The sequence below is a fragment of the Wenxinia saemankumensis genome (genome assembly GCF_900141735.1).
GTDB classification, from domain to species: domain Bacteria; phylum Pseudomonadota; class Alphaproteobacteria; order Rhodobacterales; family Rhodobacteraceae; genus Wenxinia; species Wenxinia saemankumensis.
Map to the genome: position 1 here is coordinate 166,808 of NZ_FQYO01000002.1, position 55,302 is coordinate 222,109.

At 71.7% G+C, this 55,302-nt stretch carries 54 protein-coding genes, 1 tRNA gene and 1 pseudogene (1 of these 56 running past the window's edge); 22 read left to right on the forward strand and 34 right to left on the reverse strand.

Features of this window, described 5'->3' with window-relative positions; all coding sequences use genetic code 11:
- Positions 1–4 precede the first annotated feature (4 nt).
- From deoC to BUE30_RS04585, 3 genes are all read right to left on the reverse strand, one after another.
- Entirely contained in the window at positions 5–1,009 is a 1,005-nt protein-coding gene (deoC, locus tag BUE30_RS04575) for a deoxyribose-phosphate aldolase (RefSeq protein WP_073326692.1), read from the reverse strand.
- 144 nt (positions 1,010–1,153) lie between these two features.
- Positions 1,154–1,501 carry a GNAT family N-acetyltransferase gene (locus tag BUE30_RS17995; protein ID WP_244526270.1) on the reverse strand — a complete coding sequence of 116 codons (348 nt, stop codon included), beginning with the start codon at positions 1,499–1,501 and terminating at the stop codon, positions 1,154–1,156.
- Between the two features lie 35 nt (positions 1,502–1,536).
- Positions 1,537–2,262 carry a helix-turn-helix transcriptional regulator gene (locus BUE30_RS04585; RefSeq protein WP_244526271.1) on the reverse strand — a complete coding sequence of 242 codons (726 nt, stop codon included), beginning with the start codon at positions 2,260–2,262 and terminating at the stop codon, positions 1,537–1,539.
- A 310-nt stretch (positions 2,263–2,572) separates the two neighbouring features.
- Here BUE30_RS04585 and rpe point away from each other — a divergent pair, with 310 nt between their 5' ends.
- Positions 2,573–3,247 (forward strand): ribulose-phosphate 3-epimerase, encoded by a 675-nt coding sequence (rpe, locus tag BUE30_RS04590; RefSeq protein ID WP_073326694.1) that lies wholly within the window; start codon positions 2,573–2,575, stop codon positions 3,245–3,247.
- An 85-nt stretch (positions 3,248–3,332) separates the two neighbouring features.
- On the opposite strand, the gene dtd is transcribed toward rpe, so the two are convergent.
- The 8 genes from dtd to BUE30_RS04630 all read right to left on the reverse strand — a co-directional run bounded on the left by dtd (position 3,333) and on the right by BUE30_RS04630 (position 10,093).
- Positions 3,333–3,770, reverse strand: a complete 438-nt coding sequence (dtd, locus tag BUE30_RS04595) for a D-aminoacyl-tRNA deacylase (RefSeq protein ID WP_073326695.1) — start codon at positions 3,768–3,770, stop codon at positions 3,333–3,335.
- A gap of 67 nt (positions 3,771–3,837) precedes the next feature.
- On the reverse strand, positions 3,838–4,752 hold the full coding sequence (locus BUE30_RS04600) for a carbohydrate kinase family protein (RefSeq protein WP_073326696.1): 915 nt from the start codon (positions 4,750–4,752) through the stop codon (positions 3,838–3,840).
- Between the two features lie 81 nt (positions 4,753–4,833).
- A complete protein-coding gene (locus BUE30_RS04605) occupies positions 4,834–5,955 on the reverse strand; it encodes a TFIIB-type zinc ribbon-containing protein (protein WP_139300485.1) in 1,122 nt (373 codons plus the stop codon).
- Positions 5,956–6,109: 154 nt separating this feature from the next.
- Positions 6,110–6,598: a cytochrome b gene (locus BUE30_RS04610; RefSeq protein WP_073326697.1), complete on the reverse strand. Its 489-nt coding sequence runs from the start codon at positions 6,596–6,598 to the stop codon at positions 6,110–6,112.
- Between the two features lie 144 nt (positions 6,599–6,742).
- Entirely contained in the window at positions 6,743–7,906 is a 1,164-nt protein-coding gene (locus BUE30_RS04615) for an SPFH domain-containing protein (RefSeq protein WP_073326698.1), read from the reverse strand.
- A 126-nt stretch (positions 7,907–8,032) separates the two neighbouring features.
- Entirely contained in the window at positions 8,033–8,998 is a 966-nt protein-coding gene (locus BUE30_RS04620; protein ID WP_073326699.1) for an aldo/keto reductase, read from the reverse strand.
- Between the two features lie 4 nt (positions 8,999–9,002).
- Positions 9,003–9,713, reverse strand: coding sequence for a purine-nucleoside phosphorylase (deoD, locus tag BUE30_RS04625; protein WP_073326700.1), 711 nt, complete (start codon positions 9,711–9,713; stop codon positions 9,003–9,005).
- A 59-nt stretch (positions 9,714–9,772) separates the two neighbouring features.
- Positions 9,773–10,093, reverse strand: coding sequence for an H-NS histone family protein (locus tag BUE30_RS04630; RefSeq protein ID WP_073326701.1), 321 nt, complete (start codon positions 10,091–10,093; stop codon positions 9,773–9,775).
- A gap of 227 nt (positions 10,094–10,320) precedes the next feature.
- On the opposite strand from BUE30_RS04630, the gene BUE30_RS04635 reads away from it, so the two are divergent.
- From BUE30_RS04635 to BUE30_RS04645, 3 genes are all read left to right on the forward strand, one after another.
- The gene (locus BUE30_RS04635) at positions 10,321–11,688 is read left to right on the forward strand and encodes a 1-acyl-sn-glycerol-3-phosphate acyltransferase (RefSeq protein ID WP_073326702.1); all 1,368 of its coding nucleotides are present in this window, start codon (positions 10,321–10,323) and stop codon (positions 11,686–11,688) included.
- A 65-nt stretch (positions 11,689–11,753) separates the two neighbouring features.
- On the forward strand, positions 11,754–12,119 hold the full coding sequence (locus BUE30_RS04640) for a hypothetical protein (RefSeq protein ID WP_244526272.1): 366 nt from the start codon (positions 11,754–11,756) through the stop codon (positions 12,117–12,119).
- A gap of 67 nt (positions 12,120–12,186) precedes the next feature.
- A complete protein-coding gene (locus tag BUE30_RS04645; RefSeq protein ID WP_073326704.1) occupies positions 12,187–14,205 on the forward strand; it encodes a M3 family metallopeptidase in 2,019 nt (672 codons plus the stop codon).
- 172 nt (positions 14,206–14,377) lie between these two features.
- Here BUE30_RS04645 and BUE30_RS04650 read toward each other — a convergent pair whose 3' ends face one another.
- From BUE30_RS04650 to BUE30_RS04660, 3 genes are read right to left on the reverse strand one after another with little or no spacing between them, the layout of a single operon-like run.
- Positions 14,378–14,638 (reverse strand): hypothetical protein, encoded by a 261-nt coding sequence (locus BUE30_RS04650; RefSeq protein WP_073326705.1) that lies wholly within the window; start codon positions 14,636–14,638, stop codon positions 14,378–14,380.
- A complete protein-coding gene (locus tag BUE30_RS04655; protein WP_073326706.1) occupies positions 14,635–15,546 on the reverse strand; it encodes a cation diffusion facilitator family transporter in 912 nt (303 codons plus the stop codon). Before BUE30_RS04655 ends, BUE30_RS04650 begins: the two co-directional genes overlap by 4 nt.
- 49 nt (positions 15,547–15,595) lie before the next feature.
- The gene (locus BUE30_RS04660; RefSeq protein ID WP_244526295.1) at positions 15,596–16,069 is read right to left on the reverse strand and encodes an SH3 domain-containing protein; all 474 of its coding nucleotides are present in this window, start codon (positions 16,067–16,069) and stop codon (positions 15,596–15,598) included.
- 388 nt (positions 16,070–16,457) lie between these two features.
- Here BUE30_RS04660 and BUE30_RS04665 point away from each other — a divergent pair, with 388 nt between their 5' ends.
- Together BUE30_RS04665 and BUE30_RS04670 are read left to right on the forward strand one after the other, a co-directional pair.
- Entirely contained in the window at positions 16,458–17,444 is a 987-nt protein-coding gene (locus BUE30_RS04665; RefSeq protein WP_073326708.1) for a 2-hydroxyacid dehydrogenase, read from the forward strand.
- Between the two features lie 59 nt (positions 17,445–17,503).
- On the forward strand, positions 17,504–17,995 hold the full coding sequence (locus tag BUE30_RS04670; RefSeq protein ID WP_170865611.1) for a GNAT family N-acetyltransferase: 492 nt from the start codon (positions 17,504–17,506) through the stop codon (positions 17,993–17,995).
- On the opposite strand, the pseudogene BUE30_RS04675 reads toward BUE30_RS04670, so the two are convergent.
- A pseudogene (locus tag BUE30_RS04675) lies at positions 17,985–18,947 on the reverse strand (quinone oxidoreductase family protein). The gene BUE30_RS04670 and the pseudogene BUE30_RS04675 overlap by 11 nt on opposite strands.
- A 157-nt stretch (positions 18,948–19,104) precedes the next feature.
- On the opposite strand from BUE30_RS04675, the gene BUE30_RS04680 reads away from it, so the two are divergent.
- Positions 19,105–19,302: a CsbD family protein gene (locus tag BUE30_RS04680; protein ID WP_073326710.1), complete on the forward strand. Its 198-nt coding sequence runs from the start codon at positions 19,105–19,107 to the stop codon at positions 19,300–19,302.
- Positions 19,303–19,659: 357 nt separating this feature from the next.
- Entirely contained in the window at positions 19,660–22,176 is a 2,517-nt protein-coding gene (locus tag BUE30_RS04685; RefSeq protein ID WP_073326711.1) for a GcvT family protein, read from the forward strand.
- A 423-nt stretch (positions 22,177–22,599) separates the two neighbouring features.
- Here BUE30_RS04685 and BUE30_RS04690 read toward each other — a convergent pair whose 3' ends face one another.
- The 5 genes from BUE30_RS04690 to BUE30_RS04710 form a co-directional block, all read right to left on the reverse strand.
- Complete coding sequence (locus tag BUE30_RS04690; RefSeq protein WP_073327646.1) at positions 22,600–22,974, reverse strand: hypothetical protein; 375 nt, start codon at positions 22,972–22,974, stop codon at positions 22,600–22,602.
- Positions 22,975–23,006: 32 nt separating this feature from the next.
- A complete protein-coding gene (locus BUE30_RS04695) occupies positions 23,007–24,362 on the reverse strand; it encodes a lyase family protein (RefSeq protein ID WP_073326712.1) in 1,356 nt (451 codons plus the stop codon).
- Positions 24,363–24,365: 3 nt separating this feature from the next.
- The gene (locus BUE30_RS04700; RefSeq protein WP_073326713.1) at positions 24,366–25,073 is read right to left on the reverse strand and encodes an alpha/beta fold hydrolase; all 708 of its coding nucleotides are present in this window, start codon (positions 25,071–25,073) and stop codon (positions 24,366–24,368) included.
- On the reverse strand, positions 25,073–25,900 hold the full coding sequence (gene pcaD, locus BUE30_RS04705; RefSeq protein ID WP_425303918.1) for a 3-oxoadipate enol-lactonase: 828 nt from the start codon (positions 25,898–25,900) through the stop codon (positions 25,073–25,075). Before pcaD ends, BUE30_RS04700 begins: the two co-directional genes overlap by 1 nt.
- Positions 25,901–26,069: 169 nt before the next feature.
- Entirely contained in the window at positions 26,070–26,633 is a 564-nt protein-coding gene (locus tag BUE30_RS04710; RefSeq protein ID WP_073326715.1) for a TlpA disulfide reductase family protein, read from the reverse strand.
- Between the two features lie 40 nt (positions 26,634–26,673).
- Between BUE30_RS04710 and argH the strand changes: the two genes are divergently transcribed.
- The 5 genes from argH to BUE30_RS04730 all read left to right on the forward strand — a co-directional run bounded on the left by argH (position 26,674) and on the right by BUE30_RS04730 (position 33,405).
- Positions 26,674–28,074 (forward strand): argininosuccinate lyase, encoded by a 1,401-nt coding sequence (gene argH, locus BUE30_RS04715; protein WP_073326716.1) that lies wholly within the window; start codon positions 26,674–26,676, stop codon positions 28,072–28,074.
- A complete protein-coding gene (locus tag BUE30_RS17735; protein ID WP_170865612.1) occupies positions 28,071–28,229 on the forward strand; it encodes a hypothetical protein in 159 nt (52 codons plus the stop codon). Before argH ends, BUE30_RS17735 begins: the two co-directional genes overlap by 4 nt.
- A 255-nt stretch (positions 28,230–28,484) precedes the next feature.
- Positions 28,485–29,750 (forward strand): diaminopimelate decarboxylase, encoded by a 1,266-nt coding sequence (lysA, locus tag BUE30_RS04720; RefSeq protein WP_073326717.1) that lies wholly within the window; start codon positions 28,485–28,487, stop codon positions 29,748–29,750.
- A 135-nt stretch (positions 29,751–29,885) separates the two neighbouring features.
- The gene (locus tag BUE30_RS04725; protein WP_342068324.1) at positions 29,886–32,570 is read left to right on the forward strand and encodes a DUF4175 domain-containing protein; all 2,685 of its coding nucleotides are present in this window, start codon (positions 29,886–29,888) and stop codon (positions 32,568–32,570) included.
- Positions 32,571–32,751: 181 nt separating this feature from the next.
- Positions 32,752–33,405 carry a peroxiredoxin gene (locus tag BUE30_RS04730; protein ID WP_073326718.1) on the forward strand — a complete coding sequence of 218 codons (654 nt, stop codon included), beginning with the start codon at positions 32,752–32,754 and terminating at the stop codon, positions 33,403–33,405.
- A 51-nt stretch (positions 33,406–33,456) separates the two neighbouring features.
- On the opposite strand, the gene BUE30_RS04735 is transcribed toward BUE30_RS04730, so the two are convergent.
- The 3 genes from BUE30_RS04735 to BUE30_RS04745 all read right to left on the reverse strand — a co-directional run bounded on the left by BUE30_RS04735 (position 33,457) and on the right by BUE30_RS04745 (position 35,452).
- Positions 33,457–34,104 carry a class I SAM-dependent methyltransferase gene (locus BUE30_RS04735; protein WP_073326719.1) on the reverse strand — a complete coding sequence of 216 codons (648 nt, stop codon included), beginning with the start codon at positions 34,102–34,104 and terminating at the stop codon, positions 33,457–33,459.
- Positions 34,105–34,125: 21 nt separating this feature from the next.
- Complete coding sequence (locus BUE30_RS04740; RefSeq protein ID WP_073326720.1) at positions 34,126–34,698, reverse strand: L,D-transpeptidase; 573 nt, start codon at positions 34,696–34,698, stop codon at positions 34,126–34,128.
- 115 nt (positions 34,699–34,813) lie between these two features.
- A complete protein-coding gene (locus BUE30_RS04745) occupies positions 34,814–35,452 on the reverse strand; it encodes a L,D-transpeptidase (RefSeq protein ID WP_425303920.1) in 639 nt (212 codons plus the stop codon).
- Positions 35,453–35,614: 162 nt separating this feature from the next.
- Here BUE30_RS04745 and BUE30_RS04750 point away from each other — a divergent pair, with 162 nt between their 5' ends.
- Together BUE30_RS04750 and BUE30_RS04755 are read left to right on the forward strand one after the other, a co-directional pair.
- Positions 35,615–36,514 carry a glycosyl transferase gene (locus BUE30_RS04750; RefSeq protein WP_244526274.1) on the forward strand — a complete coding sequence of 300 codons (900 nt, stop codon included), beginning with the start codon at positions 35,615–35,617 and terminating at the stop codon, positions 36,512–36,514.
- On the forward strand, positions 36,511–37,395 hold the full coding sequence (locus BUE30_RS04755) for a glycosyltransferase family 8 protein (protein WP_073326722.1): 885 nt from the start codon (positions 36,511–36,513) through the stop codon (positions 37,393–37,395). The genes BUE30_RS04750 and BUE30_RS04755 overlap by 4 nt, the downstream gene beginning before the upstream one ends.
- Before the next feature lie 65 nt (positions 37,396–37,460).
- On the opposite strand, the gene pnp is transcribed toward BUE30_RS04755, so the two are convergent.
- Positions 37,461–39,593, reverse strand: coding sequence for a polyribonucleotide nucleotidyltransferase (gene pnp / locus BUE30_RS04760; protein WP_073326723.1), 2,133 nt, complete (start codon positions 39,591–39,593; stop codon positions 37,461–37,463).
- A gap of 205 nt (positions 39,594–39,798) precedes the next feature.
- Complete coding sequence (locus tag BUE30_RS04765; RefSeq protein ID WP_073326724.1) at positions 39,799–40,242, reverse strand: hypothetical protein; 444 nt, start codon at positions 40,240–40,242, stop codon at positions 39,799–39,801.
- 174 nt (positions 40,243–40,416) lie between these two features.
- Here BUE30_RS04765 and ilvD point away from each other — a divergent pair, with 174 nt between their 5' ends.
- Together ilvD and BUE30_RS04775 are read left to right on the forward strand one after the other, a co-directional pair.
- Positions 40,417–42,249, forward strand: a complete 1,833-nt coding sequence (ilvD, locus tag BUE30_RS04770) for a dihydroxy-acid dehydratase (RefSeq protein WP_073326725.1) — start codon at positions 40,417–40,419, stop codon at positions 42,247–42,249.
- A gap of 99 nt (positions 42,250–42,348) precedes the next feature.
- Positions 42,349–42,975 (forward strand): DUF7002 family protein, encoded by a 627-nt coding sequence (locus BUE30_RS04775; protein WP_073326726.1) that lies wholly within the window; start codon positions 42,349–42,351, stop codon positions 42,973–42,975.
- Between the two features lie 113 nt (positions 42,976–43,088).
- On the opposite strand, the gene rpsO is transcribed toward BUE30_RS04775, so the two are convergent.
- From rpsO to BUE30_RS04810, 7 genes are all read right to left on the reverse strand, one after another.
- Positions 43,089–43,358, reverse strand: coding sequence for a 30S ribosomal protein S15 (gene rpsO, locus BUE30_RS04780; protein WP_073326727.1), 270 nt, complete (start codon positions 43,356–43,358; stop codon positions 43,089–43,091).
- A gap of 135 nt (positions 43,359–43,493) precedes the next feature.
- Entirely contained in the window at positions 43,494–44,375 is an 882-nt protein-coding gene (locus tag BUE30_RS04785) for a calcium-binding protein (RefSeq protein ID WP_073326728.1), read from the reverse strand.
- 148 nt (positions 44,376–44,523) lie between these two features.
- Entirely contained in the window at positions 44,524–45,435 is a 912-nt protein-coding gene (truB, locus tag BUE30_RS04790) for a tRNA pseudouridine(55) synthase TruB (protein ID WP_073326729.1), read from the reverse strand.
- A 142-nt stretch (positions 45,436–45,577) separates the two neighbouring features.
- Positions 45,578–46,153, reverse strand: coding sequence for a cob(I)yrinic acid a,c-diamide adenosyltransferase (locus tag BUE30_RS04795; RefSeq protein WP_073326730.1), 576 nt, complete (start codon positions 46,151–46,153; stop codon positions 45,578–45,580).
- A gap of 1 nt (position 46,154) precedes the next feature.
- Positions 46,155–46,358 (reverse strand): twin transmembrane helix small protein, encoded by a 204-nt coding sequence (locus BUE30_RS04800; RefSeq protein WP_073326731.1) that lies wholly within the window; start codon positions 46,356–46,358, stop codon positions 46,155–46,157.
- A gap of 59 nt (positions 46,359–46,417) precedes the next feature.
- Positions 46,418–47,248 carry an SDR family NAD(P)-dependent oxidoreductase gene (locus BUE30_RS04805; RefSeq protein WP_073326732.1) on the reverse strand — a complete coding sequence of 277 codons (831 nt, stop codon included), beginning with the start codon at positions 47,246–47,248 and terminating at the stop codon, positions 46,418–46,420.
- Positions 47,249–47,342: 94 nt separating this feature from the next.
- On the reverse strand, positions 47,343–47,909 hold the full coding sequence (locus BUE30_RS04810) for an SH3 domain-containing protein (RefSeq protein WP_073326733.1): 567 nt from the start codon (positions 47,907–47,909) through the stop codon (positions 47,343–47,345).
- Positions 47,910–48,049: 140 nt separating this feature from the next.
- Between BUE30_RS04810 and BUE30_RS04815 the strand changes: the two genes are divergently transcribed.
- The 4 genes from BUE30_RS04815 (at position 48,050) to BUE30_RS04830 (ending at position 53,604) form a co-directional block, all read left to right on the forward strand.
- Complete coding sequence (locus BUE30_RS04815; RefSeq protein ID WP_073326734.1) at positions 48,050–50,518, forward strand: DNA topoisomerase IV subunit A; 2,469 nt, start codon at positions 48,050–48,052, stop codon at positions 50,516–50,518.
- A 143-nt stretch (positions 50,519–50,661) separates the two neighbouring features.
- Positions 50,662–51,837, forward strand: coding sequence for an elongation factor Tu (gene tuf, locus BUE30_RS04820; protein ID WP_073326735.1), 1,176 nt, complete (start codon positions 50,662–50,664; stop codon positions 51,835–51,837).
- A 501-nt stretch (positions 51,838–52,338) separates the two neighbouring features.
- A complete protein-coding gene (locus BUE30_RS04825) occupies positions 52,339–53,337 on the forward strand; it encodes a zinc transporter ZntB (protein WP_073326736.1) in 999 nt (332 codons plus the stop codon).
- 87 nt (positions 53,338–53,424) lie between these two features.
- Positions 53,425–53,604, forward strand: coding sequence for a CsbD family protein (locus BUE30_RS04830; protein ID WP_073326737.1), 180 nt, complete (start codon positions 53,425–53,427; stop codon positions 53,602–53,604).
- 182 nt (positions 53,605–53,786) lie between these two features.
- Here BUE30_RS04830 and BUE30_RS04835 read toward each other — a convergent pair whose 3' ends face one another.
- A complete protein-coding gene (locus BUE30_RS04835) occupies positions 53,787–54,284 on the reverse strand; it encodes a ferritin-like domain-containing protein (protein ID WP_073326738.1) in 498 nt (165 codons plus the stop codon).
- Positions 54,285–54,359: 75 nt separating this feature from the next.
- Complete coding sequence (locus BUE30_RS04840) at positions 54,360–55,064, reverse strand: lysophospholipid acyltransferase family protein (protein ID WP_083601134.1); 705 nt, start codon at positions 55,062–55,064, stop codon at positions 54,360–54,362.
- Between the two features lie 234 nt (positions 55,065–55,298).
- On the opposite strand from BUE30_RS04840, the gene BUE30_RS04845 reads away from it, so the two are divergent.
- Positions 55,299–55,302 (forward strand) — tRNA-Trp (locus tag BUE30_RS04845); it runs 72 nt beyond the window's last position.

Genomic DNA, 55,302 nt, shown 5'->3' on the forward strand with positions numbered 1-55,302 from the left:
GGCACTACGCCATCGCGTGCCGCCACGACGCCGAATAGGCGCCGGTGACGTGGTGTTCGAGCTGGCGTTCGATGTCGCCCAGCAGCGAGGACGCACCGAAGCGGAAGAGATCGGGCTGCAGCCAGCGATCCCCCAGCTCGTCCTTCATCAGGGCGAGGTAGACCAGCGCGTCCTTGGCCTTGCTGATCCCGCCCGCCGGCTTGTAGCCGACCCTGACCCCCGTGCGGTCCTGATAGGCGCGGATCGCCCGGATCATGGTCAGCGAGACGGGGAGCGTGGCGTTCACGCTCTCCTTCCCGGTGGAGGTCTTGATGAAATCCGCGCCGGCCATCATGCAGACCAGCGAGGCTTTCGCCACGTTGCGCAGCGTGCCGAGCTCTCCCGTCGCGAGGATCGCCTTGACATGGGCCTCGCCGCAGGCGGCGCGCATCTCGGTCATCTCGTCGTAGAGCGCCTGCCAGTTCCCCGTGAGGACGTGGCGGCGCGAGATGACGATGTCGATCTCCCGCGCGCCGGCGGCGACGCTTTCCGCGATCTCGGCCATGCGCAGGTGCAGCGGCGACAGGCCCGCCGGAAAGCCGGTCGAGACGGCCGCGACCGGGATGCCGGAGCCGTCCAGCGCCTCGACCGCCGTTTCTACCATGTCGTGATAGACGCAGACCGCGCCGACCGTGAGGCCGGGCAGGCCGATCGCGTCCAGGATGGCGGGCGCGACCGGCTGCCGCGCCTTGGCGCAGAGCCGGCGGACCCGGCCCGCCGTGTCGTCGCCCGACAGCGTGGTGAGGTCGATCAGCGAGACCGCCTTGGCGAGCCAGGCCGCCTGCCAGTCCTTCTTCACCGACCGGCGGCCGGGCAGGGTGGCGGCGCGGCGCTCGATCGCGGAGGTGTTGGCCTGGACCCGGGCGAGCCAGTCGAGGTCGAGCTCCATCCCCGGATTGCGTGGTTCGTGCAGCTGCGGCAGGTGGTCGCGCGATGCCGTCGCGGCCCCCTCGGTCGTGGTCTGGTCCATCGCTCCGCCCTCCGGTCGGGTTGCCGAAAGGTGGCACCCGCCGCCTCTCGTGGCAAGCCTTGACCGTCTGGTCAAAAGTTACCGGACGTCCTTTTCGTAGAACACCCGCTCGAACCCGTTCTGCCGGGCGCGGTGCGTCTCGCGCTAGCCGAGGCGGGGATAGAGCGCGAGGTTCGCCGTCATCGCGGCAATGGTATAGAGCCGGACCGTCGGCAGGCCCCGCGCGCGGGCCTCGGCCTCCGCCGCCGCGACCAGCGCCCGGCCGAGGCCGCGTCCCTGTGCGGCCGGCGCGACGGCGACCGTGTCGAGCAGCAGCGCGCCGTCCCCGGCGCAGGTCACGACCACGCCCTCGAGCGCGCCGCCCGGTCCGCCCGCGGCCACCTGGACCCGGCCCGCCGCGATCAGCGCGGCATGATCGGCGTTCATCGGCGCCGGCTCCCGCCCGATCGCCGGCACGTAAGGGGCGAAGGCGGCGCGGACGAGGGCGGTCACGGACCCCGCCTCCTCCGGTCGGGCGGGGCGGAGGCTCACGGCCGCTCCAGCGCCGCGCGGAACCGGCGGCGATAGGCGGCCGGGGTCGTGCCATGCGCCACGCGGAACAGCCGGTGGAAATGGCTGAGATTCGGGATTCCGCATTCGGCGGCGATCTCGGCCAGCGGCTCCTCCCCCCCGGCGAGGCGCCGGGCCGCGAAGTCCATCCGCCGGGCGTTGACGTAGTCGCTGGGCGTCTGGCCGGTAAAGCGGCGCATCGTCCGGCTGACATGCGGATGCGCCCGCCCGGCCACCCGCGCCAGCCCCGCCGCCCCCTCGCGGAAGACCGCCGGATCGCGGGCCGCCTCCATCGCCCGGGCGAGCCAGTCGGGCAGGCCGTCCGGTATCGCCGTACGCCGCTCGGCGAGGCGCGCGACGAGCGGCAGCAGGAACGCCTCCGCCGCGAGGGAGGTTGCGGCGGCCCGCTCCAGCCGCAGGGCGGCGCGGTTGAGATCGGCGAGCGCCCGGCTGTCGAGCGCGTCGAGCTCGGGCCGCTCGGCCCCGGCCCAGAAGAGGTGCCCGCCGAGCTGCGGGTGACGCGCGGCCAGCCCCGCGACCAGCGCCGGGTCGAAGGCGACGGAGACGATCATCGGCGCCTCGCCGCGGCCCTGCAGCGCATGTGGCTGCCCGGTGGCGGCGAAGAACATCCGCCCCTCGGGCAGGTCGCGCCGTCCGCCGCGATCGTGGAGCCGGACCGTCCCGTTCTGCACCCAGCCCAGCAACGGAAAAGGGCGCTCCGGCAGGTCGCGCGGGCGCCTCGGCGGCACCGTGAGGCGCGAGATGTGGAATGGACGTTCCGGGCCGACAAGGTTCGCAATGTCCGGGCCGTCCCGGCCCACGAAGGGGGTGTCCGGGCCGGCGGGTGTCGCGGCTCGGTCCGGTGCCGATCCTTCGGGCGCGGGGCGGGTGCGGTTCATGCCGTCGACACTGCCACGATCCGCAGGGCGACGGAATGCTGCGTCGTGGACCCCGGACCGTGACAGGACGTGCCCGGTCCGCTAGCACGGCGGCACCCCCCAGCCGGAGCGCCCCATGACCCGAACCGTCCGCATCGCCCCGTCGATCCTCTCGGCCGATTTCGCGGATTTCGCGCGCGAGATCCGCGCCATCGAGGATCAGGGCGCCGACTGGGTCCATGTCGACGTGATGGACGGGCATTTCGTGCCGAACATCACCTTCGGCCCCCCGGCGGTGAAGGCCTTCCGCCCCCATGTGCGGACGGTGATGGACGTGCATCTGATGATCGCGCCGGTCGATCCCTATATCGACGCCTTCGCCGAGGCCGGGGCCGACATCCTGACGGCCCATGTCGAGGCCGGGCCGCATATCCACCGGACATTGCAGGCGATCCGCGCGGCGGGCATGCGGCCGGGCGTGGCGCTGAATCCCGGCACGCCGGCCGAGGCGGCCCTGCCGCTGCTCGACCTGGTCGACCTCGTCCTGGTGATGACGGTGAACCCGGGATTCGGCGGTCAGGCCTATCTCGACATGACCGGCAAGGTCCGGACCCTGCGGGCCGCGATCGGCGACCGCGAGATCCATCTCGAGGTGGACGGGGGCATCGACCCGGGCACCGCCCCCGGCATCGTGACGGCGGGGGCGGACGTGCTGGTCGCCGGATCGGCGGTGTTCCGGGGCGGCTCGGTCGAAGCGCCGGAGGTCTACGGCCGCAACATCGCCGCGATCCGCGAGGCCGCGAGGGGCTGACCGCGGCGGCAATGCCGGTGGGCGGGAAGCAGCCCCTCCGGGGGCCGAGCATCGCCCCGCCCGGGCGCCCCCCCGCCGCGCGCGTTCAGAGTTCCATCGGGATGGTCACCGGCCCGTCATTGATCAGCGCGACCGCCATGTCCGCGCCGAACCGGCCGCGGGCGACCTCGATCCCCTGCGCGGCGAGCGCCTCGGCGAAGGCCTCGTAGAGCCGTTCGCCCCGTCCGGGCTCCTCGGCGGTCGAGAAGCCGGGGCGGTTGCCGGTGCGGGTATCGGCCGCGAGCGTGAACTGGCTGACCACCAGCGCCGCCCCCCCGGTGTCGAGGAGGGAGCGGTTCATCTTGCCCGCCTCGTCGGCGAAGATCCGCAGCTTGGCGACCTTGGCGGCGAGCCGCGCCGGCGCGTCGTCGGGATCGCCCCGCATCGCGCAGACGAGGATCAGCAGCCCCGGCCCGATCCTGCCCACGACCTCGCCCTCGACGGTGACGCTCGCCTCGGTGACGCGCTGGATGATGGCTTTCACTTTGCGGACCTCCGACAGGGGCGATTGGTCAGAAACCCCACCATGCCAGGACTTTTCCGACCTGCGGTCACAATTCGCCTTCCCATGGGGGATTGGCGCCGGCCCGGCTGACGGTGATCGCCGCCGCCGCCGCGCCGAGCGACAGCGCCGCCGCGATCTCGTCCTCGGACAGGGCGGCGACGCGGTCCTTGGTCAGCGCGCCGGTGCGGTAGAGCTGCGCCAGAACGCCCGCATTGAACGTGTCGCCGGCGCCGACCGTGTCGACCACCTCGACGCGGCGCGCCTCGACGCTCACCCGCCGTCCCTCCGCGTAGCCGGTCGCGCCGCGCGCCCCCTCGGTGATGAGGACCAGCTTCGCCCCCTTCCGCAGCAGCGCGGCCGCGAGGTCGTCGGTCGTACCCTGTCCGCCGAGCCAGCGCAGATCCTCGTCCGACAGCTTCACGATGTCGGCGCGGGCGCACATCCGCTCGATCCGGCCGCGATAGGCGGCCTCGTCGGTAACGAAGCTCGGGCGGATGTTGGGGTCGATCATCGTGACCCGCCCGGCACATTCCCGCTCCTGCAGCGCCTCGTAGGCGGTGCCGCAGGGTTCCCCCACCAGGGAGATGCCGCCGAAGAACAGCGCCTCGGCCTTCACGTCCGGCAGGTCGTCCGGCGTGAGCATCCGCCCGGCCGTGTTCTCGTCGTAGAAGGTGTAGCTGGCATGGCCGTCGGTCAGCCGCACGAAGGCGAGCGTGGTGGGCCGGGCGCTGACATGGGCGGGCGAGGCGTCGACGCGACTCGCCTCGAGGGTGGAGCGCAGGACGTCCCCGAACAGGTCCGACGACAGGCCCGAGAAGAAGCCCGCCGGCACGCCCAGCCGGCCGAGCGCGATGGCGGTGTTGAAGACGGCGCCGCCGGCATAGGGGGCGAAGGCCTGCTCGCCCCCGGGGGTCGTCCGGGGCAGCATGTCGATCAGGGCTTCGCCGCAGGACAGGATCATCGGGGGCTCCTCGGGGCCGGAACTGGGGTCGGTGTCGCGGGACCCCTGCCCTCAATCGGGGGGTTCGTCAACGCGGCTGTCTTATCGCGCCTGCCCGTAGAGGTAGAGCGCGATGCCGCCCAGGATCAGGGCCGCGATCGCGGCGAGGGTGATCTTCCACGCCGAATAGGGCCGCTCGCCCTGCACCTCGCCGGTCTGACCGTTCACCACGAACCGGAAGGTGCGGCCCTTGAACTTGTAGGCGGCGATCCAGATCGGCAGCAGCACGTGCTTGAAGGTCACGTCCGAGACGCGCGTGTCGAGCGCCGTGATCTGCTGCACGTCGCCGCCGATGTCGCGGCGCACGTCGGCGCGGATGATGCGGTCCATGATCTGCCGCGCCTCGCCGTAGCCGTCGGCCAGCTCGACCTGGTAGCCCTCCGCCCGGAAGCCGGCGACGAATTGCGGCGAGTAGTCCCGCAACTCCGTCAGGTCCCACGGCTCGAGCGCGTCGGCATGCGCCTTGGGCAGCGAGGTGGACGCGAGGACCAGCACGTCGTCGAAGAACCGCGAGACCCGCCCCGCCGCGGCCCGCCAGCGGGTCCGCCTTTCCTGATAGGTCTGCCGCTTGCCGTTCACGGTGCGGGTGCGCGTGACGTAGTAATGATCGCCGCGCCGGCCGCGATACTGCGAGGCGGTATCGGCGTCGAAGGTCCAGTAGGGGACGTAGACGCCGTTCATCCGCCGGCCCGAACGGGCATATTCCTTCACCCCGTTCGGCGCGAACCAGAGCGAGCCCAGCCACGAGCGCAAGGCCTCGCGCGCCCCGTCCTCGGTCACGGTGAAGGGCAGGATGCCCTGCGGCTTGATGTGCCGGTGCGTGCCGGTATCGGCGACGATCGGCGTGTCGCAGAACGGGCAGCGTTCGGCATGCGAGGCGCCCTCGATCTCGATGTCGGCGCCGCAGCTCGTGCAATGCGCGACGCGGCTCTCCTCCATCGGGGCGGCGCGCGACAGGGCGCCGAGCGCGGCCTCGAAATCGTTCTCCACGTTCGCGCCGGCCCGCGCTGCGGCGGTCTCGACATCCTGCCGGTGGCCGCAGAACGGGCAGACCATCTCGGTCTCGCCCGGCTGGTAGACGAGCTGCGCGCCGCAGCTCTCGCAGGGGAAGCGGTGCGCCTCGTCGGGGGCGGGCGCCTCGTCCATCGTGTCGACCTCGCTCATCCCCGTCTCCCCCATGCCGTGCGCGTCGGGGCGACCTTGCGACAGCGCGGCCCGGGGGTCTAGGGCCGACACCGATCCGGCACCGCGCCATGTCCGGCGATCGGCGCGGCGAGGGGCCGGCCCCCGGCCGCGCCATCAGGGCGGCGGCGCGCGTTCAGGCGTGATGGCCCGGGCGCATCATGCGCCTGAGCGTGCCGTCGCCGCGCACGTAATGGTGCCAGAGCGCGGCCGCCGCATGCAGCAGGGCCAGGAGCATCAGCGCGTTGGCGGCGGCGGGGTGGACCTCTGCCAAGCCCTCGATCCCGGCGAACCAGGCGAGCGCCCCGCCCAGAGGCACCAGCAGGAGCAGCGCGTAGAGCAGCCAGTGCGAGGCCTTCGCCGCGAGGGCGACGGCGCCGCCCGCGCTCTCCACCGGGTCGGGCGCGCCCGAGGCGAGGCGCACGATCAGACGGACGCCCACGAGGACCAGCACGGCGAGGCCGAGCCAGACATGGACCGGCCAGCTCCCCGACCCGCCGCTCTCGATCCGGGCGTGCAGGGCGCGGCCCATCCCCTCGCCCAGCCACCAGGTGGCGAGGACGAGAAGGGCGACGATCCAGTGCAGCGCGATCTGGAGGGCGGAATACGAGCGACGATCGGCCATGGCGGGCCCTTTCCTTCTGGGCCCCCCCGATGCGGGAGGGCCTGCGCCATAGCTACGCGGCAGGCCGCGGTTTCCGTCGCTCGACGCTCCGGCGCGCCCGGCGGCCTGTTCTGCGATGCGGCCGCCGGGCGCAGGGCCGGAGGATCAGCCCGCCGGGGGCGGCGGGGGCGGGGGCGGCGGCATCACGGTGAAGAGCTGCGCCAGTTCGGCGATCTCGCCCGCCTTGAGCCAGCCGGACTGGCCCTGCGTCCAGACCAGCGTCTCGCGCGTGAGGCCGCCCTCGCTGGCCATCCGGCCGAGCCGGGCCTTGCTGTATGGGCCATGGGTCTGGCCGTTCTCCGCGATGTGCCAGACATGCTCGACCGGGGGCGGCGGCGGCGCGGCAGGCGCGGCCTGCGGGGCGGGCTGGGCGGCGGCGGGCGCGCGTCCCCAGGGTCCGGCCTGACCCGCCATCGCGCCCCCCATCGCGTTGCCCATCGCCATGCCCATGCCCATGCCGAGCCCGGCGCCCATGCCGTCGCCGGCGCCGCCCGGGTTCTCGGCCGCCTTGCCCATCGCCTCGGCCGCCTGGAACTGGGCGTATTTCCCCAGATCGCCGACGATCCCCATCGACGTGCGCTTGTCGAGCACCTTCTCGACTTCGGAAGGAAGGGAGATGTTCTCGATGTAGAATTCGGGGATGGAGAGGCCGTATTCGGCGATCATCGGCTTGATCGCCTCGGTGATCAGCTTGCCCAGATCGGCCGTGTTCGCCGCCATGTCGAGCACGGCTATCCCCGACCCGGCGAGGGCGCGCGACACTTCCTGCACCACGATGTTGCGGATCTGGAACGAGATCTCGTCGCTGGTGAACTCGCCGTCCGTGCCGACGATCTCGCCCATGAACTTCGCCGGATCGGTGACCCGCATCGAATAGCTGCCGAAGGCCCGGATGCGGACCGGCCCGAATTCGGGGTCGCGCGCCATGATCGGGTTCCGCGTGCCCCACTTGAGGCCGTTGAACCGCGTCGTGTTGACGAAGTAGATCTCGCTCTTGAACGGCGACTGGAACCCGTGGTCCCAGTGCTGGAGCGTCGTCATGATCGGCATGTTGTTGGTCTCGAGCATGTAGAGACCGGGCTGGAAGGTATCGGCGAGCTGCCCTTCATGGACGAGGACGGCGGCCTGACCCTCGCGCACCGTCAGCTTGGCGCCGTACTTGATCTCGTGGCCGTAGCGCTCGAACCGCCACACCATCGTGTCGCGGGTGTCGTCGGTCCAGTGAATGACGTCGATGAATTGTCCGGACAGGAAATCGAGAATGCCCATGGGCGAGTGCTCCCCAAGCTTCAATGCCTTTGCCCTTATCAAATGGAGAAGGGCCGGGCCAGTCGCAAGACCGGGTCGGGCGGGCGGGGTCGATGCGGGACCGGCGGCGCGCCGGTCCCGCTCCGCTCAGGCGTATCTCTCGACGCTGCGCATCTGCGCGTAGGAATAGCGGTAGCCATGGGCGAAACCGATCGGCAGGATCGTCTCGATCTCGGCCATGTCGGCATCGCTGAGCGCGACCTCTGCGGCGCCGGCCCATTCGGCCAGGTGCCCTGCCGTGCGTGTGCCGGGGATCGGGATCATGTGATCGCCCTTGTGCAGCACCCAGGCGAGCGCGGCGGCGGCGACCGTCAGCCCGCGCCCGTGCGCCCAGTCCTTGAACGGGTCGATGGCGGCCCGGTTCAGCCTGTAGTTTTCGTCCGAGAAACGGGGCATCGCGCCGCGGAAGGCGTCGCGGATCGCCGGGTAGCGCTCGCTGAAGACGCCGCGCGCCAGAGGCGAGAAGGGCACGAAGGCGATCCCGAGCTCGGCGCAGGCCTGCACTATCCCCAGCTCGGGTTCGCGGGTCCAGAGGGAGTATTCGCTCTGCACGGCCATGCAGGGCCGTTCGGCATGGGCGCGGCGCAGCGTGGCCGGGGCCACCTCCGACAGGCCGTAGCCGCCGATCAGCCCCTCGTCGATGAAGCGCCCGTAGACGCCGGCGATCTCCTCGGGGCTCATGTCCGGGTCCCGGCGATGCGCGTAGTAGAGCGCGACGTGATCGACGCCGAGCCGCCGGAGCGATCCCTCCAGCTCACGCCGCAGATAGGCCTCGGAGGTGTCGACGGGCTTCTCCTCCTGACGGGTGATCCCGCCCTTGGTCGCGATGACGGGGCGGTGGCCGCGACTCGCGATCCAGGCGCCGACCACCTGTTCCGAGACATGGGGGCCGTAGACGTTGGCGGTGTCGAGGAAGTCGATTCCGGCGTCCCACGCCGCGTCGAGACAGCGCAACGAGGTGGCCTCGTCCGTCTCGCCGAACATGCCGGCGAAACTCATGCAGCCGAGGCCGATGGCAGAGACGTCGCGGTCCCCGAGCTTGCGGGTCTTCATGGCGTCATTCTCCGGGGAAGGCGGCGGCGAGGGCGATCTCGATCATCTGGCCGAAGCTGCGCTCGCGTTGGTCGGAGGGCAGCTCCTCTCCGGTCTGCAGGTGGTCCGAGACGGTGAGGATGGCGAGGGCGCGGCATCCGTGCCGGGCGGCGAGGATGTAGAGCTCCGCCGCCTCCATCTCGACGCCGAGGATGCCGTGCCGGGTCAGCTGCTCGGTCAGGTCGCCGCGTTCGTCGTAGAACGTGTCCGAGGAATGGATGCCGCCCACATGGGTGGGCGCGCCGATCGCCTCGGCCGCGTCCGCCGCGGCGCGCAACAGGCCCCAATCGGCATGCGGGGCGTAGTTCAGCTCGCGCAGGATCGTGGCCGAGGGGGTCGAGACCGAGCTGGCGCTCATCGCGAGGATCACGTCCCGCACCTTCACATGCGCCTGCATCCCGCCGCAGGATCCGACGCGGATCAGCGTCCGGGCGCCGTAGTCGCGGATGAGTTCGTTGGCGTAGATCGACAGGGAGGGCATGCCCATGCCGCTGCCCTGGATCGTCACCGGATGGCCGCGCCAGGTGCCGGTGAAGCCCAGCTCGCCGCGCACCTCGGTCACGAGGCGGGCATCGTCCAGGTAGGTCTCGGCCGCCCAGCGGGCGCGGTAGGGATCGCCCGGTATGAGGACCGTCTCCGCGATCTCGCCCGGTTTCGCCCCGATATGAACCGTCATCGGCCATCCTCCTTCTGGTCGGAGGGCAGGATGGCCGAGGACGGCGCGGGCCGAAAGCCCTACTTGATCTCGAAATCCGAGATCGGGCGGCCGGCATCCTCGGCCTCGACGATCCATTTCGGACGGCGGCCCTTGCCGGTCCAGGTCTGGGACGGATCCTCGGGATTGCGGTATTTCGCGGTGCCTTTCGTCCGCGCCTTGCGGCCCTTTGCCGCGCCGGTGAGTTCGGCGAGAGAGAAGCCATGCTCGGCCGCGGCCCGTTCCGCCGCCTCCATCGCCTTCTTCTTTTCGCGGTCCTCGACGCTGCTCAGCGCCTGCGAGAGTTTCTTCTGATGATCCTCGAGGTCCTTTCGGGACATCGACATGTAATCGACTGACATTGCTTTCTCCGGGGTCCTGGAAATGAGGCGTGGAACGGAATCACTCGAAAACCTAATTCCCGATACTTTAATGAGAAGGAAACGCAAGAGGTATTCGGCATCGGGGCCGCGAGCCGTGGACCCGAATGCCATTCATCGGCGACGCGCGGCAATTGCACCCGCGGCGGGGCGAGGCGGCGGAACGATGCCGGCTGGGCTTGTCGGCCACCGGATGGCATGGTCCGCGCATGTTCGGCACCGTCGAGATCCCGATCTGGCTCTTCGCGCTCATCCTGCTCTTCGCGGCGGTGACCTTCGCGTCGCATTTCCTGTTTCCGTCGGTGCGCTGGTTCTTCCGCCGCCGGGCGGAACGGCTGGTGGCGCGGCTCAACACCCGGCTGCAGCGCCCGATCGAGCCGTTCAAGCTGGCGCGCCGGCACGACATGATCCAGCGCCTGATCTACGATCCCGCCGTGACCGAGGCGATGGTCGAGCATGCCCGCAAGGAGGGGGTGCCCGAGAACGTCGCCTTCGAGCAGGCCAAGGCCTATGCGCGGGAGATCGTGCCGAGTTTCTCGGCCACGGCCTATTTCACCTTCGGCACGCGGCTGGCGCGGTGGCTGTCGAATTCGCTCTACCGGATCCGGCTCGGCCGTTTCGACCGCGACGACCCGGACGGGATCGCGCCGGACGCCACGGTGATCTACGTCATCAACCATCGGTCCAACATGGACTACGTCCTCGTCACCTGGCTGGTGAGCGAGACCTCGGCCCTGTCCTACGCGGTGGGGGAATGGGCGCGGGTCTGGCCGCTCTCGTCGATGATCCGGTCGATGGGGGCCTATTTCATCCGGCGCCGGTCGCGCGGGGCGCTCTACCGGCGGGTCCTGGCGCGCTACGTCCAGCTCGCCACGGATGGCGGCGTGACGCAGGCGATCTTTCCCGAGGGCGGGCTCAGCCTCGACGGGCGGGCGCAGCCGCCGCGGCTGGGGCTTCTGAGCTACATCATCGACGGCGCGGCGCGGCGGGCGCGGGACGTGGTCTTCGTGCCGGTCGGGCTGAACTACGACAGGGTGCTCGAGGACGGGATCCTGATCGCGGCCGGCCGGGCCGGGCGGCGCAGGTTCCGCCCGCCCATCTTCCGCGCGCTGTTCGGGATCGGGGCCTACCTGCTGCGTTTCGTCACTTTCCGCACGCGGCCCTACGGCGTCGCCTCGGTCGGGTTCGGCACGCCGCTCTCGCTGCGGGAGTGGTCGGCGGGGCGCGAGGAGGTGGCGGTCGAGGCGCTGGCGGAAGAGCTGATGCGCCGCATCGGCGCCGTCATCCCGGTCCTTCCGGTGCCGCTCGTGGCGCGCGCGATCCTGCGCGGGGCGCGGAGCGAGACGGAGATCGAGGCGATGGTCGATGCCGACATGGCCGCGCTGGCCGCCTGCGGGGCGAGCCTGCCGCGGCGGGGACCGCGGGACGTCGTGGCCGACGCGCTGCGGATCCTGCGGGAGCGGCGCCTGGTGACAGGCGGGGCCGAGATCGCGCCCGTCGCCGGCAAGGCCCCGATCCTCGACTTCTACGCGGCCTCCATCGCGCATCATTTCGAGAGGCCGCTCACGGGACCGTGATTCCGCTTGCCGCAGGGTCAGCGCGCCGCCTAGAACACGGCCATCGAAGAGAAGGAACGACGACGATGGCATTTCAATTCGGGCGATTCATGGCGGTGGCACTGGTCGGGGGGCTGCTGGCCGGATGCGAGGCGACGCCGACGACCGGCGGCGGCATGGTCTCGGACGGGCTGAACCGGAACGTCCTGATCCAGAACCGCTCGGGCACGACGATCTATCGGTTCTACGGATCGAATGTCGGGACCAACTCGTGGGAAGAGGACATTCTCGGCGCGAACGTCCTGCCGAACGGGCAATCGATCATGATCGATTTCGACGACGGCACCGGCTATTGCGATTTCGACTTCAAGATCGAATTCATCGACGGCTCGACGGTCGAGGATTACGGAATCGACGTCTGCGCGATCGGGACCTACACGGTCTATCCGTAGGCCGGGGGCCCCCTCGCCTCTGCTCGGTTTCGGGTCTAGGACTCTCCTTCGCGAGAAGGAGAGTTCGATGACCAATCCGCTACTGACCGACTGGACCACCCCGTTCGGCCTGCCGCCTTTCGACGCGATTTCCGACGAGGACTGGAAACCGGCAGTGGAGGAGGCGCTGGTCGTCGCGCGGCAGAATATCGGGCTGATCACGACGAACGAGGCCCCCCCGACCTTCGCCAACACGATCGTGGCCCTGGAACAGGCGGACCGGACGCTTTCGGACATCCTCGGCGCGTTCCATTCGGTCGCCGGCGCCGATTCCAATCCCGCGCGCGAGGCGCTGCAGCGCGACTTCTCGCCCCTGCTGTCGGAATATTCGTCGGAGATCATCGCGAACCGCGACCTCTTCGCCCGGATCGAGGCGCTCTGGACGGGTCGCGAGGATCTCGACCTCGACCCGCAGGAGGCACGGGTCCTGTTCCTGACGCGCCGGTCCTTCGTCCGGGCGGGCGCGCTGCTGGAGGGGGAGGCAGCCGCGCGGCTGGCGCGGATCAAGGCGCGTCTCGCGACGCTCGGGACCAGCTTCACGCAGAACCTGCTCGCAGACGAGCGGGAGTGGCAGATGGGACTGGCGGAGGCAGACCTCGAGGGGCTGCCCGGTTTCGTCCGGTCCGCCGCCCGCGCGGCGGGGGAGGAGCGGGGCGCGGACGGCCCCGTCCTGACGCTGTCGCGCAGCCTCGTCGTGCCGTTCCTGCAGTTCTCGCCCCGCCGCGACCTGCGGCGGATCGCCTACGAGGCCTGGACGGCGCGCGGTGCCAATGGCGGCGCGACCGACAACCGCGCCATCGCCGCCGAGATCCTGAAGCTGCGGGAGGAGAGGGCGAAGCTGCTGGGCCACGAGACCTTCGCGGGCTGGAAGCTCGAGACCGAGATGGCCGGCACCCCGGCCGCGGTGCGCGAGCTGCTGATGCAGGTCTGGACCCCCGCCCGCGCCGCGGCGCTGGAGGATGCCGCCGCGATGGAGGAGATGCTGCACGCGGACGGCCATGCCGGGCCGCTGGAGCCCTGGGACTGGCGCTACTACGCCGAGAAGCGTCGCAAGGCAGTCCACGATCTCGACGAGAACGAGGTGAAGCCGTTCTTCCAGCTGGACCGGATGATCGAGGCGGCCTTCGACACGGCGCACCGGCTGTTCGGGCTCGACTTCGCGCCGGCCGAGGGGCCCGCCTACCACCCGGACGTGCGGATGTGGGAGGTGACGCGGGGCGGCGCGCATGTCGCGCTCTTCGTCGGGGATTATTTCGCGCGGGGGTCCAAGCGGTCGGGCGCCTGGTGCAGCGCGATGCGGGCCCAGCGCGAGGGCGTGACGCCGATCGTGGTGAACGTCTGCAATTTCGCGAAACCGGCCGCGGGCGAGCCGGCGCTGCTGTCCTACGACGATGCGCGCACGCTGTTCCACGAATTCGGCCATGCGCTGCACCAGATGCTGTCGGACGTACGGTTCGAGAGCATCTCGGGCACGTCGGTCGCGCGCGACTTCGTCGAACTGCCGAGCCAGCTCTACGAGCACTGGCTCGAAGTGCCCGAGGTGCTGCGCCGCTTCGCAACCCATGCCGGGACGGGCGAGGCGATGCCGGAGGAGATGCTGGACCGCGTGCTCGCGGCGAGCACCTGGGACATGGGGATGCAGACGGTGGAATACGTCGCCTCCGCCCTGGTCGACCTGTCCTTCCACGACCGTCCGGCGCCGGCCGACCCGATGCAGCGCCAGGCCGAGGTGCTGGAGGAGATCGGCATGCCCCGCGCGATCCGGATGCGCCACGCGACGCCGCACTTCGCCCATGTCTTCTCGGGCGACGGCTATTCGAGCGGCTATTACAGCTACATGTGGTCCGAGGTGATGGATGCCGACGCCTTCGCCGCCTTCACCGAGGCGGGCGATCCCTTCGATCCGGACCTCGCGCGGTCGCTGGAGGAGAACATCCTCAGCCGCGGCGGGTCGGAGGAGGCGGCCGAGCTCTATACCCGCTTCCGCGGCCGGATGCCGGGGGTCGAGGCGCTGCTGAAGGGGCGGGGGCTGGTGGCCGCGGAGTGACCGCGCGGCGCCCGGCCGGTCATGCCCGCGGGAACGGTGGAGGGGGCTCCGCCCCCGCTCGCTGCGCGAGCCCCCCCGGAGTATTTGGGGCAAGATAAGGGGGGGATCCGGGACGGGCTGTCAGGCGGGGCGCCGGTTTCGACGGGCGGCAGGGCCCGGGCCGCGCGTCGGCCTAGTCCTTGCGGAAGCGGGCCGCCAGATCGGCGATCTGACGCATCTCGTCGGCCATCGCGCCCTCGATCGCGAAGGCGGGATCGGGGGTGGCGCCGGGATCCTCGTCCTCGAGATTGACGTGGCCCCGCTCGGCGAGGAAGGCGTCGATCGCCTCGTCGCCGAGATGGGCGACGATCCGGGCCAGCAGCTTGCGCTGGGCCATCAGGCGGCCCTCGAGCGAGGGCTGGCCCTGCGATTGCGGCTGCGATGCATCGGTCATTCGGGATCTCCTGTCGGGGGGCGGCTCTCGGCCACGTCCTTGTGGATGAGAACGTCGGCCTGGGGATAGGCGTCGAGGATGGCCCGTCGCAGGCCGGCGCCGATATCGTGCGCGACGCGCAGCGGCTGGTCGCCGTCGAGCTCGATATGCAGGTTCACGAAGACCCGGCTGCCGGCGACGCGGGTCTTGAGGTCGTGATGGCCGCGCACGCCGGGCCAGTCGCGCACGATCCCCTCGATCCCCTCGATCATCCGGGCATCGGCGCCGCGATCCATCAGCGCGTGCCAGGCACCGCCGAAGATCCGCACCGCCCCGAAGGCGAGGAAGGCCGCCGCGCCGAGCGCGATCCAGCTGTCGATCCCGCCCCAGCCGAGCCGCGCGGAGAGGCCGAGGGCGAGGATCGCGCCGAGATTGGGCACGAGGTCGCCGACGTAATGCAGCGAATCCGCCGCCACGACGCGGTTGCCGGTCAGCCGGGCGACATGACGCTGCCAGGCGACGAGCGCGAAGGTCAGGGCGATGGCGAGCGCGCTGACCGCTATGCCCTTGCCCTCCTGTTCGGGGAGGGGGCTGTCGCCGGCGATCAGGCGCTGGACCGCCACCCACGCGATCAGCGCCGCCGAGGCGAGGATGAACAGCGCCTGCCCGAGCGCGGCGAGATCCTCGGCCGAGGAATGGCCGAAGGCGTGGTCGGCATCGGCGGGCTTCGCGGCGTAGAGGATCGCCACGAGGCCGCCGAGCGAGACCATCAGGTCGAGCGCCGAATCGGCGAGGGAGGCGGCGATGGCGAGCGAGCCCGTCGCCTCCAGCGCCCAGATCTTCGCCGCGACGAGCGTGATGGCCACCCCGACCGAGGCCGCCCCGGCGGAGCGGTTGAGGACGAGGGCGCGGGCGGGATCGATGCTCATGCCGGTCTTATAGCCGCCCCGCCGTGCCGACCCCAGCGGCGACGTCTGATCATTCGAGGATTTCGTCGGCGCCCACGCCCCAGAGCGCCTCCTTGGGCACCCAGCCGCGATAGCCGCCGGCCGCGATCCGGCACCAGTCGGGCTGGCATTCCTCGATCCGCGCGACGACGCCGAGCTGGACCTGCGCGGCGGCGGGCGCGCCCTCCTCGGGGCGGGCGAGGAGGGGCAACATGTCGCGGTCCACGATCACCGTCCTCACGCCGGAGAGCAGCGAGTAATGGACCCATCCGCCCAGCCCTTCGCGGTCGACGACGCGGCGCCAATGGCCGTATTCGGCGACGATCTGCAGCGGCATGTCGCGCCGCAGAAAGACCCAGTCGATCCGGTGCGACAGCGACGGGCCGCGCCGCACGTTCGCCTCCGACGTCTTGAGCGAGACGAAACGGGGCAGCGGCAGGTTCGTCTCGGGTCCGACCACCGGGCCGCCGGGGGCGGCGACGGGCGTCACCTCGGTCGGGCGGATCGGGGGAGCGGCGATCCCGGTCCCGGCCGCCTCCTCGCGCGCCCCGGCTTCGGCCTCGGCCGCGCGGGCGGCCTCGAGCGTGGCGACGGTCAGGGTGGCGGGGCGGATCTCTGGGCGGAGCGGCGCGCGGTCCTGCGCCGGGGCGGGGCCGGCCGCGGCCAAGGCGAGGACCAGCGCGGCGATCCCCGGGGCGGACCTCCCCTTCGCCCGCGCCGGGCGCGTGCCGATGCGTCGGGTCATGCTGCCGCCTCCGATTCCGGGTGGGGCCTTCCGGCGATCCGCCAGCCCCGTCCTGCCGCCACGCCGCCACCGGTTCTTGTGCCGGGGCCCGCGTTTCGGCACCTTGCTCCCGCGCGTGGCGGAACGACAAGGCGGGAGGATCGCGGGAATGGCGCAGACACGCCTGAGTGTGGTCGTGACGCGACGGTTGCCGGCGCCGGTCGAGGCGCGGATGGCCGAGCTGTTCGACGCGCGCCTGCGCGGCGACGACGCCCCGATGACGCGGGACGAGATGGCCGAGGCCCTGCAGGAGGCAGACGTGCTGGTGCCCACGATCCGCGACCGGATCGACGCCGGGCTGCTGGCGGGGGCGGGGCCGCGGCTGAAGCTGATCGCCAGCTACAGCGCGGGGGTCGACCATGTCGACCTGGCGGCGGCGCGGGCGCGTGGGGTACTGGTCTCGAACACGCCGGGGGTCCTGACCGAGGACACGGCCGACATGACGATGGCGCTGATCCTCGCCGTCACCCGCCGCATCCCCGAGGGGCTGGCGATGATGCAGGAGGGCCGGTGGGAGGGCTGGTCCCCGACCGCCATGCTGGGCGGGCGGATCGCGGGGCGCGAACTCGCGATTCTCGGCATGGGGCGGATCGGGCAGGCGGTGGCCCGGCGGGCGCGGGCCTTCGGGATGCGGATCGGCTACCACAACCGCCGCCGCCTGCGGCCCGAGATCGAGGCCGAGCTGGGCGCCCGCTGGTGGGAGAGCCTCGACCAGATGGTCGCGCAGGCCGACGTGCTGAGCATCAACTGCCCGCACACGCCCTCGACCTACCACCTGATCAATGCGCGGCGGCTGAAGCTGATGAAGCCGCACGCGGTCGTGGTGAACACGAGCCGGGGCGAGGTGGTGGACGAGAACGCCCTGACCCGGGGGCTGCGCGCGGGCGAGATCGCGGGGGCGGGGCTCGACGTCTACGAGAACCGGGCCGAGATCAATCCGCGGCTGCGGCGGATGCCGAACGTCGTCCTGCTGCCGCATATGGGATCGGCCACGGTCGAGGGGCGGATCGAGATGGGCGAGAGGGTCATCGTCAACATCCGCGCCTTCCAGGACGGGCTCTGTCCGCCGGACCTCGTCGTGCCGGGCCAGGGGTGAGCGGGACGGGGCCGGGCACGCGGGGGGCGGTCGCCCTGCGACCGGCGGTCCCCGCCGACGTGCCGGCCCTCGCGGCGTTGCATGTCGCGGTCTGGCGCGAGACCTATGCCGGTCTCGCCCCGGCCGGGATCCTGGCGCAGATCGACCTGCCGCGGCGCGTGGCGCAATGGGAGGCCGTCCTGGCGGCGGCGGAGCATGGCTCGGGCGTCGTGCTGGCCGAAGCCGGGGGCGCCCTCGCCGGCTTCGTCTCATGGGGGGCGCCCCGGCACGGCCCGCTGCGGGGCGCGCGCGAGATCCACACCCTCTACGTGGCGGCGGGGCATCGGCGCGCGGGGCTGGGGCGGCGGCTCCTGTCCTTCGCCTTCGACGCGATCCGGCAGGCGGGGCCGCTGGCCATCGGCCTCGCCGTGCTGGACGGGAACGCCGCCGCCCGCCGCGCCTATGCCGCGCTGGGCGGCCGCGAGATCGACGTGGTGACCGATCCCGGCCCCCTGTGGCGGTCGCGGGACGTGATCGTGCTGTGGGACGCGGACACCCCGCTCAGAGCGTGAGGACCACCGATCCCGTCGTCTGCCGCGATTCCAGCGCGCGGTGCGCCTCGGCCACCTGTTCGAGAGGGTAGCGGGCGCCGATCTCGATCTCCACGTCCCCGCTCCCGACCTTGTGGCAGAGCTGGCGCGCCATCGCCTGGCAGGTCTCGTGATCGGCGATATGGGTGAAGAGCGTCGGCCGCGTGACGAAGAGCGACCCCTTCTGCCCCAGCGTCGCGATGCTGAAGGGCGGGACCGGCCCCGAGGCGTTGCCGAAGGAGATCATCGTGCCGAGCGGGCGCAGGCAGTCGAGCGAGCCGTCGAACGTGTCCTTGCCGACGCCGTCGATCACCGCGTCGACGCCGCGCCCGCCGGTCAGATCCCTGACGCGGGCCACGAAGTCCTCCGACCGGTAGTCGATGCAGGTCTCGGCGCCCGCCGCCTCGGCCCGGGCGCATTTCTCGGGGCCGCCGGCGGTGCCGATGACGCGGATGCCCTCGGACCGGGCCCATTAGCAGGCGATCAGCCCGACCCCGCCCGCCGCGGCATGGAGCAGGATCGTGTCGCCCGCCTTCAGCGGAACGGTGCGATGAAGCAGGTACTGCACCGTCAGGCCCTGCAGCATCATCGCGGCGCCGGTCTCGAAATCGATCGCGTCCGGCAGCGGGCAGACCTGCGCCGCCGGCATCACGCGGGCATCGCAATAGGCGCCGGGCGGCTGGCTGGCATAGGCGGCGCGGTCCCCCGTCTTGAGATGGGCGACGCCCTCGCCCACGGCATCGACCACGCCGGCCGCCTCCATCCCCAGGACCAGCGGCATCTGCGCGGGATAGAGGCCCGAGCGGAAATATGTGTCGATGAAGTTGAGGCCGACGGCGCGGTGGAGGATGCGGATCTCCCCCGGGCCGGGATCGCCGATCTCGGCCGTCGCGGCCTCGATCGCCTCGGGGCCGCCGGGGGCGCGGATCAGCATCTGGCGGGTGTGCATGGGTATTTCCCCTCTCTGGTCGCGGTGGGAGGTATTCCGCCGGGACAGGGGGGCAAACCGGAACCCGGCCCGGCGGGACGGCGTTTTTCCGGCAGACACCAGAGGGGCCGACGAGGGCCCGTCCAGCATTCAGGAGGCAGTCATGAACAGCGACCAGATGAAGGGCAAGTGGAAGGAACTCAAGGGCCAGGCGCAGCAGCGCTGGGGTGACCTTACCGATGACGAGCTCGACCGCGCCGATGGCCGGCAGGAAGAGCTCGAGGGGTTGATCCAGCAGCGCTACGGCCGCACCAAGGAAGAGGCGCGGCGCGAGGTCGAGGACTGGCAGCGCAGCCTCTGACCCCCTTGCGCGACCGGCACGCGGGGCCGTCCTTCGGGGCGGCCCTTCGTCGTTCGGGGGCTGCCGCGCCCGGCCTTTCGCGGGATCCCCCGGTTCGTCGGCGCACCCGCCGCGTAGACGGCGACGGGCGGCGCCTCGCCGGCACCTATCGGCCGATCACGTCGCCCGCCCTGCGCCGGCCGGCCGCTTCAGCGCACGCACACGCCTGTGCCGGGCCGGGCCCCATCGGCCGCGCGCGCGGGTGTCGCACCGCCCGCGTCGCAATCGCGCGCCAACGTGTCGCCCGCCGATTTCCGCGCCCGCCCGATCCCTGCAATGTGGCCCCGTCATGCCCATCCGCTGCCGGGAGCCGCGCCCATGTCCGACCTCAAGACCCATGTCCGCGCGCTCGTCGTCGGCGGCGGCGCCGTGGGAACCTCGATCGCCTACCATCTCGCCAAGGCGGGCTGGGACACGATGCTGCTGGAGCGGGACGAGCTGACCTCGGGCTCGACCTGGCACGCGGCGGGGCTGCTGCCGCTCTTCAACATGAGCTATGCGACCACCCACATCCACAAGTACAGCGTCGATTTCTACAAGACGCTGGAGGCCGAGACGGGGCTCGATGCCGGCTTCTACGTGGTCGGCAACCTGCGGATGGCGCAGACCGACGACCGCATGGACGAGTACATGCTCTATTCCTCCGTCGCCGAGACGGCGGATGTCTACCACGAGTTCCTGTCTCCGAAGGAGATCAAGGACCGCTGGCCGCTGGTCCGGACCGAGGATCTGAAGGGCGCGCTCTTCCACCCGCAGGACGGCTACATCAACCCCGCTGACGTGACGATGGCGATGGCCAAGGGCGCCCGCCAGCACGGCGCGACGATCGAGCGGCGCTGGCAGGTCGACGGCTACCGCTGGACCGGTGCCGAATGGGAGGTGACGGTCACGAAGATGGTCGAGAAGGGCGGCAACCTCGTCCCCTCCGACGAGCAGTCCGTGATCCATGCCGAGCATGTCGTGACCGCGACCGGCAACCACGCCCAGCGCACCGCGAAGCTGTTGGGGATCAAGATCCCCGCCATCGTGGTCGAGCACCAGTACATCGTGACCGAGCCCGACCCGGCGCTGGTCGAATGGCGGAACGCCGGCAATCCCCAGCATCCCGTCCTGCGCGATGCCGACGCCAAGTGGTATGTCCGCGAGGAGCGGGGCGGCTGGATCCTCGGCCCCTACGAGCGGGGCGCCCCCGCCCGGTTCGAATACGGCGTGCCGGACAGCTTCCGCGCCGACCTCTTCCCCCTCGATCTCGAGCGGATCGAGGAGGAATACATGGCGATGATCCACCGCATCCCGACCTCCGAGACGGTGGGCCTCAAGGACGATTTCAACGGCCCGATCTGCTACACGCCCGACGGCAACCCGCTGGTCGGCCCCGCGCCCGGCCTGCGCAACATGTGGCTGGCGGAGGGCTTCTCCTTCGGGATCACCGCCGCCGGCGGCACCGGCCACTACCTCGCCCAGATGATGACGCAGGGCGAGGCCGAGATCGACATGGCCAGCCTCGACCCCAAGCGCTACGGCAGCTGGATGACGACCGAATACGGCGCCCGCAAGAACGAGGAGGCCTACGAGCACGTCTTCATCCTCCACCACCCCGACGAGGAGCGCGAGGCCTGCCGGCCGCTGCGCACCGCCCCGGTCTACGACCGGCAGAAGGCGCTGGGCGCCCAGTTCGGGCAGGTGAACGGCTGGGAGCGGCCGAACTATTACGGCCCTGCCGGAGCGCCGGAGGATTACGACCACCATGCGCGCTCCTTCCGCCGGGCGTCCTGGTGGACCTTCGCCAGGGAGGAGGCGACGGCGCTGCGCGAGAGCGCGGGCCTGATCGACGCGACCGCCTTCGCCAAGCACTGGGTGACGGGGCCGGGCGCGACCGCCTTCGTCGACTGGTTCACAACCAACAGGCTGCCGAAGGTCGGGCGGATCAATCTGACCTACGCCCTGACCGAGACGGGGACGACCCGCACCGAATACACCGTGGTCCGGCTGGCCGAGCAGCATTACTACCTGATCTCCGCCGGCGCCTGGGCCGCCTATGACGGCGATTACCTGCGCAAGGCGGCCGAGGATTTCATGGGCAGGGGCGGCGGCTGGGTCTCGATCCAGGACGTCACCACCGCCTGGGGCGTCTTCGCCCTCGCCGGGCCGAACAGCCGCGACATCCTCAAGCGGCTGATCCGCGATCCCGACCCGGCGACCGCCCTCAGCAACAAGCGCTTCCCCTGGCTCTCGGCCCGGGACATCGAGCTCGGCATGGTCCCCGTCACCGCGATCCGCGTGGCCTATACCGGCGAGCTGGGATGGGAGCTGCACCACCCGATCGAGATGCAGACCCGCCTGTGGGATCAGCTGATGCAGGCGGGCGAGGGGCTGGGGCTGCGGCTCGTCGGCGCGCGCGCCCAGAACTGGCTGCGGCAGGAGAAGTCCTACCGCGCCTTCGGCAACGAGCTCGGCCGCGACGCGACGCCGCTCGAGGCGGGGCTCGACCGCTTCGTCGATCTGTCGAAGGAGTTCCACGGCAAGGCCGCGATGCAGGAAAAGGGCTTGCGGTCGATGTGCGTGACGGTGCTGATCGACGGCCCCGCCGATGCCGATCCCTGGGGCAAGGAGGCGCTGTTCGACGAGACCGGCACGACCCGTCTCGGCCGCCTCACCTCGGGCGGGTATTCGGTCGCCTTCGGCAAGCAGATCGGCATGGGCTACGTCCCGGTCGACAAGGCGGCGGTGGGCACGAAGCTGAAGGTCCGCATGTTCCGCCAGACCTACGACGCCGTCGTGGTCGAGGATTCGCCCTACGATCCCCAGAATGCCCGGATTCGGCAGGACGGCTAGACGACGGGGCCGATGCGGGGCGGGCGGGTGCCACCCAGCCTGCGGCGGGGACGGGCTCCGGGGTGGGTGCAACCCACCCTACGATCCATGACGCCGGCCCCGTAAGGCGGGTTGCACCCATTCCCGCGACGCCCGGCCCTTCCCGAACCGCCCGGGGCGGGTGCGACTCCCCGGCTCACCCGAACCGCTCGGAAGGGGGGCGACCCACCCTCCGATCCGCGACGTCGGCCCCGTAGGGTGGGTCGCACTCACCCCCGCGGCACCCGGTCCTGCCCGAACCGCCCGGGAGGGGCGCGACCCACCCTCCGATCCGCGAGGCCGGCCCCGTGGGGGGGTGCACCCACCCCCGCGGCACCCGGTCCTGCCCGAACCGCCCGGGAGGGGCGCGACCCGCCCCGCGGGATCGGACCGATCGATTCTGGATCAGCCTTCGCGGCGGTGCCGCCAGCGCCGCGCCAGCAGCTCGAACCGGCGGCGCAAGCGGATCGTCGCGGCCGTCACCGGCCCCTGCAGGATCGGCAGGTCGATGGCGAGCAGGAACAGCCCAAGCGGGATCATCCACAGCCCGAAGACCGGCAGGATCGCGAGGAAGCCGCCGGCGATGAAGAGCAGGGCCAGCGGCACCCGCACCATCCACCAGCCGCGCCGCCGGATGCGCTGCACCGGCCCCCGCAGGAAGGGAAGGGTGCGATAGAGGCTCTCGAACTGGCGGTCGAACCGGCGGCGCAGCAATTCGCGCCGGTTGGCGATCTCGACAGCGCGGGGCTGGCCGGGGCTGGACGGGGGGGCGGCGGTCATCATGGGGCACTTGAGCGCGAAACGTCGAAAGTTCAAGCGCCCGGGAAGGCCTCCGGTTCCGGCAGGGCTCGGACCCGCGCCGCGAAGGCGCGCGCCTCCGCCGGGGCCCTGCCCAGCTGCGCCTCGGGGCGGAACAGCGCGCCGATGTCGAGCTGCGGAAAGCGGGCCCCGGCAAGCTCGGCCAACGATCCCGCCCCGCCCGCGACCTCGGCGCAGAGCGCCCTGACCGCGTCCTGCGCCTCGGGGCGGGGCATCTGCCGGGCGAGGGCGAAGCTCAGCGCCTCGGCATGGATCAGCCCGCCCCCGGCGGCGATCGCCGCGCGCATCGCGTCAGGCCGGGGCGCGATCCCCTCGGCCAGGTCGCCCGCGACCGCCAGCGATCGCGCTAGCCCCATGAGCACCTGCGGCAGTACCATCCACTCGGTCATCCAGGCCGCGCCGTCGCGCTGCTGACGGTGCAGCTGCGCCCCCTGCAGCGCCGCGTCCAGCGCGGTACCGGTCCGCGCCAGCGCCACGAGCAGCGAAGGCATGACCGGGTTGCGCTTCTGCGGCATGGTCGAGGAGCCGCCGGTGCCGGGCAGGGCGACCTCCTCGATGCCGGACTGCGTCAGCAGCAAGAGGTCCTCGCCCATGCGCCCGGTCGCCCCGGTCACCCGCCCCGCCCAGGCCGAGAGGGCGGCGATACCGTCGCGCTCGGCATGCCAGGACCGGCCGGGATCGACGAGACCCAGCGCCGCCGCGAGCCCGGCCCGGACATCCGGCCCCGCCTCGCCCATCGCCGACAGCGTGCCCGCCGCCCCCGAGAGCGACACGCGCAGCACCCGGGCGCGCAGGGCCGGCATCTCGTCCCGCGCCGCCAGGAGAGGCGTGCCCCAGGAGGCGGCCATCGCGCCGAACCCGGTCACCGTCGCCGCCTGCCCGTAGGTGCGGCCGGCCATCGGGGTCTCGGCATGCATCCCGGCCAGCCGGGCCAGGCCCCCGAGCACCCGGTGGAGCCCCGCCTCCGCCAGCGCCAGCGCCTGCCGGAGCCGCAGCGCCAGAGCGGTGTCGACGATGTCCTGCGACGTCGCGCCGTAATGCAGCCAGGCGGCATGGTCCGGCGCCTGCATCTCGGTCCGGAAGGCGGCGACCAGGGCGGGGACGGGAACCGCGCTTCGCCCCGTCTCGCGCGCGAGGCCGCCGGGGTCGATCTGCAGCTCCAGGGCGGCGCGGTGGATCGCGTTCCCGGCCGTCTGCGGGATCAGGCCGAGATCCCCCTGCACCTTGGCCAGCGCGCCTTCCACGATCATCATCGCCCGCAGCTCGGCCGTATCCGAAACGAGGCGCGCCATGTCCGGCGCGCCGAACAGCCCGGCATAGAGAGCGCTGTCGTAGACCGAGGCGGACATGGCCTAGCCCTCCGCGATGGTGTGCAGGATGTCGGCCAGGGTCCCGGGATCCGACAGGAACGGCGAATGCGCGCTCTCCATGTCGAAGACCGTTCCCTGCGGCCAGCCTTCCGTCATCTCGTCCTGGAAGGCGGGCGGAATCGTCCGGTCCTGCCGGCACCGGATGTAGGATCGGGGCAGGGCGGGGGACCGCCGCAGGTCCAGCGCCGTTTCCTGCGGCAGGATCGCCTGCGGGCAGAGCCGCTCCACCGCCGCCCGGGCGACCGCTTCCGGCACGTCGTGGTAGAAACGGTCGATGGCGAGGTCGGGGTCGACGGTGAAGGCGATGCGCCCCGCATCCACCCGGATCGCGTCCAGCAGCGGCTGCGAGGGGGCCGCGCGGCGCATGTCGGCGAGGCTGTGTCCGTCCCGGGGCACATAGGCGCAGAGATAGACCAGCCGGGCGATCCGCTTGGGCACCAGCTCGGCCGCCGCCGTGATCGGGTAGCCGCCCATGGAGTGACCGACGAGGATCGTGCCGGGCTCCACGGCGGCGGCGACCGCGCGGGCATAGAGATCCAGCGTCACCTCGGCCGGCGGGGTGGGCTCCGCGCCGTGCGATGGCAGGTCGATCGCGCGCGCGGCATGGCCCCGCGCCTCCAGCACGGAGATCAGCCGCTCCCAGCACCAGGCACCGTGGCACGAGCCGTGGACCAGCAGGAACCGCGCCATCACAGATGGCCCGTCGCGTCCAGGAACCCGGTCAGCAGGGCGGCATAGGCCTCCGGCGCCTCGACCGGGGGCAGGTGCCCCGCGCCGCGCATCAGCTCGAACCGCGAGCCGGGCACGAGGTCGACCGTCTCGCGGACGAGGTCGGGCGGCGTCGCCCCGTCCTCGCTGCCCGCGATGCCGAGCACCGGCAGCCGCAGCCCCGAGGTCGGCGTCAGGAAGTCGGTCCCGGCGATGGCGGCACAGCAGCCGCAATAGCCCTCCACCGTGGTGGAGAGCAGCATCTCGCGCCAGGGCGCGACCGCGTCCGACCGGCGGAACCCGCGCGAGAACCAGCGGTCCAGGATCCCGTCCGCCAGCGGCTCCAGCCCGTGCCGCCGCACGGCGGCGATCCGGTCCTCCCACAGCGCCTTGGTTCCGATCCGGGCGGCGGTGTTCGACAGGACGAGCGCGCGGACGAGGTCCGGCCGCTTCACCGCCAGCCCCTGGGCGATCATCCCGCCGATCGACAGGCCGGCGAAGACCGCGTCGCGCGTTCCGGTCGCCTCCATCACCGCCTCGGCATCCGAGACGAGCGCCCCCATCGCGTAGGGCGCGGGCGGAGCCGAGGAGCGCCCGTGCCCGCGCTTGTCCCAGCGGATCACCCGCAACCCCGGCGGAAGGTGCGGCAGCACCGCGTCCCAGAGCGCCAGATGCGTCCCCAGCGAATTGGCAAGGACGAGGGAGGGGGCGCCTGGATCGGCGGATCCGTCGATGCGGAGGACATGCAGGCGGACATCGCCGCGCGGGACGGTCAGGTCGGGCATGGGCCGGGACGAAAGCCCGGTCATGCGGCCCTTGTCAATCGGTCCGGACCCCAGGGGGCGCGGCGATGACCGAGCCGGGCCCGCCGCCGCTCGCACGTCCGGGCACCCTGCGGGTACCGGATACCCCGGATCGCCACCCACCGCCGTCCTGCGCGGGCGGCGATGCGGCCCCGCGCGCGGACCGGACGGGCCGTCACTCCGACGCGATCAGCGTTCCCAGGATCTCCATCGCGCTGTCGGAGGACCAGTCGGCCTCGCCCTGCAGCCGCGCCAGCTCGTTGCCCTCGCGGTCGAGGATCACCGTGACCGGCAGGCCGAGCACGCCCATCGACCGGGCCAGCTGCTGGCGCGGATCGGTGTGAAGCGGCAGGTTGTCCACGCCGATCTCGTCGAAGAACTCCACCATGCCCTGCGGCGAGTTCCGCCCCGTGGCGATGGTCAGGACCTCGAACGCCTCGCCGCCCAGCTCGGATTGCACGGCCGAGAGGGTCGGCATCTCCTCGCGGCAGGGCGCGCACCAGGTCGCCCAGAAGTTCACCAGCACGACCTTGCCCGCATAGTCGCCCAGCGTCGCGGTGCCGCCCTCCTCCAGCTCGAAGGCCTCGTCCAGCGCGGCGGCGGCGGCCTCCGAATGGACCGCGAGCTTGAGCATGTCGCCCTGCCGCAGGTCGGCGATGTCCGGCGCCGCGCCCTGGGCGAGTGCGCCGTTGGACAGGGAAACGAGCCCCGTATAGAGAGCCAGAGCCGCGAGACGCATCGTCAATTCCTTTTCCTCGTCCGAAGGGACCGCCCCCGTCATGACCGACCAGCCCGAGCAGACGTCCAACACCATGTGGGGCGGGCGCTTCGCCGCCGGGCCCGACGCGATCATGGAGGCGATCAACGCCTCGATCGGCTACGACCGGCGGCTCGCCCGGCAGGACATCGAGGGCAGCCGCGCCCACGCCGCCATGCTGGCGAGCGTCGGCATTCTCACGGATAGTGACGCGGACGCCATCCGGGAAGGGCTTCTCACCGTCTTGTCAGAGATCGAGGGCGGACAGTTCGACTTCAAGCCGGCGCTCGAGGACATCCACATGAACGTGGAGGCCCGGCTGAAGGAGGTCGTGGGAGAGCCCGCGGGCCGCCTCCACACCGCCCGGTCGCGCAACGACCAGGTGGCGACCGACTTCCGGCTCTGGGTGCGCGACCAGTGCGACGCGGCCGAGACCGGGCTGGTCGCGCTGCAGAAGGCCCTGCTTACCCAGGCCGAGGCGGGGGCGGATATGGTCATGCCCGGCTTCACCCACCTGCAGGTCGCCCAGCCCGTGACCTGGGGCCATCACATGATGGCCTATGTCGAGATGCTGGGCCGGGACCGGGGCCGATTTGCCGATGCCCGGCGCCGCCTGAACGAGAGCCCGCTCGGCGCCGCCGCGCTGGCCGGCACGTCCTTCCCCATCGACCGCCACATGACGGCCGGGGCGCTGGGCTTCGACGCGCCGATGGCCAATTCGCTCGACGCCGTCTCGGCCCGGGATTTCGCGCTGGAATTCCTGTCGGCCTCCGCGATCTGCGCCGTCCACCTGTCGCGCCTCGCGGAGGAGATCGTGATCTGGTCGACCGCGCAGTTCCGTTTCGTGGCCCTCTCCGACCGCTGGTCCACCGGCTCGTCGATCATGCCGCAGAAGAAGAACCCCGACGCGGCCGAGCTGCTGCGGGCCAAGATCGGCCGCATCCTCGGCGCCGCCGTCGGCCTGTTCACCGTGATGAAGGGGCTGCCGCTCGCCTATTCCAAGGACATGCAGGAGGACAAGGAACAGGTCTTCGACGCGGCCGACACGCTGATGCTCTCGCTCGCCGCGATGACGGGCATGGTCTCGGACATGGCGCCGAACGCGGACGCGCTGCGCGCCGCCGCCGCCACCGGCTTCTCGACCGCGACCGACCTCGCCGACTGGCTGGTGCGCGAGCTGAACCTGCCCTTCCGCGAGGCGCATCACGTCACCGGCAGTCTCGTCGCCCTGGCCGAGCGCAAGGGCTGCGACCTGCCGGACCTGACGCTGGAGGACATGCGCTCCGCGCATGAGGGGATCACGGAAGGCGTCTTCGATGTGCTCGGCGTCGAGAATTCCGTCGCCTCGCGCCGGTCCTACGGGGGCACCGCGCCCGATCGCGTGCGCGAGCAGATCGCCGCCTGGCGGGAGCGCCTGGGATGAGCGCCCGGCCCCCCCTTCGCAGGGTCCGCAAATACCGTCCCCGGGGGCCGCTGGCGACGGCGCTGGGCCTGCTCGCGCTCCTCGCCGCCTGCGGCGTCGAGGATCCGCCCGAGCCGCCGAATCCGCCCCACGCCCTGCCCGAAACGGGCTTCTGACCGGCCGGAGCCGGTGCCCCCCGGGCCTGGGCCGGAGGATGGCGGCATCCCGATCCGCCGGGGTGCCGGACCGGGCCCCGGGGCGGATCGGCGACGGTGCCCCGGGCAGGCCCCGCCCCGGCCCCGAGCCGAGCCGCCGCGGGGCGGCGTGCCGTTGGGGGTGGGCGGACAAGCGGCGCCCCGGCCCGTCCCGCCCCCTCGCAATTCCCGGCCGATCGGATAAGACACGCCCGGCGACAGACACCGGGGATCGCGATGGATCACTTTCTCTACAGGGACGGCCTCCTCCATGCCGAGGACGTGCCGCTGGACGACATCGCGGCGACGGTCGGCACGCCGGCCTACGTCTATTCGCACGCCACGCTGCTGCGGCACTTCACCCTGTTCGACGAGGCGCTGGCGGGGATGCCGCATCTCGTCTGCTACTCGGTCAAGGCCAGCTCGAACCTCGCCCTTCTCTCCATTCTGGCAGAGGCCGGCGCCGGCATGGACGTGGTGTCCGAGGGCGAGTACCGCCGCGCCCGCGCGGCCGGCGTGCCGGGCGAGCGGATCGTCTTCTCGGGCGTCGGCAAGACCAGGCCCGAGATGCGCACCGCCCTGGAGGGCGGGATCCGCCAGTTCAACCTCGAGAGCGAGCCCGAGATGCGCGCGCTCTCGGAGGTGGCGGTCTCGCTCGGGGTCGAGGCGCCGGTGACGATCCGCGTCAATCCCGATGTCGATGCCCGCACCCATGCCAAGATCTCGACCGGCAAGTCCGAAAACAAGTTCGGCATTCCCATCGCCCGCGCGCGCGAGGTCTATGCCGAGGCGGCGAAGCTACCGGGTCTGCGGGTCGTCGGGATCGACGTCCATATCGGCTCGCAGCTGACCGAGCTGGAGCCCTTCGAGACCGCCTACCGCAAGGTGGCGGAGCTGACGGCGGCCCTGCGCGCCGATGGCCATGCAATCGACCGTCTCGACCTCGGCGGCGGTCTCGGCATTCCCTACGAGCGGTCGAACAGCGCCCCGCCACTGCCGGTGGAATACGGCGAGGTGGTGAAGCGGACGGTCGGCCAACTGGGCTGCGAGATCCAGATCGAGCCGGGCCGCCTGATCGCGGGCAATGCCGGGATCCTGCTGTCGCGGGTGGTCTACGTGAAGCAGGGCGAGGGGCGGGACTTCCTGATCCTCGACGCCGCGATGAACGACCTGATCCGCCCGGCCATGTACGACGCCTGGCACGACATCGTCCCGGTGGCGGAACCGGCGGCGGGCGCCGAGACCCGGCCCTACGACGTGGTCGGACCGATCTGCGAGAGCGGCGACACCTTTGCGAAGGGACGGCCGATGTCCCCCCTGCGCGAGGGCGACCTCGTCGCCTTCCGCTCGGCCGGGGCCTACGGCGCGGTGATGTCGAGCGAATACAATTCCCGCCTGCTCGCGCCCGAGGTGCTCGTCCGCCGGGATCACTTTGCGGTCATCCGTCCGCGGCCGAGCTTTGACGACATGCTCGCCCGCGATAGGGTGCCGGAATGGATCTGAGGGTCGACGCGATCCGACGGTCCTGCGGAACCGGACGGTGATCCGCCCTTCGCCCGCCCGCCGGGCCGCCAGACCGGGACAGACACCCTGACCGAGCAGACAGACCCGAAGACCGAGATCCCCCTGCCGGAGGCCGTGCGGGCCGAGATCGCCTGGCCGATCCGGATCACCCGGGCCGGCATGGTGGCCGAGCGCGCCTCGCGCGCCTTCTGGCCCGTGGTCGCCCTGGTCATGGCGAGCGCGGCGATCCTGCTCTTCGGCTGGCACGAGGCGATGCCGCTCGAGGCGCTCTGGGCGCTGGCGGTCGTTGTCGGCCTCGGCACGATCGTCGCGCTCGTCCGGGGGGCGATGCGCTTTCGCTGGCCGTCGGAGGGCGCGGCGATCGCCCGGATCGACGCGAGCCTGCCGGGCCGTCCGCTCGCCGCCATCGCCGACCTGCAGGCCACGGGGCGCGGCGACGCCGCCTCCGAGGCCGTCTGGGCCGCCCACCAGCAGCGCATGGCCGCCCGCGCCCGGGCCGCCCGGCCCGTCGATCCCGACCTGCGGCTCGCCGCGCGCGATCCCTACGGCCTGCGCTACATGGCGCTGCTGCTCTTTGTCACGGGCCTGCTCTTCGGCTCGATCTGGCGGATCGGCTCGGTCGCCGACATCGCCGCCGGGGCCGGCCCCGGCCAGGCCGTCGCCACCGGCCCCGTCTGGGAAGGGTGGATCGAGCCGCCCGCCTATACCGGCAAGCCGACGCTCTACCTCGCCGACCAGCCGGAGGGACGGCTCGACGTGCCGCAGGGCTCCGAGATCGCGCTGCGCCTCTACGGCGAGGCGGGCGACCTCACCGTCTCGCAGGCCGTGACCGCCGAGGCGGCCGAGCCGAGCGCCGAGGCCCAGCAGAGCCTGCTCGTCCGGCGGGACGGCCCGCTCGCCATCGAAGGGCCGGGCGGCGCCGCCTGGGACATCGTCGTCGTGCCCGATGCCGCGCCCGCCGTCGCCCTGTCCGGCCCGGTCGAGGCCGAGGCGACGGGCCAGATGGCCCAGCCCTTCACCGCGACGGACGATTACGCCGTCGTCGCCGGCCGCGCCGTGATCGAGCTGGATCTCGGCGCGGTGGATCGCCGCTTCGGCCTCGCCGCCGAGCCCGGCCCGCAGGAGCCGGTGGTGATCGACTTGCCGATGCCGTTCTCGGGCGACCGCACGGAGTTCTCGGAAACGCTGATCGACGATTTCTCGCAGCACCCGCTGGCCAACCTGCCGGTGACGATGACGCTCACCGTGGCCGACGATGCGGGGCAGGAGGGGACGACGGGCCCGGTCGAGATGATCCTGCCCGGCCGCCGCTTCTTCCAGCCGATCGCCCGCGCGGTGATCGAGCAGCGCCGCGACCTGATGTGGTCGCCGGACAATGCCCGCCGGGTGACGCAGATGCTGCGGACGGTGGCCTACGAGCCCGAGGGCTTCTTTCCCAATGAGCTGACCTATCTCAAGCTCTCCTTCGCGATCCGTCAGCTCGCGGCGGATCTGGACGATGACGGTGCGCTGACCGATGCGACGCGCGACGAGGTGGTGCAGGCGCTCTGGGATCTGGCCGTGCAGCTCGAGGAGGGGACGCTCGCCGATGCCCGCGCCCGGCTCGAACGCGCGCAGGAGCGGCTGGAAGAGGCGATGCGCAATGGCGCCTCCGACGAGGAGATCGCCGAGCTCATGCAGGAGCTGCGCGAGGCCACGAACGACTACATCCGCATGCTGGCCGAGCAGAACCGGGGCCAGGAGGACGGCACGGACCAGCCCGACATGAGCCAGAACATGCAGGAGCTGGGCGCCGACCAGCTGCAGCAGATGATGGACGAGATCCAGCGCCTCATGGAAGAGGGCCGGATGGCCGAGGCGATGGAGCTGATGCAGCAGCTCGACCAGATGATGGAGAACCTGCAGGTCACCGAGGGGCAGGGCCAGGGACAGGGCCAGCAATCGATGGAGGACCTTGCCGACACGTTGCGCGAGCAGCAGGAGCTGTCCGACGACGCCTTCCGGCAGCTGCAGGACGAGTTCAACGGCCGCCCCCCGCAGGGCGATCAGGGGCAGCCGCAGGACGGTCAGCAGCCCGGGCAGCAGCCCGGGCAGGGCCAGCCGCAGCCGGACCAGCCCTTCGGCCCGCAGCCGGGGCAGGATTCGGGCCAGCAGCCGGGCGACGGTCAGCAGGGCCAGAACCAGGGCGGCCAGGGATCCGGCCAGCAGCCGCAGGGCCGGCAGGGCCAGGTCCAGTCGCCGGGGGACCAGCCCGGTCAGGGCGGCCGTCAGGACGGGCAGGGCCGGGGCGGCGAGGGCAGCCTCGCCGACCGCCAGCAGGCTCTGCGCGACGAGCTGAACCGTCAGCGCGGCAACCTGCCCTCGCTCTCGGGCGAGGCGGCCGACGAGGCGGGCGAGGCGCTCGACCGGGCCGAGGGCGCGATGGACGAGGCCGAGGGCGCCCTGCGCGAGGGCGATACCGCCCGTGCCATCGACCGCCAGTCCGAGGCGCTGGACGCGCTGCGCGACGGGCTACGCAATCTCGGCGAGGCGCTGGCCGACAACCGCGACCAGCAGCAGCCGGGCCAGGGCGAGGCACGGGGCAACGCGCAGGGCCGGCTCGAGCCGCAGCGCCGCGACCCGCTGGGCCGCGAGTTCGGCAATTCGGGGCAGATGGGCACCGAGCAGGAGATGCTGCAGGGCGAGGACGTCTATCGCCGGGCGCAGGAGCTGCTGGACGAGCTGCGCCGCCGCTCGGGCGAGCAGTCCCGGCCCGAGGACGAACGCGACTACCTGCGCCGCCTGCTCGAGCAGTTCTGACCGGGGCGAGGCCCCCGGAAGCGCGTTCGCCTCTCGAGCCTCGCGACGGAACGCCCGTCGCCGGACCGGCCGGCTCGACCCCCGATCGTCCTTTCCCCGCCGCCCCGGGCCCGCCCCCCATCGCAATCCGGGGCGCGGCGCATATCTCCGTCACGGACACGAACGACAGGAGGTGACCGACATGGCACTGCGCATCAACGACGAGATCCCGAACCTCACCGTCCAGACCGACATGGGCGAGATCCGTCTGCACGACTGGATCGGCGACAGCTGGGCGATCCTGTTCTCGCACCCCAAGGACTTCACCCCCGTCTGCACGACCGAGTTCGGCGCCGTGGCGCAGCTCTCGGACGAGTGGGAGAAGCGGGGGACCAAGGTCCTCGGCATCTCGGTCGACGGGGTCGAGGATCACAAACGCTGGAAGGGCGACATCGAGAAGGCCGGCGGCGCGACGCCGAACTTCCCGATCGCGGCCGATACGGAGCTCGAGATGTCCAAGGCCTTCGACATGCTGCCGGCCGAGGCCTATCTCCCCGACGGGCGGACCCCGAACGACACCGCGACGGTGCGCGTCGTCTTCATCGTCGGGCCGGACAAGAAGCTGAAGCTGTCCATGACCTACCCGATGAACGTGGGCCGCAACTTCGCCGAGGTGCTGCGCGCGCTCGACGCGCTGCAGCTGGCGAACGGCAAGGGCGTGGCGACGCCCGCGAACTGGCAGGCCGGTCAGGACGTGATCATCCCGGCCACCCTCTCGGACGAGGATGCGCGCGCCAAGTTCGGCACGTTCGACACCGTCCTGCCCTACCTGCGCAAGACGAAGCAGCCGGCCTGATCCGGCGCCCCGCCGGTGGACCGGTCCACCGGCGGGAGCCCCGGCGCGGTGTCATCCCAGCCGGTGGATCGTCACTGCGCGAGGCGGCGCCCCGGGCGGGTCGCCTATATCCGGCGCTGCGAGCCGCGCGACCGGCCGCAGCGCGGATCCGGGCAGACCGGCGCGCCCGATATCGCCGACATAGATCGTCGCGCCGGCCAGCTGGGCCCGGCGCAGATAGGCCAGCACGCGCAGCCCCAGCGCGGTGTCGTAGAAGGTGTCGCCGACCAGCACGACCTCGTCGTCGCGCGCGGGGCCGGAGAGGACGTCTCCGGTCGTCCCGACCTCCACCCCGTTCAGGCCGGCATTCAGCCAGGTCGCCGCCTCGGCCATCGGGTCGATGTCGGAGGCGGTGACCCGCGCGGCCCCGGACCGCGCCGCGGCGATGGCCACGAGCCCCGATCCCGCGCCGATGTCGAGGACGCGGCGCCCGGCCACGCGCCCCGGTTCGGCCATCAGCCAGGCGGCCATGCCGATGCCGCCGGGCCACGGATGGGCCCAGTAGGGATAGGGCTGCACCCGCCCCGTCAGCCGGCCGAGCCGGGCGAGGTCGCTGCGCGCATGCGCGCGCCAGATCCGCAGGCCGCCTGTTCCCGCGATCTCCTCCACCCGCAGCTCACGGGCGATGAAGGCCGTCCTGTCCCCGAAATCGAAGGCCAAGCGGGCCGGTCCCCCGTGCGGTCAGGCGACGACGACGCGCGTGCCGATCGGCACCCGGTCGTAGAGATCGATCATGTGCTCGTTGATCATCCTGACGCAGCCGGACGAGAAGCTGCGCCCGATCGTCCAGGGCTGCGGCGTGCCGTGGATGCGGTAGAGCGTGTCCCGCCCGCCCTGGTAGAGATAGAGCGCGCGCGCCCCCAGCGGGTTGCGCGGATGGCCGCCCGGCAGACCGCCGGCGGATTGCGCGTAGATATGCGGCTCCTGCCGGATCATGTTCGCCGTCGGCGTCCAAGAGGGCCATTCCGCGCGCCGCCGGATCACCGCCTCGCCCCGGAAATTGCGTCCGGCGGCCCCGACCGCGATCTTGTAGCGGCGGGCGATCCGCGGCGCGGTCACGTAGTAGAGCCAGGTATTGGCGATATCGACATGGATCACGCCCGGCGTTGCATCCGCGGAGAGCGCGACATCCGTCGGCAGGAACTCCCTCGGGATGACGACGACCTGCTCGGATTGGGCAAGGGCCGGTGCGGCGAGGGCACTCGCGGCGAGGGCGCCGAGCACGGCGCGGCGGGTGGGGCGGTCGATCGGCATGTCGCACTCCGGCTGTTCGCGTCGGGTGGAGCCTATCACGGCCGCGATGCCGCAGACGTTAACGCCGGCGTGACCTCGCGGTCCGCCGGCGCGACTGTGGTGCCCGGGACCCGCCTCAGGTGAAGCGGTTGTAGAGATAGACCTGCGCCCCGACCGGAACCCGGTTGTAGAGATCGACGATGTACTCGTTCGTCAGACGGGCGCAGCCGTTCGACACGGCGCGCCCGATCGTGGCGGGCGCGTTGGTGCCGTGGATCCGCAGGTAGGTGTCGCGGCTGCCGGCGAAGAGATAGAGCGCGCGCGCCCCGAGCGGGTTGTTCGGCCCGCCCGGCATGCCGTCGGCATATTGCTCGTAGGCCTCCGGGTCGCGCTCGATCATGTCGGGCGTCGGTGTCCAGGAGGGCCATTCCGCCTTGCGCCCGACGCGGAAGCTGCCGCTCTCGTAGAGGCCGCGGCGGCCGATGCCGACGGCGTAGCGGATCGCGCGGCCCGGCTCGGGCAGCGTCCAGTAGAGGCGGAAGCGGTTCGGGTCGACATGGATCTCGCCCGGGCCGATCCCCTCGGCCACGTTCACCAGGGTCGGGGCCAGCGGGTCGCTGCTCGGCGTGATCCCGTACTGGTCCGCCAGCGGCGCGGCCTCGCCGTCGGGCGAGACGGTGATCTCGAGCGGGCCGGGATCCGCGACGTCCTGCGCGCGGGCGGCCCCCGCGGCGGCGGCCATGGCCGAGGTCCAGAGGAAATGGCGTCGGGTCAGCATCGGTCTCTCCGATCGAATCAGGAGGGCCGCACGCCCGGGGGCGGGGCCAGTTTCCCCGAGGAGATAGAGCGGCCCGGCGACGCCTTCAATCGCAGCGGCGCCGCTCGCGCGATCGTGGTGGGCGAGAGGGGGGCTGGGCGAGACGGGGGGGCAGGGGCTATGTCCCGGCCCATGGCCTCCGACCGCCCCCTGTCCCGCCGCCTGGTCCGGCTTGCCGCGCTCGCCGCCGGACCGGCCCGGGCGCACCGCGCCGATCTGTGGCCGGGCCTGCGGATCGAGGGGGAGCGGATCCTCTGGCGCGGCGCGCCCCTGCCGATGGCGCGGCCGCCCACGTCGCTGCTGCCGCGATCCGTGCCGCTGGCGGTCATCGGGTCGGGGCCGTCGCTGCGGGGGCAGGACCTGTCCGCGCTGGAGCCGGGCACGGCGATCCTGTGCAACGGGGCGGCGAGCCTGGCGCCCCGTCTCGTTCCGGCGGCGGTGGCGGTGGAGGACGAACGCTTCGTTCACCGGCGCGGCGCCCTGATCGCGGAGCTGCCGCCCGGGATTCCCCTGCTGCTTTCGCCCGCTGCCCTGCGGGCGCTGCTGGCTCGGGGGATGGATGTCGAGGGGCGGCGGATCGGGCTGATCCGCGACCTGCGCAAGCCGCTGGGCGGGCGCCGGCGCGCCCTGTCCGATCCGTCGCTGGACGCGGTCGTGATCCGGGACCGGGCGGCCGCCCTGTCCACCGATCCCGATTGCGGCGTCGTGATCTGCGGCACGGTCGCGCTGTCGGCGCTGCAGATCGCGCTGGCGATACGGCCGCCGCGCGTCCTGCTGGCGGGGATCGACCTCGGCAATGCGGCGGAGCCCCGCTTCAACGAGACGGCCGGCGACCGGGCACCGTCGGGTCTCGCCGCGGGGATGGACCGCATTCTCGCCGGCTTCGCCCTCGCGTGGCGGCTGGCCGAGCGCCAGCGCACGGCCCTGGCCTGCGCCTCGCCCGTCTCGGCCCTCCTGGGGCTGGGGTACCCGTTCGACGACGCCCTCTCCCCGCCCCGGCCAGAGGAGTCCGGCCCGTGATCACCCGCATCGCCTTTCTCGCCGATCGCGGCTTCCTGCCGCCGACGCTGGTCGCGCTCGCCTCCGCCCTCGCGGCGGCCGGGTCCCCGGTCGAGGCGCATCTCGTCGGCTGGGATCTGGGCGCCGAGGGCCGCGCGGGGGCGGACCGGGTCGCGGCCCGCTGGCCGGGGCACCGGCTGGTCCATCACGACCTGCCCCGGGACTGGATCGGCGCGGCGAAGAGCCCGAAGCGGACGATCACGGTCACCGCCCTGGGCAAGCTGTTCCTGCCGCGGCTGATCGGGGGCCGCGTCCTCTATATCGACGGGGACGCGCTGGTGCGCTCGGATCTCGCGCCGCTGATGTCGTTGGACATGGGGGGGCGTCCCCTTGGCGGGGTGCCGGACTGGGTGGTGGCGCGGCGGGCGGCGCAGGGCCGGACGGACCGCATCGCCCATCTGCCCCGCGTGATGGGCGAGGCGTCCGCCATCGGTTACGTCAATTCGGGCGTGCTGCTCTACGACATGGACGCGATCCGCCCCGATGCGAAGCTGACCGCGCGGATGGAGGATCTTTCCGGCGCCGCGGGCTATCCAACCGTGGATCAGGACCGGATCAACGAGGTCTTCCGGGGCCGGATCGCGGCCCTCGACCCGGCCTGGAATGCCAGCTGGGGCCGGCTGTCCGCCCATCGCCGCAATATCGACCGGGCGGGCGGGGATCGACTTCTGCCCCAGCGGCGGGCCGCGATCCTGCATTTCCACGGGCCCGAGAAACCGTGGGGCCCGCTTTCGTCCAAGCTGGCGGGCAAGGGGCTGCGGGCGACGCTGGCCTACCGCGCCTTCCTCGCCCGGTTCGAGCGCTGGTTCCCCGATCTCGGCCCCCGGGCGGGCCGGGGCTGACCCCCGGAACGCAGAAAGGGCGCCCCGCGGGGCGCCCTTCCGGTCATTCGAAAAGGTGAGGGGCCTTACTCGGCCGTCTCTTCCTTCTTCAGCTCCTCGCCGGTCTCCTGATCGACCATCTTCATGGCGAGGCGGACCTTGCCACGATCGTCGAAGCCCAGCAGCTTGACCCAGACCTCCTGGCCTTCCTTCAGCACGTCGGAGGGGTGGTTCAGGCGCCGGTTCTCGATCTGGCTGACATGGACGAGGCCGTCCCGCTTGCCGAAGAAGTTCACGAAGGCGCCGAAATCGACCAGCTTCACGACCGTGCCGCGGTAGATCTTGCCCTCTTCCGGCTCCGCCACGATCGAATGGATCATGTCGTAGGCCTTCTGGATGGCCTCGCCGTTCGGGGAGGCGATCTTGATTACGCCGTCGTCGTTGATGTCGACCTTGGCGCCGGAGACTTCCACGATCTCGCGGATGACCTTGCCGCCCGAGCCGATGACTTCGCGGATCTTGTCGGTCGGGATCTGCATCGTCTCGATCCGGGGCGCGTGAACGCTGAACTCGCCCGTGCCCGAGCGCGCCTTGTTCATCTCGCCGAGGATGTGCATCCGGCCTTCCTTCGCCTGGGCGAGGGCGGTCTTCATGATCTCGGGCGTGATGCCCTGGACCTTGATGTCCATCTGCAGCGAGGTGATGCCGTTCTCGGTGCCCGCGACCTTGAAGTCCATGTCGCCGAGGTGATCCTCGTCGCCGAGGATGTCGGTCAGGACCGCGAAGTCGCCGTCCTCTTCCAGCACCAGGCCCATGGCCACGCCGGCCACCGCCGATTTCAGCGGAACGCCCGCATCCATCATGGCCAGCGAGCCGCCGCAGACCGACGCCATCGAGGACGAGCCGTTGGATTCGGTGATCTCGGAGACGAGGCGGATCGTGTAGGGGAAGTCGGTCGCCGGCGGCAGCACCGCCTGCAGCGCGCGCCAGGCCAGCTTGCCGTGGCCGATCTCGCGGCGGCCGGGGGATCCGACGCGGCCCACTTCGCCGACCGAGTAGGGCGGGAAGTTGTAGTGCAGCAGGAAGTTCGACTTGAACGTGCCGTGCAGCGCATCGATGAACTGCTCGTCATCGCCGGTGCCGAGCGTGGTCACGACCAGCGCCTGCGTCTCGCCCCGGGTGAACAGGGCCGAGCCGTGGGTGCGCGGCAGCAGGCCCGTCTCGGCCACGATCGGGCGGACCTGGTCGAGCGCGCGACCGTCGATGCGGCGCTTGTTCTTCACCACGTCGCCGCGCAGCACGGTCGATTCCAGCTTCTTCATGGCGGAACCGAGATTCGGATCCTCCAGCTGGTCCTCGGTCAGGCCGGCCTTGATGTCGGCCTTGGCCTGCGACACGGCGGCGACGCGCTGCTGCTTGTCGGTGATCGCGTAGGCGGCGCGCATCTTCTCCTCGCCCGCGGCCTTCACCGCCTCGTAGAGGGCGGAATAGTCCGGCGGCTGGAAGTCGAAGGGCTCCTTCGCGGCCTGCTCGGCCAGGTCGATGATGCAGTCGATCACCGGCTGGATCTGCTCGTGCGCGAAGGTCACGGCGCCGAGCATCTCGTCCTCGGTCAGCTCGTAGGCCTCGGACTCGACCATCATCACCGCGTCCTTGGTGCCCGCGACGACGAGGTCGAGGCGTTGGTCGGGGTTGGCGCGCAGGTCGTGCATGTCGTCGACGGTCGGGTTGAGGACGTACTCGCCGCCCTCGAAGCCGACGCGGCAGCCGGCGATCGGGCCCATGAAGGGCACGCCCGAAATCGTCAGCGCGGCCGAGGCCGCGATCATCGCGACGACGTCGGGATCGTTGACGAGGTCGTGGCTGAGCACGGTGCACATCACGAGCACCTCATGCTTGAAGCCGGGGACGAAGAGCGGGCGGATCGGGCGGTCGATCAGGCGCGCGGTCAGCGTCTCCTTCTCGGTCGGCCGGGCCTCGCGCTTGAAGAAGCCGCCGGGGACCTTGCCCGCCGCGTAGTACTTCTCCTGGTAGTGCACGGTCAGGGGGAAGAAGTCCTGTCCGGGCTTGAGCTCCTTGGCGAAGGTGACGTTGGCCATGACGGAGGTCTCGCCCAGCGTGGCGATGACCGTGCCGTCGGCCTGACGCGCGACCTTGCCGGTCTCCAGCGTGAGCGTTTCCTCGCCCCACTGGATGGATCTCTTAATTTCGTTGAACATCTGCATATCCTGTGTCGGGGAGCGCTCCCGGCCGGATGCCGGGTCTCCCGTTCGATTGGCGGCCCCATTGCCGCCGACCCCTATCGTTTCCATGCGCCGGGGTCAGAACGTCACGTCTCAGATGGGCGGCATATAGGTATCTTCGGCCCCGATTGGAACCGTTTTCGCGGCCGGGAGCGCATTGCGGGCGCCGCTGCGCCCGGCGTCATCGGTCCGGCGACACGGGATCGAGCCGCCGGATCCGCGCATCGAACAGGCGCCACTCCGTCTCGCCCCCGTCCACGTCCGAGCGGCGCAGCGTGTAGCTGCCCCCGAAGAGCTGCGCCGTCCCGTCCGTGTTCCGCGCCTCGATCCGGACCGGGATCGTGACGTAGACCGACCCGGCGGCGCCCTCGGGATCCCCGGCGGGGGCGGTGAAGACCCGCGTCGCCGCGGTCCCGGCAAAGCCGCCGCGGAACGCCTCGAATGACTGCCCGCTCGCCGCGCCCCCGTCGCCCCAGAGGGCGTAGGCGGCGGCGTAGTCGCCGGCGGAGAGGTCGGCATAGTAGCTCTCCACCACCTCCCGCGCGGCCCAGCCTTCCGGCGATTGCGCGGCAGCGGGGAGGGGGATGACCGCGAGGGCGCTCAGGACGACCGGCACGAGGCGCATGACGACATCTCCTTTCGTGGGAGCGGCTCAACGCGCGATGCGGGGCGCCGGTCCGGCCCCGCCGCCATTCGTGATCTTTCGCAGGCCTTTCCCCTGCGCCGCCCGGACTGTATGAGACCCGGACAGTTTCGCCGGACCCGCCCGCATCCGACCCGGACCTCGAAGGAGCCAGCCATGCCCCGCTATCGTTCCCGCACCACGACACACGGCCGCAACATGGCCGGCGCGCGCGGTCTGTGGCGCGCGACGGGGATGAAGGACGACGATTTCGGCAAGCCGATCATCGCCATCGTCAACTCGTTCACCCAGTTCGTGCCCGGCCATGTCCATCTCAAGGATCTGGGCCAGCTCGTCGCGCGCGAGGTCGAGGCGGCGGGCGGCGTCGCCAAGGAATTCAACACCATCGCTGTCGATGACGGGATCGCGATGGGCCATGACGGGATGCTCTACTCGCTGCCCAGCCGCGAGGTGATCGCGGACAGCGTCGAATACATGGTGAACGCGCATTGCGCCGATGCCATCGTCTGCATCTCGAACTGCGACAAGATCACGCCCGGCATGCTGATGGCCGCGATGCGCCTGAACGTGCCGGCGGTCTTCGTCTCCGGCGGTCCGATGGAGGCCGGCAAGGTCGTCCTGCAGGACGGCAAGGTGAAGGCGCTCGACCTCGTCGACGCGATGGTCGCCGCCGCGGACGAGCGCGTCAGCGAGGAGGACGTGGCCGCGATTGAGCGCTCCGCCTGTCCGACCTGCGGGTCCTGCTCGGGCATGTTCACCGCCAATTCGATGAACTGCCTGACCGAGGCGTTGGGTCTCGCCCTGCCGGGCAACGGCTCGACCCTCGCCACCCATGCCGACCGCAAGCGGCTCTTCGTCGAGGCGGGGCACCTGATCGTCGACCTCGCCAAGCGGCATTACGAGGGCGACGACTATTCGGTCCTACCCCGGTCGATCGGGTCGAAGACCGCCTTCGAGAACGCGATGACCCTCGACATCGCGATGGGCGGCTCGACCAACACGGTGCTGCACCTGCTTGCCGCCGCGCATGAGGCCGAGATCGACTTCACCATGGCCGATATCGACCGGCTGAGCCGCAAGGTGCCCTGCCTGTGCAAGGTCGCGCCCGCGAAGTCGGACGTGCACATGGAGGACGTGCACCGCGCCGGCGGGATCATGGCGATCCTGGGCGAGCTCGACCGGGCGGGCCTGCTCGACACCTCGCTGCCCACCGTCCATTCGGCGACGATGGCCGAGGCGCTGCAGCGCTGGGACATCGTGCAGACCGACAGCGCGAGCGTGCGCGACTTCTACCGCGCCGCGCCGGGCGGGGTGCCCACGCAGGTCGCCTTCAGCCAGGACCGGCGCTGGGACGATCTCGATACCGACCGGCAGGGCGGGGTGATCCGCGCGCGCGAACATGCCTTCAGCCAGGATGGCGGCCTCGCCGTGCTCTACGGCAACCTCGCCGAGGACGGCTGCATCGTGAAGACGGCCGGGGTCGACGATTCGATCCTGAAATTCACCGGCCCGGCCCGCATCTTCGAGAGCCAGGACGCGGCGGTGAACGCGATCCTGACGGGCAAGATCGTCAAGGGCGACATCGTGCTGATCCGCTACGAGGGGCCGCGCGGCGGACCCGGCATGCAGGAGATGCTCTACCCGACGAGCTACCTCAAGTCGAAGGGTCTGGGAAAGGATTGTGCGCTGGTCACGGACGGCCGGTTCTCCGGCGGCTCGTCCGGCCTGTCGATCGGCCATGTCTCGCCAGAGGCGGCCGAGGGCGGGACCATCGCGCTGGTGCAGGACGGCGACCGGATCGAGATCGACATCCCGAACCGCACCATCCATCTCGCCGTGGACGATGCCGAGCTCGCCGCCCGCCGCGAGGCGCAGGAGGCCGCCGGCTGGCAGCCCGCCGAGCCGCGCAAGCGGAAGATCACGACCGCCCTGCGCGCCTATGCCGCCATGACGACGAGCGCGGCGAAAGGGGCCGTGCGGCAGGTCTGACGCCGGATCCCGCATGGCTCTGCCGGGCCCGCCCGGCGGGCCCGGCCGGGGCTCCGCCCCGGACTCGGGACGATCTGGAAACATGCGAAGGGGGAGGGGATGGCCAGGCTGGACCTTCCGCGCTTCTGCGCGATGTTTCCACGCCTCTACCGTCTGTCGTCCCTCGGATCGGCGCAGGGGATCCGGCGCCACGGGCTGCTCTGCGCCGCGGACATCGCCGCATCGGCCGGGGGGATCCTGCCGGCGGGGCCTCGGCCGGTCGCCATCGTCTATCGCCTTCCGGATGGCACCGCGATCACCGTCACCGACAACACGCCGCTCTCGGTCGCCAGGCTGGCGGCCTGCCTCGATGACGGGCTGAGCCCGTCCGACTGGCTGGCCATGCTGAACGCCCGCCTCTTATTCTGGCCGACCGAGAGGACGGGCGAGGGCAACCGGCGGGCAAGGGCGCGGCTGGACTATGCGAGCGAATGGCATGTCTTCGACACGGCCGCCCTGCTGGAGGGGGCGTGGGACCGGACAGAGATCGCCCCGATCAATACCGGATCGACGATTCACAGGCCGGCCCGCCGGGGGGCTGCGACCTTCGCCCGCGTCGCGGGGCTCGACTACGCCGCGTGGCGCCGCGCGAGGGGCCGGGCATCGCCCGACATCGTGAAGGAGGTGACAATCCTCGGCAGCCTGGGGCGGGCGGGGGAGGCGCTGATCGACGTCCGGCCTGCGTGACCCGGTGCCGTGACCGGGCGACCGGCCGATGCGGATCGCGGCCCGGCATCCGGAACGAGAAAGGGGGCCGCCCTTCGGCGACCCCCTTCGAAACCTTCGCAGGTCCGGGCGGCTCAGCGGCGGATGCCGAGGCGGCCGATCAGGTCCTGGTAACGCTTCTCGTCCTTGCCCTTGACGTAGTCGAGCAGCTTGCGGCGCTGCGCGACCATCATCAGAAGGCCACGGCGCGAGTGGTTGTCCTTCTTGTGGGTCTTGAAGTGCTCGGTCAGCGTGGCGATGCGGCTGGTCAGGATGGCGACCTGCACCTCGGGCGAACCGGTGTCGCCCTTCTTCGTCGCGTATTCGTTGATGAGCTTCTGCTTCTCTTCGACCGTGATCGACATCGGGATCTCCTGTCATTGATGGGGACGGCGCGAGCCGGGATGTCGTCCAGCAAGGCCCTTGGTCCCGGCCCTGACGGACCGGAAGCCGCGCCTATAGACGGACGCGGCCGCGTTGGAAAGGGGGAACGAACCCTCTCATTCCGGCTGCTGCCGGATCGTGGACAGGTCGAGCGGCGTCGCCCCCGGCAGATGCGCGACCGGCACGCCGCCGGCGAGGAGGGTCACGCCGTCCGCGTCCGCGATCTGATCGAGCGCGGGGGCGGCGCCGGCGCCATCATAGGCGAGGATCAGGGTGTCGGTGACCGGGTCGAAATCGTCGATCGTCACATCTCCGCCGACGAGGAAGGTATCCGCCCCGGACCCGCCATTCATCCAGTCGCCGGGGCCGCCCAGCAACGTGTCGTCGCCCGCCCCGCCGTTGAGGTAGTCCGCTGCCCCTTCGGTACCCTCGCCGGTGCGCCCGTCGAGCAGGTCGCTGCCGGACCCGCCGGTCAGGTCGTCGCGTCCCGCGCCGCCGACGAGCCGGTCGTCGCCGAGCGAGCCCTGCAGCGTGTCGTCGCCGGCCTCCCCCTCCAGCAGGTCGCTGCCGTCGCCGCCGACCAGGTCGTCGTCCCCCGTGCCGCCGCGTAGCCGGTCATCCCCGACATGGCCGAAGAGCGAATCGTCGTCCGCGCCGCCCTCCAGCACGTCGTCGCCCGCCGCCCCGTGCAGCAGGTCGGCCCCGCCGAGCCCGAGGAGCAGGTCGTCGCCGTCCCCGCCGTCGAGATAGTCGCCTTCCGCGCTGCCGGTGAGCGTGTCGTCGTCCTCGCCGGACAGGATGTCGATCAGGCCGCCCGGAGTGTCGGCGCGCCAGTCCTCGTCCTCGTCCGGCATCCCTCTTCCCGTGGCGGCGGCCGCGTCCTCGGTCCCGTCACCGTCGCCGGCCAGCATCTCCTCCTCGTCGTCGGAGAGGCGGGGGACGGGAAGCAGGACGAACCCCGCCATGGCGAGGCCGAGCAGACCGAAGACCGTGAACATGCGCGCCACTCCCGCCGGCAGGACCCCCTCGCGCCCGGTCGGGCGCAAGCGGGGGATAGCATGCGGGGGCGCGGCACCGTCCGGATTTCCGGCAGGGTGGTTAACGACCCGGGATGAGCAGGCGAGGGCGAGGGCGCCCGCGCGGCCGTCAGCCGCCCGGCGCGGCGAAGACCCGGCTCGGGTGCAGCTCGCCCCCCTGCCACGTTCCGACGGCCACGGCCGCGCCGTCATGGCTCGCCCAGCATTCCTCGCCGAAGTCGAGGCCCGAGGCGATGACCGGGGCCGGGTTGCCGTTGCGCAGCCGGCCGAGGCTCATCTCGGGGCAGATCGCCTCCGGCAGGTCGGCGAGTCCGTCCTCGAGCGGCCGCAGCAGGCGGTCGAGTTCGGGGGATTTCGCCCCGGCCTCGATCTGCTCCAGCGTGACGCCATCGGCGGCGTCGAACGGTCCGGACCAGAGCCGCCGCAGCGTGACGACATGGCCGTGGCAACCCAGCGCCCGGCCGAGGTCGCGTGCGATGGAGCGGACGTAGCCGCCCTTGCCGCAGGTCATCTCGAGCTCGGCATGGTCGGGATCCGGTCGGTCGGTCAGGACCAGCTCCTCGACCCAGAGCGGGCGGGCGGCCAGCTCCAGCACCTCGCCCTCGCGGGCCCGCTTGTAGGCGCGCTGGCCATCGACCTTCACGGCGCTGAAGGCGGGCGGAACCTGCTCGATCTCGCCGACGAAGGCGCCGAGCGCGGCCTTGATCTCGTCGTCGGTCGGCCGCGCATCGCTCGTCGCGATCACCTCGCCCTCGGCATCGTCGGTATTGGTGCCGATGCCGAAACGCACGGTGAAGGCATAGGCCTTCAGCGCGTCGGTGATGTAGGGCACGGTCTTGGTCGCCTCGCCCAGCGCCACGGCGAGAACGCCGGTCGCCTCGGGGTCGAGCGTGCCGGCATGGCCCGCCTTCTTCGCGTCGAAGGCCCACTTGACCTTGTTCACGACGGCGGTGGAGGTGATCCCCGCCGGCTTGTCCACCACCAGCCAGCCCGACACGTCGCGGCCCTTGCGTCTGCCCATCCCGGTGCTCCCTGTGTCCCGCAAAGCGCGGGGGGTAGCCGGGGGGCGGGGGCCGGTCAAGGCGGGCGGGGGAAGGCGCGCCGTCGCCCGCTCATGGCCCGGCGCCGGGGCCTCGTCGTCGGGCATCGACCCGCGCCGGAGGTCACTCCCGGTTGGCCCCGGGCACCCAGAGCACGTCGCCCGCGCCGTTGTCGTTCCCGACCCGCGCCGCGACGAAGAGCCAGTCGGACAGGCGGTTGAGATAGAGCAGGGCGGCCCGGTTCACGTCCCCGCCCTCGGCCAGCGTCACGGTCAGCCGTTCCGCCCGGCGCGCCACGGTGCGCGACAGGTGCAGGTGCGCGGCCAGCGCGGACCCGCCCGGCAGCACGAAGGAGCGCAGCGGCGAGAGCCCGTCGTTCATCGTGTCGATCTCGGATTCCAGCCGGTCGACCTGCGCCTGCGTGACCCGCAGCGGCGGACGTTCGGCCGACGCGTCCCGGTCGAGACCGGGCCGGCAGAGATCGGCGCCGAGATCGAAGAGGTCGTTCTGGATCGCGGCGAGCCGCCCGTCCAGTCCGCCGCCCGCATGCAGGCGGGCCAGGCCGATCGTGGCATTGAGCTCGTCCACGGTGCCGTAGGCCTCGACCCGCGCGTCGTCCTTGCGCACGCGCGTGCCGGTACCCAGCGCGGTGTCGCCGCCGTCGCCGGTGCGGGTGTAGATCTTGTTCAGGACGACCATGTCAGCTTCCTCCACGCCACCAGACGAACAGCAGGATCAGGACCACCGCGACGAATTGCGCGCCGATGCGCCAGCGCATGATGCGGTTGGCGTTGCGGCGGTTGAAATCGCCGCCGACGCCGAACGTCCCGATCCCGAAGAGCAGGATGCCGGCCACCGCCAGCACCGCCACCGCCATCACCCAGAACAGGGGATCGTCGCGCATCGGGGGGCCCTTTCATCCGTGTCCGGGGCGACATAAACGCCGCCGCCGGATCGGCAAGGTCACGATCCCGCGCGGCTGACCCGGTCGAGCAGCCGCGTCGGCAGGAGCCGGCGGGCCCAAGCCGCCCCCTTCGCCGGGACCGTCACCCGGTAGCGCGCGCGCGGGCGGGGCGCGTCGAGGGCGCGGACCAGCACATCGGTCACCGCCGAAGGGGGCAGCTGGAACCGGCCGGGCCCGCCGCGACCGTAGAGCTTGCCCATCGCCGCCTCGTAGAGCGGCGCGGCGGCCGAGGCCCTCCAGTCGACCCATTTCTCGAACTGGGGAATGGCATTGGCGCGGAAGCGGCTCTCGATCGGGCCGGGCTCGATCAGGACCACGTCGATCCCGGTCCCCGCCATCTCGAGCCGCAGCGTGTCGGTCAGCCCCTCGAGCGCGAACTTCGTCGCGACATAGGCGCCGCGCCATTCGGCGGCCACGTAGCCGAGCACCGAGGAGCATTGCAGGATCCGGCCGTGACCCTGAGCCCGCATGTGCGGGATGACCGCGCAGGTCAGTTCGTGCACGCCGAAGAGGTTGGTCGAGAAGATCGCCTCCATCGCGCCGCGGGGAATGTCCTCCACCCGGCCCGGAACCGCGAAGGCCCCGTTGTTGAAGAGCGCGTCGATCCGCCCGCCCGTCGCCTGGAGCATCTCGGCCAGCCCGTCGCGGAGCGTCTCGGGCCGGTCGTAGTCGATCAGGGGGCTGTCGAAGCCCTCGGCGCGCAGACGGTCGCGATCGGCGGGCTTGCGGCAGGACGCGAAGACCCGCCAACCCCGCGCCCGCAGCCCCCAAGCGGCGTCCAGACCGATGCCGGAGGAACAGCCGGTGATGAGGATGACCCTGCCGTCCATGATTCCCCGCTCCCACACCGTCCTGCGGGATCCGGACACGAAAGGACCCCGCGCATCGGCGGGGTCCTAGATCATTCCGCGCCGGGGGGCGAGGTCACCGCACGAGGAAGCGGTCCGCGACCCAGCCCTCGACGCCGTCGCCCTCGATCCGGATCAGCGACCAGCCGTCGACCGTCTCGACGACCGCGACTTCCATGCCGCGGCTCACCTGGTCGACGACGCCGTTGCCGGTCGACGGGCCGGAGCGCACGTTCAGCCGGTTGGCGTCGACCCGCGCGACGTTCAGATCCTCGATCGGGACCGAGGCGCTGCCGTCGGGCGACTCGGACAGCGATGTGAAGACGGGCGTGATGTTCGCCATCTGCTCGGGCGAGAGGGGGCTGCGATCGGCCGCGGGCGCCGGGGCGGGCGCCGCGCCGAGCGAGGCGGGGACGATGCGGGCCTCGCCGGCCGTATCCATGCCGGCCGCCGTAGCGGACGAGCTGGTGCTGACGACCGGGACGATCGACGCCTCCCGGACGGGGAGGACGGGCGCGGTCTGCGCCTGCGGGGCGGCGGCGATGTCGCCCGAGCGGGTCTCCGGAATGAAGTCGGAGCCGCCGGACATCTCGTAATAGGCCACGCCCATGAACAGGAAGGATGCGATGATGAAGCGGTTCATGGTGATTTTTCTTGGTTCGGGACTGCCACACGTTGTCAGCCCCTCAACACCATACCGTGATTCTGCGTTCCCTCGTGAGTCCGAACTTTGTGCAGGCGGTCCGCTTGCCGGGTCCCGGGGCGCCCGTTAAAGCCGCATCTATGGCGAGAGATGACGACGACCCCAAGATGAGCCCCGAGGCGCTGCCGGTCCTGGCGGAGCCGCTGCGCCGCGCGATCGGCGACCGCTATCTCAGCTACGCGCTCTCGACGATCGTGAACCGGGCGCTGCCCGACGCGCGCGACGGGCTGAAGCCGGTGCACCGCCGCATCCTCTACGCGATGCGCGAGCTGCGGCTGACCTCGACCGGGGGCTACCGCAAGTCGGCCAAGATCAGCGGCGACGTGATGGGCAATTACCACCCCCACGGCGATGCGGCGATCTACGATGCGATGGCGCGGCTCGCCCAGGACTTCGCCGTGCGCTACCCGCTGGTGGACGGGCAGGGCAACTTCGGCAACATCGACGGCGACAACCCCGCCGCCTCGCGCTACACCGAGGCCCGCCTGACGGCGGCGGCCGAGGCGTTGATGGAAGGACTGGCCGAGAACGCCGTCGACTTCCGCGCCAATTACGACGGGACCCTGACCGAGCCGGTCGTCCTGCCGGCGAGCTATCCCAACCTGCTGGCCAACGGGTCGAGCGGCATCGCCGTTGGCATGGCGACGAACATCCCGCCGCACAATCTCGACGAGCTCATCGCGGCCTGCCTGCACCTCATCAAGACGCCGGGCGCCGGCGACGACACGTTGCTGAACTACGTCCTCGGCCCCGACTTCCCCACCGGCGGCGTCATCGTCGAGCCGCCCGAGAGCATGGCCGAGACCTACCGCACCGGGCGCGGCGCCTTCCGGCTCCGCGCGAAATGGGAGGTGGAGGATCTGGGCCGCGGGCAGTGGCAGGCCGTCGTGACCGAGATCCCCTACCAGGTCCCGAAGTCCAAGCTGATCGAGAAGCTGGCCGAGGTCATCCAGACCAAGAAGGTGCCCCTGCTGGCCGACGTGCGGGACGAGAGCACGGACGACGTGCGCATCGTGCTCGAGCCGCGCGCCCGCACGGTCGAGCCCGACATGATGATGGGCATGCTGTTCCGGAACACCGACCTTGAGATCCGGTTCTCGCTCAACATGAACGTGCTGATCGACGGGCTCACGCCGAAGGTCTGCTCGCTGAAGGAGGTGCTGCGCGCCTTCCTCGACCACCGGCGCGACGTGCTGGGGCGCCGTTCGCGGCACCGGATGGCGCGGATCGATCACCGGCTGGAGGTGCTGGCCGGCCTCATCACCGCCTTCCTCAACCTCGACCGGGTGATCGACATCATCCGCTACGATGACGATCCCAAGGCGGCGCTGATGTACGAGGACTGGTCGGTCCCGCACCAGGCCGGCATCCCCCGCGCCACGGACGAGCGGGACTACCGCTCGCCGCTCGCCGGGGTTGATCCCGCCACGCTCGCGCTCGTCGCCGACCCCGAGGCGGTGGCCTCCGGCGTGCTGGCCGAGGAAGCGGAGGGGGCGAAGGTCCCCCATGCCTATGCCGGCCGCGAGAACGGCCTCTCCGACGTGCAGGCCGAGGCGATCCTCAACATGCGCCTGCGCTCCCTCCGCCGCCTCGAGGAGGAGGCGCTGGTGAAGGAGCGCGACGCGCTGATGGAGGAGCGCGCCGCCCTCGACGACCTGCTGGAGAGCGAGGACCTGCAATGGCGGGCCATCGCCGATCAGCTGAAGGAGACGCGCAAGGCCTTCGGCGCCCGGGCCGAGGGCGGCGCCCGCCGCACCACCTTCGCCGCCGCCGAGGTGATGGACGAGGTCCCGCTGGAGGCGATGATCGACCGCGAGCCGATCACCATCGTCTGCTCCGAGATGGGCTGGGTCCGCGCGATGAAGGGGCATATCGCGCTCGATACCGAGCTGAAGTTCAAGGACGGCGACAAGGGCCGCTTCGTCTTCCATGCCGAGACGACCGACCGGATCCTCGTCTTCGGCAGCAATGGCCGGCTCTACACCGTGCAGGCCTCGACCCTGCCGGGCGGGCGCGGCATGGGCGAGCCGCTGCGCCTGATGGTCGACCTGCCGAACGAGGCGCAGATCGTCGCGATGATGCCGCACCGGCCGGGGGGCAAGCTGCTGGTCGCCTCGAGCGCGGGCGACGGCTTCGTCGTGCCCGAGGACGAGGTCGTGGCCCAGACCCGCGCCGGCAAGCAGGTGCTGAACGTCAAGGACGGCACGCAGGCCGTGGCGGCGAAGCGGATCGCGGGCGACCACGTCGCGGTCGTGAGCCAGAACGGCAAGCTGCTCGTCTTCCCGGTCGCCGACCTGCCCGAGATGACCCGGGGCAAGGGCGTCAGGATCCAGAAATACGGCCAGGCGCGGGGCAAGCAGGGCACGCTGGAGCTCGACGGCGGCCTGTCGGACATCACGACCTTCGACATGGCGACCGGGCTCTCCTGGACGATGGGCGGCGGCAAGACCCGGACCCAGGCCGACATGAGCGACTGGCTCGGCGCCCGCGCCGGCGTGGGCAAGCGCCCGCCGCACGGCTTCCCGCGCAGCTACACGTTCGAGGAATAGCCCGCCCTGCGGCCGGCCCCCGGCGATGCCCCGCGGCCCCGCGGCCGGGCACATCCGCTTGATTTCCCCGGCGGCCCCGAATATGTGCCCGGCGACGTCAATCCCGGGCCCGCGGGCCCCCGAAACAGATGAGGCTGACGGCAATGGCCAAGGCAAAGTTCGAACGCAACAAGCCGCACGTGAACATCGGCACGATCGGCCATGTCGACCACGGCAAGACGACGCTGACGGCGGCGATCACGAAGTATTTCGGCGAGTTCCGGGCGTACGACCAGATCGACGGCGCGCCGGAGGAGAAGGCCCGGGGGATCACGATCTCGACCGCGCACGTGGAATACGAGACCGAGGCGCGGCACTACGCGCACGTGGACTGCCCCGGCCACGCCGACTACGTGAAGAACATGATCACGGGCGCGGCGCAGATGGACGGCGCGATCCTCGTGGTGAACGCGGCCGACGGCCCGATGCCGCAGACGCGCGAGCACATCCTGCTCGGCCGCCAGGTCGGCATCCCGGCGCTGGTCGTCTACCTCAACAAGGTCGACCAGGTCGACGACGAGGAGCTGCTGGAGCTGGTCGAGATGGAGGTGCGCGAGCTGCTCTCCTCCTACGAGTATCCCGGCGACGACATCCCGATCGTGAAGGGCTCGGCGCTGGCGGCGATGGAAGGCCGCGACGCCGAGATCGGCGAGAACTCGATCCGCAAGCTGATGGAAGAGGTCGACGCCTACATCCCGACGCCCGAGCGCGCCGTGGACCAGCCGTTCCTGATGCCGATCGAGGACGTGTTCTCGATCTCGGGCCGGGGCACGGTGGTGACGGGCCGCGTCGAGCGGGGCGTGATCAACGTGGGCGACGAGATCGAGATCGTCGGCATCCGCGACACCAAGAAGACGACCTGCACGGGCGTCGAGATGTTCCGCAAGCTGCTGGACCGCGGCGAGGCGGGCGACAACATCGGCGCGCTGCTGCGCGGCGTGGACCGTGACGGCGTGGAGCGGGGCCAGGTGCTCTGCAAGCCCGGCTCGGTGAAGCCGCACACGAAGTTCGAGGCCGAGGCCTACATCCTGACGAAGGAGGAGGGCGGCCGCCACACGCCGTTCTTCGCGAACTACCGTCCGCAGTTCTACTTCCGCACGACGGACGTCACCGGCACGGTCGAGCTGCCCTCGGGCACCGAGATGGTGATGCCGGGCGACAACCTGAAGTTCACGGTCGAGCTGATCGCCCCGATCGCGATGGAGGACGGCCTGCGCTTCGCCATCCGCGAGGGCGGCCGCACCGTCGGCGCCGGCGTCGTGTCGAAGATCATCGAGTGATGAGGATCGCCCGGTGATCCGACGCGCCTGCAAGGGCATGTCGAGGATCATCGCGTGATCGAGTGACGACCGGCCCCGGTCTCGACCGGGGCCGATACGGCCGCCCCCTTGCCGGGGCGGCCGTTTCCGTTCGGAGCGGGCCTGTCCGCGGGGCTTCGGTGAGGCCCGGCGGGCGGCGCGTCCGGTCGTCCGTCAGGGGCGGGGGGCGGTGGCGGCCTCCGTGGGCCACGGATCGGACACCGGCGACGGGTCCGGCAGGCAATGCGGGACCAACCTGCGACGCCTCCTGCCCGGTTCCGGCCCGCAGCCCCGCCGCGGGACGCCCGGACAGATGGCCGGCCCCGGCCCCCTCCGCATGAAGCCGGCCCCGGCCGACCCGATCCAAGACCCGCCCCGGACCTCGATCCGGGGCCCCCCCCAGGCCCGATCCGGGCCCCCGCCGGTCGGCGCAGGGTCCCCCCGGCCTTCCCGTTTGGTCCGCGCCGCGCTAGCTGGACCGGCATGAGCGACGACTTCATCCATTTCGCCTTCACGCTTGGCGACGGTTCCGCCCCGCTGCACGGGTCGGACTCCATCGCAGCCGCCCTGCAGGAGGAGACCTGCGCCTGGGTCCATCTGCAGGCCGACGATCCGCGTTCGGACGACTGGATCGATGCCCATCTCGACTATCTGCCGGAGGCGGTGCGCGACGCGCTGATCGCCGACGCGACCCGGCCGCGGACGAGCGCGGTGGGCGACGGGGTTCTGCTGAACGTGCGGGGGGTCAACCTGAACGAGGGCGAGGATCCCGAGGACATGATCTCGGTCCGGATCTGGGCCGACCCGGCGCGGATCGTGACGCTCACCCGCCGGCCGCTGCGCAGCGTCGAGCACATGCGGGATCTGTTCGCCGCGGGAGAGGGGCCTGCCACGGCGGGACGATTCCTCGCCGTCCTGGTCGAGGAGCTGACCGAGCGGATCGGCAGCGTCGTGACCGAGATGGACGTCGATGCCGACGCGCTCGAGGACCGTCTGCTGAGGGGGGAGGAGAACGGGCTGGGCCCCCGCATCACCGATTCCCGGGCCGCGGTCGTGGATTTCCGCCGCTTCCTCGTCCCCCAGCGCGAGGCGATCGCGCGGCTCCACGGCGTGACCGGGCCGCTCCTCTCCGAGGACGACCGCTTCGAGCTGCAGGAGGCCGAGGACAACCTGCGCCGACATACCGAGGTGATCGAGAGCCTGCGCGAGCGGCTTCTGGTCCTCAAGGACGAGATCGCGAGCCTGTCCGACGCCCGGTTGAACCGGAACCTCTACATCCTGTCGGTCGTGTCGGCCGTCTTCCTGCCGCTGGGATTCCTGACGGGGCTCATGGGCATCAACCTCGCGGGGATGCCCGGCGCGAGCTGGCCGCCGGCCTTCTGGGTCTTCACCGGCGCCCTGGGCGCGCTGACGCTCGTCCTTCTCGCCCTGTTGTGGCGCTGGGGTGTGATCCGCCTGCGCCGGGCGTCCACGCGGCCGTGATCCGGCGGCGCGCGACGAGCGGCAACCGGATCCGCCGCCGCGCGTTACCCGGCGTCCGCATCAGGCGGTCGACAGAGGATCAGGACGATGGGCGAATTCAGCGACAAGGCGACGGGCGCGGCGAACAAGGTGGTCGGCGCCGTGAAGGAAGCGGCCGGCAAGGCCGGCGATGACGAGCGGCTGGAAGCCGAGGGGCGGGCCCAGAAGACGAAGGGCAAGGTCGACACCGCCAAGGGCCGCGTGAAGGGCGCGATCAACGATCTCTGAGGCGGAGCCCGGACAGCGCCCCCGGACGCGTGCCGGGGGCGGTTCGGCAGCGGGGGCGGCGGACCGGGGCTTCCCACCCCCGCGGGGGGCGCCCGTCAGATGCCGGGGGGGGGGCGCCGCGGGGGCGCACGCCTGAAAAGGGGCCCCGCAGTGCCCCTCTTGTGTGCAGATGGGCCGGGCGATCAGGCCGCGGCGGCGTTGACCCCGCCATTGACCGCGATGTCGGTCATCCGGCGGTCGCCGTCATAGGTCTGGTCGAGGCAGTCCTTCAGCACCGCCGCGTCCCCGTCGAGGCCGAGTCGGTTGGCGAAGGCGACGAGGCAGCCGTAGCCGGCGAGCGCGTAGTGGCACATCCGCTGGTACTGCGTGATGATCATCGCGTCGCGCGCATCGTCGTCGCCGAACTCCTCCTCCAGCGCGTGCGCGCGGGCCTCCTTCACGAGGCCCTCCATCCCCTTGCAATGCTCGCCGGTCGGGTCGATCCCGTGGTCGTTGCAGAGGCTGGCGATCTTGTCCATGCCCTCGGAGATGCCGTTGCCGCCGGCGATCAGCGCCTCGGACAGGGTCTCGTCGGTGGCCGCTCGGCCGAGCTCGGTCGTGGCGGCGAGGCTCTGCTTGCAGGCGCTGTAGAGGTCCTGGAGCTGGTCGAGATAGACGTCCTTGAGGTCGTTCATGGCCATGGCGGGCCTCCTTTCGGGATTGCTCGCCCGGTCAACGGAAGGGCCCCTGCCGGGGTTCCCGCCGTCTGGGCCGCGTCATCCGGCGCGGCCCCCCCGTTCGACTGCCCGGGCCTCCACGATGTCGGACATCGCGGTGAGGGCGCGGCCCATATCCGCCTTGAGCGCCGCGCGTGCCGCCTCGTCCGGGCGGCGCGGGATCCGTGCCTCCCAGCGCCGGAACAGGGCGGCCCCCCCGGTGAACGGGGCGGGCCAGACCAGACGGTCCCAGCTGGCGAGGCGCCGGCCCCTCTCCGGCGCGGCGGCGTAGAGGAAGACCGGCACTCCGCTCGCGCGCGCCCAGTCGAGCGGCGGGTCACGGACGACGCGGCGCGGCCCCCTCGGCCCGTCGGCGGCGAGGCCGATGCTCGTCCCCGCCTTCAGGCGGCCCATGACGAGCCGGGTCGCCGCAAGGCCGGTCCCGCCCAGCGCGACGGGCCGCGGGCCGAACCGGGCCTGCACCTGCCCGGCCAGCCGGGCGATCGGCGCCTCGCCGTGGACATTGGTGATCGGGCCGGCCCGGTGGGGCCAGTGCCGCGCGACGAGCGCGATATGCTCGTGCCAGAGGACGAGGATCACCGGCCCCTGCGCCAGCGCGGCGGCCAGCTCCTCCCGCCCGTCGATCCGCCAGCGGCGCGGGTCGGTGGCGGTGCCGATCCAGAGCGACAGCGGCCAGGCGAGCGGCCGCAGCAGCGCCGGATGACGGGCGAGGCGGGCACGGAGGGAGGGGCGGGGCTCGGTCACGGGATCGGGTCCGAAGGGGGAACTCGGCCCGGCGGGGGCCGATCTGGGACAGGTGGCCGACGGAGGGCCGCCGGGTCGGGGCCCCGTCCGCCGATCCGGCGGGGCAGGGCGGGCAGATGTCGCGGCGGCGTGGCGCCGTCCGCCGGGGCGGCTTATCCCCCGCGGTTCCGGCGAGGCAAGACCGCTTCCCCCTTGATCCCGCCGCACGGCGCCGGTAAGCCGCGCCCGTGGTCTAGGG

Excerpts from the sequence above, each read along its gene's own strand:
- BUE30_RS04710 (WP_073326715.1), bottom strand. The coding sequence starts at position 26,633 with ATGCGTCTCGCGGCTCTGGCTCTCTATACGGGGCTCGTTTCCCTGTCC.
- BUE30_RS04615 (WP_073326698.1), bottom strand. The coding sequence starts at position 7,906 with ATGGGCATTCTCGATTTCCTGTCCGGACAATTCATCGACGTCATTCAC.
- BUE30_RS04620 (WP_073326699.1), bottom strand. The coding sequence starts at position 8,998 with ATGAAGACCCGCAAGCTCGGGGACCGCGACGTCTCTGCCATCGGCCTC.
- rpsO (WP_073326727.1), bottom strand. The coding sequence starts at position 43,358 with ATGTCGATCACGGTCGAAGAGAAGCAGAAGCTCATCAACGAATACGCG.
- BUE30_RS04680 (WP_073326710.1), top strand. The coding sequence starts at position 19,105 with ATGAACAGCGACCAGATGAAGGGCAAGTGGAAGGAACTCAAGGGCCAG.
- ilvD (WP_073326725.1), top strand. The coding sequence starts at position 40,417 with ATGCCCCGCTATCGTTCCCGCACCACGACACACGGCCGCAACATGGCC.
- BUE30_RS04640 (WP_244526272.1), top strand. The coding sequence starts at position 11,754 with ATGGCATTTCAATTCGGGCGATTCATGGCGGTGGCACTGGTCGGGGGG.
- argH (WP_073326716.1), top strand. The coding sequence starts at position 26,674 with ATGACCGACCAGCCCGAGCAGACGTCCAACACCATGTGGGGCGGGCGC.
- BUE30_RS04730 (WP_073326718.1), top strand. The coding sequence starts at position 32,752 with ATGGCACTGCGCATCAACGACGAGATCCCGAACCTCACCGTCCAGACC.
- BUE30_RS04650 (WP_073326705.1), bottom strand. The coding sequence starts at position 14,638 with ATGACCGATGCATCGCAGCCGCAATCGCAGGGCCAGCCCTCGCTCGAG.
- BUE30_RS04645 (WP_073326704.1), top strand. The coding sequence starts at position 12,187 with ATGACCAATCCGCTACTGACCGACTGGACCACCCCGTTCGGCCTGCCG.
- pnp (WP_073326723.1), bottom strand. The coding sequence starts at position 39,593 with ATGTTCAACGAAATTAAGAGATCCATCCAGTGGGGCGAGGAAACGCTC.
- BUE30_RS04630 (WP_073326701.1), bottom strand. The coding sequence starts at position 10,093 with ATGTCAGTCGATTACATGTCGATGTCCCGAAAGGACCTCGAGGATCAT.
- deoC (WP_073326692.1), bottom strand. The coding sequence starts at position 1,009 with ATGGACCAGACCACGACCGAGGGGGCCGCGACGGCATCGCGCGACCAC.
- BUE30_RS04795 (WP_073326730.1), bottom strand. The coding sequence starts at position 46,153 with ATGGTCGTCCTGAACAAGATCTACACCCGCACCGGCGACGGCGGCGAC.
- BUE30_RS04655 (WP_073326706.1), bottom strand. The coding sequence starts at position 15,546 with ATGAGCATCGATCCCGCCCGCGCCCTCGTCCTCAACCGCTCCGCCGGG.
- truB (WP_073326729.1), bottom strand. The coding sequence starts at position 45,435 with ATGGGCAGACGCAAGGGCCGCGACGTGTCGGGCTGGCTGGTGGTGGAC.
- deoD (WP_073326700.1), bottom strand. The coding sequence starts at position 9,713 with ATGACGGTTCATATCGGGGCGAAACCGGGCGAGATCGCGGAGACGGTC.
- rpe (WP_073326694.1), top strand. The coding sequence starts at position 2,573 with ATGACCCGAACCGTCCGCATCGCCCCGTCGATCCTCTCGGCCGATTTC.
- BUE30_RS04775 (WP_073326726.1), top strand. The coding sequence starts at position 42,349 with ATGGCCAGGCTGGACCTTCCGCGCTTCTGCGCGATGTTTCCACGCCTC.
- BUE30_RS04810 (WP_073326733.1), bottom strand. The coding sequence starts at position 47,909 with ATGAACCGCTTCATCATCGCATCCTTCCTGTTCATGGGCGTGGCCTAT.
- BUE30_RS04800 (WP_073326731.1), bottom strand. The coding sequence starts at position 46,358 with ATGCGCGACGATCCCCTGTTCTGGGTGATGGCGGTGGCGGTGCTGGCG.
- BUE30_RS04815 (WP_073326734.1), top strand. The coding sequence starts at position 48,050 with ATGGCGAGAGATGACGACGACCCCAAGATGAGCCCCGAGGCGCTGCCG.
- BUE30_RS04685 (WP_073326711.1), top strand. The coding sequence starts at position 19,660 with ATGTCCGACCTCAAGACCCATGTCCGCGCGCTCGTCGTCGGCGGCGGC.
- BUE30_RS04665 (WP_073326708.1), top strand. The coding sequence starts at position 16,458 with ATGGCGCAGACACGCCTGAGTGTGGTCGTGACGCGACGGTTGCCGGCG.
- BUE30_RS04635 (WP_073326702.1), top strand. The coding sequence starts at position 10,321 with ATGTTCGGCACCGTCGAGATCCCGATCTGGCTCTTCGCGCTCATCCTG.
- BUE30_RS17735 (WP_170865612.1), top strand. The coding sequence starts at position 28,071 with ATGAGCGCCCGGCCCCCCCTTCGCAGGGTCCGCAAATACCGTCCCCGG.
- BUE30_RS04835 (WP_073326738.1), bottom strand. The coding sequence starts at position 54,284 with ATGGCCATGAACGACCTCAAGGACGTCTATCTCGACCAGCTCCAGGAC.
- BUE30_RS04785 (WP_073326728.1), bottom strand. The coding sequence starts at position 44,375 with ATGTTCACGGTCTTCGGTCTGCTCGGCCTCGCCATGGCGGGGTTCGTC.
- BUE30_RS04825 (WP_073326736.1), top strand. The coding sequence starts at position 52,339 with ATGAGCGACGACTTCATCCATTTCGCCTTCACGCTTGGCGACGGTTCC.
- BUE30_RS04600 (WP_073326696.1), bottom strand. The coding sequence starts at position 4,752 with ATGATCCTGTCCTGCGGCGAAGCCCTGATCGACATGCTGCCCCGGACG.
- tuf (WP_073326735.1), top strand. The coding sequence starts at position 50,662 with ATGGCCAAGGCAAAGTTCGAACGCAACAAGCCGCACGTGAACATCGGC.
- pcaD (WP_425303918.1), bottom strand. The coding sequence starts at position 25,900 with ATGACCGGGCTTTCGTCCCGGCCCATGCCCGACCTGACCGTCCCGCGC.
- BUE30_RS04765 (WP_073326724.1), bottom strand. The coding sequence starts at position 40,242 with ATGCGCCTCGTGCCGGTCGTCCTGAGCGCCCTCGCGGTCATCCCCCTC.
- BUE30_RS04690 (WP_073327646.1), bottom strand. The coding sequence starts at position 22,974 with ATGACCGCCGCCCCCCCGTCCAGCCCCGGCCAGCCCCGCGCTGTCGAG.
- BUE30_RS04805 (WP_073326732.1), bottom strand. The coding sequence starts at position 47,248 with ATGGACGGCAGGGTCATCCTCATCACCGGCTGTTCCTCCGGCATCGGT.
- BUE30_RS04605 (WP_139300485.1), bottom strand. The coding sequence starts at position 5,955 with ATGAGCGAGGTCGACACGATGGACGAGGCGCCCGCCCCCGACGAGGCG.
- BUE30_RS04740 (WP_073326720.1), bottom strand. The coding sequence starts at position 34,698 with ATGCCGATCGACCGCCCCACCCGCCGCGCCGTGCTCGGCGCCCTCGCC.
- BUE30_RS04830 (WP_073326737.1), top strand. The coding sequence starts at position 53,425 with ATGGGCGAATTCAGCGACAAGGCGACGGGCGCGGCGAACAAGGTGGTC.
- lysA (WP_073326717.1), top strand. The coding sequence starts at position 28,485 with ATGGATCACTTTCTCTACAGGGACGGCCTCCTCCATGCCGAGGACGTG.
- BUE30_RS04695 (WP_073326712.1), bottom strand. The coding sequence starts at position 24,362 with ATGTCCGCCTCGGTCTACGACAGCGCTCTCTATGCCGGGCTGTTCGGC.
- BUE30_RS04610 (WP_073326697.1), bottom strand. The coding sequence starts at position 6,598 with ATGGCCGATCGTCGCTCGTATTCCGCCCTCCAGATCGCGCTGCACTGG.
- BUE30_RS04700 (WP_073326713.1), bottom strand. The coding sequence starts at position 25,073 with ATGGCGCGGTTCCTGCTGGTCCACGGCTCGTGCCACGGTGCCTGGTGC.
- BUE30_RS04750 (WP_244526274.1), top strand. The coding sequence starts at position 35,615 with ATGTCCCGGCCCATGGCCTCCGACCGCCCCCTGTCCCGCCGCCTGGTC.